Source organism: Pseudomonas sp. UM16, assembly GCF_050312595.1.
Classification (GTDB): Bacteria; Pseudomonadota; Gammaproteobacteria; order Pseudomonadales; family Pseudomonadaceae; genus Aquipseudomonas.
In genome coordinates this window covers 1-54,891 of the sequence record NZ_JBNPJT010000026.1, presented here as the reverse complement: position 1 = coordinate 54,891, position 54,891 = coordinate 1, and the positions used below count along the sequence as shown (strand labels likewise).

Sequence of the window (54,891 nt, the reverse complement as noted above, 5' to 3'; positions counted from 1 at the left end):
CGTGGAACTGCTCGCCAGAGATGCCACAGTAACCGGCTACCCAAGGGCTGGATAGGTGGGGTTCATGGATCGCACTCGATTGATCCGCCATAGCAGCCCGGTAATCGCCACGGCGGCCTTCAGCGGCAAGCTGCGCGGGCTTCCGGCACGCCCGGCCCAGTGCCAGTGGTTGGAGAAAAACTGCTGGCAGCTGACGGCCTCACTGGCACTGATGTGAAATATCTGCCCCAAAGCCTGAGGCAGGCCAGCAGCCAGCATCAAACCATCGAGCAGGTCATCGATGTACACAGGCGTGAACATGCCGCGGCCACCGTCGGGAAGGATCAGCATGCCCGACTTGGCCATTTTCAGCGGTTCGCTGAGCCAGGCCCGGGAGCCGGGGCCATAGACATCGCCAGGACGAACGATAGTGCAGCCGATCTCGCCAGCACTATGGGCGGCCAACACCACATGCTCGCTGGCGCCCTTGGCCACGCCGTAACGGTATTCATTTCCGATCACCACGTCGCATTGCTCATCGGCCTGGTCAGGATACTGCCAACCCAGCGCGGCGATGGATGACAGCTGGACAAAACGCGTGGCCCCGCCGGCAATGGCCACGTCCAGGCAATTACGCACACCCCGTACCGACACCTGGCGATAACGTTGCCAGGATGCGGCAAGCGAGACGATCGCTGCGGTGTTGATGAACAGTTCGCAACCTTTGGCATGGTCACGCCAACCTTGCGGGTTGCACAGATCGCCGGCCACCACGTTGTGCGTCGGGTCGGCGTTAAGATCCATGCCGCGTACGTCACAGCCAAGGGCCTGGTAACGTTTACGCAGGGCCTGGCCGATAAAGCCACTGGCACCGGTGATGAACACGGAGCGGGGGATAGGGGGCACTTGCCCCTCAGCACCGTTGGGGAGATTGGCTGGGTTCATCGATAAATTCCAGAAAACGCGCGAGTGAGGCCCGCCCGCAACGCAACCGCGGCGGGGCGTTCATGAGCTAAAGGTCAGGCGGTGGTATAGCGCGCCTGCGCCGGGCGGATATAGCGCGCCGGTTGCATGCCGCGTTCGCGCACCAGCCGGTCAATTAGTTGCATGATGTCGCTGGCGTCCATCAAGCCGACGTAGTTGCCGTCCTGGTCGAAATTGATATTGGCGCCGTGCACCACCATGAAGGTGTCGGTCAGTTCGGTATTGTCTGCCGGGGTCGAAAAGGTATGCACCGAGCCCCCGGGCTCGAACAGGTAGCAGCCAGCGGTTTGTGGCTGGTCTGGGTATTCAAGGTAGTTCCAGCGCCCGGACATCGTGTACAGGTGCACGGCACCGGTGTGGTAGTGGCAGGGCAGGGTAACGCCTGGGTGGAAGATTACCCGCAGCACCCAGGTGCCGACGCTGGGGTCGAGGAACAACGGTTGCACATCGACGCCGGGGAAGTACGGGGCCAGGGCATCTTTGAAGATTGGCAGGCGGTTGGTGTCCAGCGACAGCAAATGGTCGTGTTCGTAGACGGGAGTTGGCATTGTCATTGTTGTTATCCTCAGCGGCTGTTGTAGATCAATCAAAAAGCGCCACTGATGGTAGGCGCGCCAGGCGCGGCGCGGCTTTGTAAATCATGCTAATGATCATCCATTTCGCGCCACGCCCAAGGTGGCTGGCATTTGACTTGAGCCGCGCTTGTCTCGACTATGTGAGCCTTGCATTTCAGTACTTCCAATAACTTTAAAGCGCCTGAACATGCCTCATCTGACCCGTGCTTCAGCACTCGCCGGCTTCACCGAATTCGCCTGCAGCCAGCAGCTTGACCCCGAGGCCTTGCTCAACCATGTTGGCCTGTTGAGCGATGCCCAGGACAACCCCAACAACCTGATCAGCTACGACAAGTTCGTGCACCTGCTCGAGCATGCCGCCAAGGTTGCCAACAATCCCCTGTTCGGTTTGCAGTACGGCTTGTTTCAAGGTGTCGACATCTTTGGCACGTTGCGTTACCTGATCCGAAATGCGCGGAGCGTGGAGCAGGCGCTGCACGACCTCAGCCACTACTTTCATATGCACAACAACAGCACTGAAGTGCTGTTGCAGCGTAGAGACGGCCAGACGGTGCTCAGTTATGTGTCGAGTATCGCCAGCCACCGCGGGCAATTGCAGATCGACGAGTTGGCCATGGGCGTCGGCCAGCAACTGATGCAGGGCCTGCTGGGCAGCCAATGGCAACCGCAGGCGTTACTGATCAAACATGCCCCGTTGGCACCGAGTAGCCACTACCGTCAACTGCTGGGTATTTGCCCGCAATTCAACGCGCCAGACAATGCCTGGGTGTTCAGTGACAGCTTGCTGGCCATGCCAGTGCCCAACGCCGATCACGCACTGCATGAGTTCATGCGCAAGCGCCTGGCACAGTTGAGTAACCGCAGTGAGGGGGGATTCGCCGGTCAGGTGCAACGTCTGCTACGCAGCTTCCTCCCGGATGGACGCGTCACGCTCGACTACATTGCCGAAGTCATGCACTTGAGCCCGAGAACTTTGCAGCGGCATTTGGCCAACGAAGGCACTTCGTTCCAGAAACTGCTCGACCAGACCCGCCAGCACATGGTCCGCCACTACCTGTCGGAGCCCGACATGAGTGTCTGCCAGCTATCAGAATTGCTCGGGTATGCGGACCAGAGCGCCTTTGCCCGGGCATTCCAGCGTTGGTACGGCATGAGCCTGACGCAATGGGCCAGGCAGCAAGAAGGCAGTGCCAACTGATACCGGTCGGCGGATATGTTCTGTGCTGTCCTGAAAAGATAAGGCAGTGGCACGAAATGACAAGACATCTGTCCGGCAAACAGTGAAAGTAGGTGACCAACAACAAAAAACTTCACCATCCCGGCCATCGCCAGGATGCAGGAGCTTCGTTATGCATCACTATCTGCTTTCCCTGCTGGTCATCGGCTTTGTCGGCATCGCGACCGCGTTGCCGCCATCACCTCCTGCCCATTCACACGCTTACAGCGTCAGTCACTACCTGCCCAAAGTCACCGAAAGCGCGACGTTCAATCGTTTTTAAAAGCAAGCAGGCTGTGCCGAACGGCGCCGTGGTGGTAGGCTTTTCGCCCTTGATGCCACCCCTACGATACCGTGCACGCAGGTCAGCCGTTTTCGATGATCCTCAACCTCGCTGTATTTCTCTGCACCCTGACTGCCATGGAGGGCATCGGTTACCTGGCGCATCGGTACATCATGCATGGCTGGGGCTGGTTCCTGCACCGTTCGCACCATGAACCGCACTTGGGCGCGTTGGAAACCAACGATATTTACCTGCTGGCGTTGGCATTGATTGCCTTTGCTTTGGTGGCGCTTGGCCGTGCCGGACATGCGCCGTTGCAGTGGGTTGGTGCCGGAGTGGCGGCCTTTGGGGTGATCTATGTGGTTGTCCACGACGGCATCGTGCACCGGCATTGGCCGTTCAAGCCGCAGCCGCGTAACCGTTACCTCAAGCGCTTGTACAAAGCGCATTTGCTCCATCATGCGTTGAAGGGCCGGGAAAACAGCGTGTCGTTCGGTTTTTTGTACGCGCCGCCGCTGCATCGGCTCAAGCGTCAGCTGAGCGCACGCCGTCAGCGCTGACACCGCTGCGCAATTTCGTACAAGATTGATCGACGCCTTAGGCGTAGGCTGGAGCTCTTCCCTACATGGAGTAAACCTTTGAGCCTGCATATCGAAACCCCGCTGCTGGCCTCCCACCCGCTCAGCCTGGCCAGTGGCCTGGACATCTGGCTGAAACTCGACGCCTTGCAGCCTTCCGGCTCGTTCAAGTTGCGCGGTATTGGTGCGGCCTGCGAGGCCTATGCCAAGCAAGGCAAGCGCCGTTTTGTGTCTTCGTCCGGGGGTAACGCCGGGATTGCCGTGGCGTATGCCGGTCGCTGCCTGGGCCTGGCGGTTACCGTCGTGGTGCCGGAAACCACCACCGAGCGCGCCAAGCAACTGATCCGCCAGGAGCAGGCTGAAGTCATTGTTCACGGCAAAGCCTGGCACGAGGCCAACGCCCTGGCGCTGTCGCTGCTGGGCGACGACGATGCCTATATCCATCCCTTTGATGACCCGCTGCTCTGGCAAGGCCACGCGACCATGATCGATGAAGTGGCGGCCAGCAACTTCGCGCCTGATGCGGTGGTGGTCGCGGTGGGCGGCGGTGGTCTGCTTTCTGGCGTATGTGCAGGACTGGCACGCAACGGTTGGGGGCAGGTGCCGGTATTTGCCGTGGAAACCCAAGGCGCCGCGTCCCTGGCGGCGGCCATGACGCAAAAACAATGGATTGCCCTGGATACTGTCAGTACCGTAGCCACTTCGCTGGCGGCCAAACAGGTCTGCCAGCGTGCCTTTGAGTGGAGCCAGGAACGGCCGGTGTACAGTCATGTTGTCAGCGATCAGGAGGCACTGGATGCCTGCGAGCGCTTCCTTTCTGATCATCGCGTGCTGGTTGAACCGGCCTGTGGCGCAGCACTGGCCTTGGCGTATGCTCCCAGCGATGCGCTCAAACGCTACGAAAAAGTCTTGGTGATCGTCTGCGGTGGCGTAACCGCAACCATTGACCAGATCCGCCAGTGGCGGGCGGCCTGCTAGTTGGATAGCGTTGTTCACCAAGCCCCCGGGCATCCAGGCGTACGCTTGATCGATGCCCGTTACCAGCAATTTGCCTTTCCTCGGCATTTTCACCTGGAATATCACATTGGCTTGATCGTCACGGGTCAGCAGCGTTATGCCGCGGGTGGCGAACGTCAGTTGGCGGGGGCAGGGGACATTCTGCTGATGGCACCGGAGCATGTTCATGACGGTGCCAGCGCTGATGACCAAGGGTATGCCATCCGCATCCTGACGCTTGATCCCAGCTGGCTGACTGAAGTCAGTCGCGACCTCAGCGACGGTCGCCAGGGCTTGCCGACCCTCAGCGCCAAGCAACTGCGCAATCCGCAGCTGCAACAGCTGCTCAATGGCTTGCATCATCAGCAGGATGCGCTGGCCTTTGAGGGGCAGCTATGGGAAACCCTGGCGCTGTTGCTCGGCATGGGCTCCAGCCTCAGCGTCCGCGACCCTGGCAACGGTTTCGATCCACAGCGTTGGCGATTGTTACGCGATTGGCTGGAATCGCGCCTCGACCAGCCGCCGAGCCTGGAAGAAATGGCGGCGTTCGTCGACTTGAGCCCTTGGCAACTGCTACGGCGTTTTCGCAACCATTGCGGCCTGCCACCGCAGCAATGGCTGACTCAGCTGCGCTTGGAGCGCGCCTTGCCACGGGTGTTGGCGGGGCAGCCGTTGAGTGCGATTGCCCTGGACCTGGGCTTTTATGATCAGGCGCATTTCAGCCGTTTGTTTCGCCGCACTTACGGCGCGCCGCCGCGTGGGCTCAAGGTGGTGAAACGGTAATCACAGTGGAGCCTGAGAGCGGCCCCGGGGCAACTGTTCCGTGGGTGCTCAAGGTCGAGGTGATATCGAGCCTGGTGCTTTACACCGTCCAGCGCATTGTCAGGCAGGTTTTAATGGTTGATTGTGGGATCGCCCTTGATCTCGCACTGCAGCACCGATTCCAGGGTGCTGTGCAGCGCAGTTGCGTAAGGTTTTTTCAATGTCATTACTCTTAACTCAAGGCAAAAGTCAGGAATAGCGCCGAAGCGGTAAAGTCGGTGCTGGGCAACGCCGCGCCGGTAAACTTGACCGGTGCAGCTTCCAGCACGGGCGGTGTCGATGCGTAAACATCGACTTCCCGGGGTTCATTAGGAATCAGTGCGGTACCACCCAGCAGTACTCTGATACCCAGGTCGTTCACCGAGGTCTTGAGCGCGGCAGGGTCGCTCAACGTATCGCGGTTCACTTGTACCAGCAGGGTATATTGGCCGGGCATAATGAAGTTGGCCGAAGCAAACACCGCAAGATCAAGGTTCTCGCGATCCTTGACGTCGAGTACATCGGAGTTGAATTGGAATTCTTCGGCCGCATTTGCCCACGCCGCCACGCAGTACAATGCAGTGGTAGCCAGTACCTTACGATGATCCACGTGACTAAATCCTTGAGCGCTACTGCACAATCAGTATCGGCAGTTCAGAAGTGCTGAATACTCAGCTTGATCGTGGCGTGATAACCGCCCGCTTCCAGTGCATGCCCGCTACCGACGAGGGTCAGCGAGTAATTAAGCATCAGCATGTCCGCAGACGGTGTGCTGTGTTCAAGTAGCATGCCAGGTGAAATCAACTTCCCTTGTTCATCTTTTATCTGTAATGCAATGCCTCGGGCGGCGCCCTGAACACTGAAGTGTTTGCCTTCACGTTCGCTTTCGAACGTCAGCCGGAAGCGTTGTGAATGATCACCATCGGCGCTTGAATTCGAAGCAATGCAATCGCTGATGTAAATGTTCAAGGTTTGTTGATCAGAGGTGGCGCCGCGCACCAGTCCGCCAAGTGCAGTAGGTTTGAAAGCGACGGCCTGATTGGCATTGCCTACACGGCGTGCTGCACGCGCTGTCGACAATGCTCCCGACCAGTTGCACGCGCCCCTTTTGCGCACCGCCAGGTAATGGTTCAGTGGCACGAGCGGGCTCGCCAAGCCCGAACAGCGCCAGCGGTATCAGCAGCACTGCGGTTGAGCGAATCATCTAAACCTCCACAAGCACCCCGGAGCACGCACTGGGTACGTGCTTCGGGTCACCTCAGTAACGATGCGTGTTACTGATAGTCGAGGGTGAACTTGGCGGTGGCGGATTTCATCGTGCCAAGCTCACAGCCGATCAGGTCGATTTTGAATGGAGTCAGACTCGAAGCCCCGGTATCTGTGTACCGTTGAGCTGGAGTAAGTCTAGGAGTGAAGATGGGAAAAGTGAGCAGGACGTTGCCGACGCGACCATAGGAAATTTCCTACAGGCCTTCAGCGCTGCCGATTAAGGCGTCAGTGCATTGCGCTTGGCGAACTCGGCAAGTTCTACGACCGAAGCAGCGCCCAGTTTTTGCAATAGACGGGTTTTGTAGGTACTGACCGTCTTGTTACTGAGAAAGAGTTTTTCACCGATCTCTTTGTTGGAGTATCCCTGGGCCAGGTACTGCAGTACGGTAACTTCCCGATCAGTCAAGGATTGTATCTGTTCAAGCTCAGTGAGCTTATCTGCCGGATTGACACTGTCGTAGGTCAATGAAGGGAAAAAGTTATAACCCGACTCCACTGCCTTGATCGCGGTAATCAGGCTGCCGAGGTCTTCTTCTTTATTAATGAAGCCGCGGGCGCCGAGCTGGATGCAGCGCCGGCAAACGGCGTCGGCGGTTTGCGATGTCAGCACCAGAATTTCACTGCGCACATTAAGCGCCTTGATACGGCTGATCACCGTGAGGCCATCGAGATTGGGAATACCAATATCCAGAATAACCACTTGCGGGGTCAACTCCCGGACCAGTTGAACGGCATCCAGGCCATTGTCGGCTTCGCCCACTACACGCATACCGTGCTTTTCCAGCAGGACCCTGACGGCAAGTCGAATTACCGGATGATCGTCGACGATCAATACGCTATGCATAGTTTCAATTAACCTTGTTTCTGGCTTGTCTTGGGGCTGGGTCACGCCAACCGTGAAAGATTAACACCATTGACGAGGTTGGGCAGAGTCCTCGCTTCAGGTAGCAAGCCTTCGGAAATTTCTGAGGGCGCATAGGAAAAGTCGCATGGTGCCAGCCACCAGCCGTACACACACTGACCCCCCCTTTGTGCGTAGAACAAAAATGCAAAACTTGACTGTGCTGGTGTTGGAGGATGAGCCCTTTCAGCGACTGGTTACCGTGACAGCGTTGGAAAAACTACTGTCGGGCCCGATTTTGCAAGCAGCCAATGGCGACGAAGCCATTGCGATCCTGGACCGCTGCGCCGAGGTCGGCATTGCCCTGTGTGATCTGAAAATGCCCGGCATGGACGGCCTGGCATTCCTGCGCCACGCCAGCAGTCTGGGCAAAGTGCGTGCAGTGGTATTGTGCAGCGAGCTGGACCCGATCCTGCGTCAGGCAACCATTACGATGATCCATTGCCTTGGGCTGATATTCCTCGGCGACTTGGGCAAGCCCTTCATGAAGGGGTGGAAAATGCTGAACAACAAGCCCGCCTGATCGAACTCGGCGGCACCTATGCCCAGGGTTATCTGTTTGCGCGCGCAATGCCGCAGAAGCTTTTGTCGATTACTGCACAGAGCAGGCGGGGCGCAGTTGATCGAATTAAATGGGCCGCTTTGAGCTATCATTCACACAGCCATGACCGCTGTCCAACAGCGCATTCTATTCGCTAATGAATACCTCTCACATGGCTAACTCAGTCTTCAGGCACCTTCGGTTTCCCTCACACATGTATCTACGTCCTATTTGGCTTTCCATTTGCCTGTTCGCGATCAGTGCCTCATTGCAAGCCGCGTCGTTACCGCTGCCACCGCAAGTGCTGTCCAGTCAGTTGCAGATCGACCGTCATGACATCGCGATTTCCACTGACGACTGGCACTGGTTGCGGCACAAGGGTGAAATCAGGCTCGGCGTATCGCCCAGTGAGTCCGCGCCGTTCGCGGTCAATGCCGAAGACAACCAGTACGAAGGCATCAGTGCCGATGCAACCGCGCTGGTGTCGCAGTTGCTAGACGTAAAGGTCAAGATCGTCCCTTTCGCCAGCGACACGCAGGCGCTGCAGGCCTTGCAGGCGGGCAGCATCGATATGTTCAGTAGCCATGGCAGTCACCAGCCACGGGAAAACCTGATCCTCAGTACACCCTATGCCCGGGACCGGCTCGCGCTGTTCAAGCGTAGCGCCGAACCCCGGCATTCGCCCATCGACCTGGCGGGACTGCGCGTGGCAATCACGGCCGAGCACAGCGAGGATTTACGCAAGCGTTTTCCACGCGCCGACTTTCGAGTGTATGCCGACCACGACAAAGCCATCGCTGCGGCATCGTTCGGCCAGGCCGATGTCTATCTGGACGACCTGTATAGCGCCTACTACCGGATCAACCGCTCGTTCTACGGCTTTGTACGCTTCGAGCGTTTTACCGATTTGCCAGTGGGCGGCTACAGCTACGCCTTGCGCGCAGACAACACCCGACTGCAGCAATTGCTCAATGTGGCAATCGGCGCTATCGGTGAAGAGAGGCTGCGTAACCTGGCCAAACGCTGGGTCGGCAACAGTTTCATCCCCAGCGAAGAGCCCCTTAACCTGACCAATGAGCAATTGCGCTGGATTGAACGGCACCCGGTTGCACGGCTGGTGATCAATGACGACCTGGCACCCGGTGCCTATTTTGACTCCAGCGGGGTATTTTCCGGCGGCATCGCTGATCTTCTGGAAGTGGTGACCCTGAGTACCGGGCTGCATTTTCAGGTGACATCGCGCGGCGGCGGTTTTCCGCAAATGATTGATGCCGTTAAAAAAGGTGAAGCGGACCTGGCGATCATGACGGTCAGCCCTGAACGTGAAACCCAGCTGCGCTTTTCACGGCCTATAATTGCTGGGCCTTTTGTGTTGCTCAGCACTGTCGAGCAGCAAGGCAAACTCGACAGTTTGGCCAACAAACGCGTAGCTATTCCGACCGGGCACGTGGCCATCCGACAGCTACGAAAACGCTACCCTGATGCGCAACTGGTCGAGGCGGGCGGATCGCTCGATAGCATGAACCTGCTGTATGAAGGCAAGGCCGATGCCGCCGTCGTCGCGCTACCCGCAGCGCGTTACTACATAGAGCGCCTGTTTCGCGACAAATTGGCGATCAACTTCATGTTGGATGTTGGGCCGGGCGAGGTCAACTTTGCCATGCGCCGCAGCGATGCCGAACTGCAGTCGATTATCGACAAAGTCCTGCAGAGCATTGCCCCGGATGAACTCAACGCGATTTCCAACCGCTGGCGTTCGCCGCCCGGGATGAGCGGCCAGACCTGGCGTGATTACGAGCGCGTCATCAGTGAAGTCATTGCCGCCGCTGGCGTATTGCTGTTGCTCTCTCTGGTGTGGGTAGTCTATTTGCGCCGCCAGATAAAAGCCCGCCTCAAGGCCGAGCAGATGCTCAGTGATCAGTTGCAGTTCGTTCAAACCCTCACCGATTGCATGCCGCCGCCCCTGTATGTGCGGGATATCAACGGGCGGATGCTGTCGTGCAACCGCAGCTACCTCAGAGCGGTTGGCCTAAGCGCCGAGGAGGTATTGAACAAGACGGTGCGTGAGCTGCCGATGGAGCATTTCGAAAGCATCCCGGACTTTCACCAGCATTACCTGCAAGCCATACGCGACGGCCAGACAATCGAGTCGGTACATCAAATTCAGGCCAACGGCAGGGACATGTGGATCGAGCACTGGGTACAACCCTTTCAAGACTCGCGTGGGGTGACCAAGGGTGTAATCTGCGGCTGGCTGGATATCACCGAGCATCGCCATTTGGTGCAGCAGTTGAAGGAAGCCAAGAATCAGGCGGTGGACGCCAGTCGGGCCAAAACCAGTTTTCTGGCGACCATGAGCCATGAGATTCGTACACCAATGAATGCGGTTATCGGCATTCTGGAGCTGGCCCTCAAACGTGCTGACAGCGTTCCCATCGACCGGGCCAGCATCGAGATCGCCTACACCTCGGCAAAAAGCCTGCTGGAGCTGATCGGCGACATCCTCGACATCGCGCGCATTGAGTCCGGCCGCCTGAGCCTGTCGCCCCACCGCGCCAACCTGCGTGAACTGGTCGAATCGGTGGCGCGTGTATTCGAAGGGCTGGCGCGACAGAAGCGACTGAAGCTGATCTTGGAAATCGATTCAAGCATCAATTGTGATGTATTGGTCGATGCCCTGCGCTTCAAGCAGATCCTCTCCAACCTGGTGAGCAACGCGATCAAATTTACCGAGGAGGGTGCAGTCAAGATCAGCATTGCGGGTGTGTTGATCGACGCCAATCTGATCAACATCCGGCTTAGCGTTGAGGACAGTGGCGTTGGCATCAGCCCGGCTGACCAGCAGCGCCTGTTCCGTCCCTTTGTTCAGGTTCGGCGTAATGTGCAGCCCAACGAAGGCACCGGTCTGGGCTTGGTGATCTGTCGCTCGCTGTGCGAAATGATGGGGGGCAGGTGAGCATGACCAGTGCGCTGGGCCGGGGTACGCGGGTGGATGTCGAGCTGCGTCTTCAGGTGCTCGAATGTATCAGCGTCGCTTTCACACCGGCACTGGTAAAAACGGGTCAGCGTTATCGCTTACAGGTGCTGGTGGTCGATGATCACCGGGTCAATCGCCAGGTGCTTCATCAACAGCTGAGCTTCCTCGGTCATGATGTCAGGGAGGCAGAGGATGGCAAGGAGGCCTTTGCACGCTGGCAAGAGCAGGCATTTGATGTCGTCATCACTGACTGCCATATGCCAATCATGAACGGTGTCGACCTGACCCGTGCCATTCGCCAGGCTGAACATCAAGGTGCTATGCCGGCTACGGTAATCATCGGCCTGACTGCCGATGCGCAGCCCGAAGAGATTGAGCTGTGTATTGAAGCGGGCATGAATGAATGCCTGATCAAACCCATAGGGCTTGATGAGCTGGACGCTCGCCTGATGGCTTACCAGCACGCTGAAGCGGAGCAAAGCCTGACCGGGGAATTGTTGGTCGCCGGCCCCGCCACCTTGCAATTGGTCGACCTTGGCCCGCTGGAGTTGCTGATCAGCAGTGAGCCGGTGAAGTTTCGGCAAATACTCAATGAGCTGATCAACAACAATCGCAACGACTGCCAACGCTTGTCGACCTTGTTGCAGGAGGGTGATACCGACAAGATTGCCGAACTGGCGCATCGCATCAAAGGTGCTGCGCGGGTTGTCAAAGGTGAACAGCTGGTCGAGCGTTGCCGCCAATTGGAAGCGGCATGTCTGGACCCGCAGGCCACGTTTGGGCAAATCCAACAAGCGGTGGAGCAGGTTGAAGTGGCTATTAATGCGCTTGAGCAGGCGCTGTTGAGCCTTCACGACTAGCCAGTTCCGCGTCCTAGGACATATCCTACGTAATCTGTCGGCTTCAGTAGCTTGCCCGGGGCAAGTCTTCACACTAGGCTCGCTCGGTCACTGATGTTCAGTGATCGGGTTTGGCGACCCGGGAAAAGATACTGACAGAAAGCTTCCATTCTTAATGGTGGCTATGTGTGGGAGGGCTTCGGCCCTGCCGGGTTTTGCCAGTGTCTTCCGGTTCGCCAACCTGCACATAGCTGCCACCCAATCGTTTGGCGACGGTGTAGTGGCGGCTCCTTTAAAGACCTGGAGTTGACCATGAAAAAGCCCGTCCCCGATCCTCCCAGCCTGCACCTTATCGAAACGGTCGAAACCACCGTCCCCGGTTGCCCGGAACATCCGCCGTTGTTCAGCGTACGCGCCGGTATCAGCGCGGAAGATACCCTGGTGCATGCCTTGCTCTATCTCCGATGTGCCCGCACCACCGTGCTCGAAGCCGTTCAATACGCTAGCAAAGAAGGGCGCGGCTTTGTCTGGTCTACCCAGCATTCGGTGGAGATGGCCATGGCCTTGCTCGATGCCTTGCTTGACGGCATCGAAGCCCGACAGATACCGGCTGATTAGATCGCAGGAGCGGATTAACCCGCCCCTATGGGTTACTCGCGAGGCACTGCAGCGGCGCCCAGAGCGGCGTCGTTTCCGCGGCTCACCCACCAGCCAAACCCTGCCGCGGTAAAGAACATGATCAAGCTGTAAATCGCCGCCGGTATCGCCATGGTCGCGTTATTCAGCAGGCCAGGTGCCAGGGCCAAGGCGATGGCTAACGTACCGTTGTGAATACCGATTTCCATACCAATGGCAATCGCCTGACGCTTGGGGATCTTCAGCAGGCGCGGCAACCAGTAGCCAATGCCCAGGCTCAGCAGGTTGAACAGCAGCGCCGCGCCGCCGACCACGGGTGCATAGTCGACCACCGTCTGCCAGTCCTTGACCATCGCCAAGACGATAGTGAACACCAGAAACAGCGCGGCAATGATTTTCATCGGCCGTTCCATGCGCGCTGAAAATCCTGGCGCCAGGCGCCGGATCAGCATGCCCACGGCCACCGGCACCAGGACAATCGCGAACACTTGCAGCACCTTGGTGAACTGCAGGGGGATCGCTTGATCGGCAGTCATAAAGTACGCCAACGACAGGTTCACCAACAGCGGCATGGTCAAGATTGCAATCAGCGAGTTGACCGCAGTCAGGGTCACGTTCAAGGCCACGTCGCCGTGAGCGAGGTGACTGAACAGGTTGGCCGTGGTGCCGCCAGGGGAGGCCGCCAGCAACATCAAGCCCACCGCCAGTGCGGGGGCGAGGCCGAAACCTTTTGCAATAAGAAAGCAGATAAAAGGCAGCAGGAGGATTTGGCAGGCCAGGCCGATGAGTACCGGTTTGGGAAACTTCACCACACGGGCGAAGTCGGCCAGGGTCAGGGTCAGGCCCAACCCGAGCATGATGAACCCCAAGGCGAGGGGCAGAAACGCACTTAGCAGCGGTGATGCAGTCATGTCGCAGGCTCGCAAATAAGGGATGAACGGCAGTGTAGGCGAGGATTTCAGTCCTCGTAGTACGAGTGCTTCTCATCACGCTCCTGCGTCAAGCCGTCGCGCTTGTCGACCCCGTCCTCAGGCAGTAGCATTCGCGCTTTACTCAAGGATCCGACTCCCGATGCAGTTCCAGCCAGGCATTCTCGCCGCCCCCGTTCCCGCACAAGCCCGTCATCTGTTCTTCACCCTGCAATCGCCGGCCGCACTGCCGGGCGTGCTCGATACACTGCTGCAACAGGTCGATGGCAGCCGTGTGGTAGCAGGTTTCGGTGCGCCGCTGGTGCAAGCGTTGGGTCGTAGCATTGACGGTCTGCGCTCATTCCCGCAGCTCACCGCCGCAGTTGATAACCCATGCACCCAGCACGCGTTGTGGTTGTGGCTGCGCGGCGATGACCGAGGCGAGCTGTGGCTGCTCAGTCAGGCGCTGGAGAAGCTGTTGGCACCGGCCTTCAGCCTGGCCGAGGCGACAGATGCTTTCCGCCACAAAAGCGGTTTTGATCTGACCGGTTATGAAGACGGCACCGAAAACCCGATTGAAGATGACGCTGTGGACGCCGCTATCGTTGCCAGCGAAGTGCCGGGCCTGAGCGGTTCGAGCTTCGCAGCCTTCCAGCTATGGCGCCATGACCTGGACAGCTTCAAGGCGCTGCCGCAAGCCGAGCAGGACGACATTATCGGTCGGCGCAAGGCGGACAACGAAGAGCTCGACGACGCACCGGCGTCGGCCCACGTCAAACGCACGGCCCAGGAAAGTTTTGACCCTGAAGCGTTTATCGTGCGCCGCTCGATGCCGTGGGCCGACCAGCGCGGTGCCGGTCTGGCCTTCCTGGCCTTCGGTCATAGCTTCGATGCCTTCGAGGTGCAACTGCGGCGCATGAGCGGCCTGGAAGACGGCGTGGTCGATGCCTTGTACCGCTTCAGTCGTCCGCTCACCGGCGGTTACTACTGGTGCCCGCCGATCAGCGCTCAGAGGCTGGACCTGAGCGCGCTGCTGGGCTGAGGCGTCAACCCTCGCCAGCCTGCGCAACAATGGCGCGGGCGCGGGCGATAACCGGCGCGTCGACCATCTGACCGTCCAGCGCAAATGCGCCTTCGCCACTCGCTGCAGCCTGCAGTATCCGGGCGGCCCAGCGCAGATCTTCGGCGTTGGGCCGTAGGGCGGCATGGATCACCGCGATCTGGTCCGGATGAATGCACAACGCCCCGCCAAAACCCATGTCACGGGCGTTCGTCACTGCTTGGCAGAGGCCGTCGCGGTCCTTGATCGCGGGGAACACGCCGTCCAGTGCCGGTGCCAGGTTGGCGATGCGGGTGTTGAGCAGCACGGCATAGCGTGCATGGTCAAGGATTTGCGCGGCTGCGGGGCTACCACTGCGCAGGTTCAGGTCCAACGCCAAGTCGAGGCTGCCGAAGCACAGGCGCTCAACGGTACCGGTGCTTGCGATGTCAGCCAGCGCCGCCAGGCCACGGGCAGTTTCGATAATGGGTAAGACCGCTTTGCCGGTGGCACTGGCCTGTTGAATCTGAGCCGATGTCTCCGCTTTGGGCAGCAGTAGGCCGATGATCTGGGGAAAGCGCTGACATACTGCCAGGTCGGTCGGGTGTGCAGGATGCTCAGGGCCGTTGACCCGCACCAACAGCTGAACGTTGGGGTGTTGCTGCAGAAACTGCTCAAGGTTGTCGCGTGCCTGATCCTTGAGGCGTTCTTCCACCGCGTCTTCGAGGTCAACGATGACCCGGTCGGCGCCACTGGCCAAGGCCTTGGCAATCCGCTCCGGACGGGTCGCTGGAACGAACAGGGCAGTGCGAATAACGAGGTCGTTCATTGCCGGGCTCCTTCGATGAAGGTCACTTCGGCGATTTGCGCAGTGCCGTCCTGGTTGCCCGCCTGAAGCAAGGCCTTACCTGGTGCGGTCAGTTGACCGGATACTTCGAACGGCTGTGGTGAAATCAACGGACGCAGGCCGCGAAAGCTGAAGGTCTTGACGCGCGCCTGGGGATGGGCACGCAGGAATGCGCGCAGGTTCAGCGTCGCGATCAACGGCCCGTGCACCACCAACCCGGGATAACCTTCAGTCTCGGTGACATAGGGCCAGTCGTAATGAATACGATGGCCGTTGAAGGTCACTGCCGAGTAGCGAAACAGTAGAGTGGCATTGGGCTCAACGACTTCTCGCCACTGCCCGAGCATGAGTGGTTCGGTGCCACCGAGTTTGGGCGGGGAAGGTTCGCGGTAGACGATGTCCTGTTCGTCGATCAAGGCGCATTCGCCGTTCTGAAAGACCTCGTGGCGTACGGTGACAAACAACAGCGAGCCGGTACGACCGTGTTTTTCTTCGACATTGAGCAGGGTGGAAATCCGCTCTACCTGGGCGTCGACCTTTAGCGGGTGGTTAAACGTCAGGCGGCTACCCGCCCACATACGGTTGCGGTTGGCGGCCGGTGGCAGGAAGCCGCCACGTGCCGGGTGGCCGTCGGCACCTAGGCCGAGTTGCACCACAGGCTCCTGAAAGAACGCCCAATGCCAGAGCGCTGGTAGTGCTTCACCGGGTTGCGGTGCAGGTTCGCCGAGGGTGGCGGCAATGCGTTTTACCAGGTTGTGGCTGAGCTGGTCGCGGCTTTCTTCGATGCGGCCGATCCAGCTGGAGTAATCGATGCTGCTCATGTCGTATTCCTTTAAATGCTGCCAGTCGTACGCAGCTCGCCAATGCGCTCGGCGGACAAACCAAGGCCTCGCAATATCTGCTCGGTATGCTCACCAAGACCCGGCACCGGATCCATGCGCGGGCTATAGGCATTGCTGGTGGCCGGTGGCAGAAGACTGGGAACAACGCCAGCGCTGGTTTCGACCTGCTTCCAGCGCTCACGCACCTGCAGCTGCGGGTGCTCCCACACCCCTTGCATGTCGTTGACCCGGGCATTGGCGATCTGCGCCTGGTCCAGACGTTCAGTCACCGCTGCCAGGCTCAAGCTGGCAAACGCTTGAACAATCAGTGCATGCAGGCCCTCACGGTTTGCCACGCGGTTGACGTTGGCATTGAAGCGCGCGTCGTCCGCCAATTGCGGCTGCAGCAACACCTTGGCGCAAAACAGCTGCCATTCCCGCTCGTTCTGCAAGCCGAGCATCACGGTATTGCCATCACCGGTCGGGAACGGGCCGTACGGGTAGATGGTGGCGTGGGCAGCCCCGGATCGAGCCGGCGCCGGGGCGCCGTCGTACGCGTAGTACAGCGGGAAGTTCATCCATTCGACCAGGCTTTCGAGCATGGACACCTCGACATGGCTGCCTTCGCCAGTTTTGCCGCGCAGCAGCAAGGCGCTGAGGATCCCGGTGTAGGCGTACATGCCAGCCGCAATATCGGCAATCGAGCAACCCGCTTTGGCCATCTGTGTTTGTTCCGGGCCACCGGTGACCGAGAGAAAGCCGCCCTCGCTCTGGATCAGCAGGTCGTAGGCCTTTTTCTGCTCGTAAGGTCCGCCTTTGCCATAGCCGGAGATATCACACAGGATCAGCTTGGGAAAACGCTGATGCAACGCCTCGAATGATAGGCCCATACGTGCAGCGGCACCGGGGGCGAGGTTTTGTACCAACACATCGGCGTCGGCCAGCAGGGTATCGAGCACCTCCATGGCCTGAGGCTGCTTCAGGTCCAGCGTCAGGCTTTCCTTGGAGCGGTTGGTCCAGACAAAGTGCGAGGCCAAGCCGTTGACGCGCTGGTCGTAACCACGGGCGAAGTCGCCGACACCTGGGCGTTCGACCTTGATCACCCGCGCACCAAGGTCGGCCAACTGGCGGGTACAGAAGGGCGCGGCAATCGCGTGTTCGAGGCTGACGACGGTAATACCGTCGAGGGGGCGACATCCTGTGGGCTGGCTCATGCTGTTATCTCTCTTGTAAACAGGCCGATGCAGGGGTTAAGGGAACCCTAGAATGAACGCGGCAGTTCCAGCAGGTGCTCGGCCACGTACGACAGGATCAGGTTGGTGGATATCGGCGCGACCTGGTACAGGCGGGTCTCACGGAACTTGCGCTCGACGTCATATTCATTGGCGAAGCCGAAGCCACCATGGGTCTGCAGGCAGGCGTTGGCCGCTTCCCAGCTGGCCTTGGCCGCCAGGTATTTGGCCATGTTGGCAGCCGCTCCGGCGTGCTTGCCGCTGTCGTACTCGTCACAGGCCCGCCAGCGCATCAGGTCGGCGGCTTCGATTTCGATATGCGCTTGGGCAATCGGGAACTGCACGCCCTGGTTCTGGCCGATTGGCCGCCCGAACACCACACGGTCCCTGGCGTACTGGCTGGACTTCTCGATGAACCAGCGGCCGTCACCGATGCATTCGGCGGCGATCAGGGTGCGCTCGGCGTTGAGGCCGTCGAGGATGTACTTGAAGCCTTTGCCTTGTTCGCCGATCAGGCTGCTGGCCGGGATGCGCAGGTTGTCAAAGAACAGCTCGTTGGTTTCGTGGTTGACCATGTTGGCGATCGGTTGCACGGTCAGGCCGTTGCCAATGGCTTCGCGCAGGTCAACGAGGAAGATCGACATGCCTTCGGATTTTTTCTGTACCTCGGCCAAGGGGGTGGTGCGGGCCAGAAGAATCATCAAGTCGGAGTGCTGGACCCGCGAGATCCAGACTTTCTGGCCGTTGATCACATAGTGGTCGCCCTCGCGCACGGCGGTGGTCTTGATCTTGGTGGTGTCGGTGCCGGTGGTCGGCTCGGTGACCGCCATCGACTGCAGGCGCAGTTCGCCACTGGCGAGTTTGGGCAGGTAGTAACGCTTCTGTTCGTCGCTGCCGTGGCGCAGCAGGGTGAACATGTTGTACATCTGGCCGTGGATGGTCCCGGAGTTACCCCCGCAACGGTTGACCTCTTCGAGGATCACCGAGGCTTCAGCCAAGCCCAAACCGGAACCACCGTACGCTTCGGGGATCATTGCCGACAGCCAGCCGGCAGCGGTCATGGCGCTGACGAAGGCTTCGGGGAAAGCTTTTTGTTCATCGATCTTGCGCCAGTATTCGGCTGGGAAGTCGGCACACAGGGCGCGTACACCTTCTCGGATGGCGATCAGTGCTTGGTCGTTGCGATCAATCATTGTGGGAGTCCCGGCCGTTGTGTTTTCGTTCATTCTGGCGTGATGGAGGCGCGAGGAGGACTACCGTTTTTTTCTTTGAGATATGCCGGATGGGCATAGCTTTAGGCGCGGGTTACACTCGTCCGCTAACGTACCTACTCATCAGGCGGCCCAGCCCATGGATGTCGTTCAACTCAAAACCTTGATTCACGTGGCTGAACTGGGCAGCTTGAGCAAAGCCGCTGACCGCCTGCACATTGCCCAACCTGCCCTCAGTCGGCAGATCCGGCAATTGGAGAAGGAATTGGGTGTATACCTGTTTGAGCGCCATGGCCGCGGTATGCAAATCACTGAGATGGGCCGCGAGGTGCTGGCCCATGCCACACGGATCATGGATGAGATGGAGTCGATCCGAAGCGCTGCAGTGGGTGGCCGCTCACTGTTTCGCGGCACCGTGGTGATCGGAACCACGCCAACCGTTGCCGAAATCGTCACCGTACCGCTGGTGCGCAAGCTGCGCGAAGCGCAACCGAACCTGGGTATTCGCTTCTCTTCGGCCTACAGCGGTTATCTACTTGACTGGGTTCAGCGCGGTGAGCTTGAGCTGGCGATCTCCTATGACCCACAGCCACTGCATACCCTGCGTATCGTGCCGGTGATGATGGAAAACCTGGTGCTGGTTGGCCCGCCGCAAGCCGGGCTGTGCCTGGATACACCTGTGGCATTCAGCAGCCTGGCGGAACAGCAACTGGTGCTGCCCAGCGCTCGTCATGGTTTACGCACCATCCTTGATGGCTGTGCGCGAGAGGTGGGTATCAGTTTGTGCACCAGCATTGAAGCGGACTCATTTGGGGCAATGGTCGAGCTGGTGCGTCATGGCTTTGGCCTCACGGCACTGCCGTTGGCCTCGATCTACACCCAGCTGGAACGTGGCACGCTGTGCGCCGCACCGTTGGTTGACCCAACACCGATGCGCAAGCTGGTGCAGGTGTTCCCGGCCGACCGCAGGATTAGCCCTGCGGCCAAGTTCGTCGGCGAAACCTTTACCCAGATCGCTGCCGACCTGGTCGAGCGGCGTATCTGGGCGGGCTACATGCTCTAGGTCATCGCGATTTTTTACGCACTTTTTACGCCGCCGCCAAGTACCAGCACGGATACTGACGGCGTAATTTCCTGACTGCCGCTGCAGCCTATGTGCGCTGTTCGGCAGCTGGTTTCAGGCCCTGCGTAGTCGAGAAGTCATACTGTGAGCTCATCCGCCTCCCACGCTGCTAGTCATACCCCCGCAAAAACCTCGTCAATCAGCTTGCTTATCGCCGCCGTCGGTGTGGTCTATGGCGATATTGGCACCAGCCCGCTGTACACCCTCAAGGAAGTCTTCGCCGGCCACTATGGCGTGCAAGCCAACCATGACGGTGTGCTTGGCATCTTGTCGCTGGTGTTCTGGTCGCTGATCTGGGTAGTGACGATCAAGTACGTGCTGTTTGTGCTACGCGCTGATAACCAGGGCGAGGGCGGCATTATGGCCCTGACCGCACTGGCGCGGCGCGCGGCGGCGCCTTACCCGCGCTTGAGCCGGGTATTGGTGTTGTTGGGCTTGTTCGGTGCGGCGCTGTTTTACGGCGACAGCATGATTACTCCGGCGATCTCGGTACTTTCGGCGGTGGAGGGCCTGCAACTGGCCTTTGATGGCATCGATCATTGGGTGGTACCGATTGCGCTGGTGGTGCTGGTGGCGCTGTTCTTGATTCAGAAACACGGCACCGCACGCATCGGCACCCTGTTCGGGCCGGTGATGGTGCTGTGGTTCAGTGTGCTCGGCGCCCTGGGTGTCTATGGCATCGTTCAGCGTCCGGAAGTGCTGTTGGCGCTCAATCCCGCCTGGGCGGTGCAGTTCTTTGTGGTGCATCCGGGCATCGGTGTGGCCATTCTGGGGGCGGTGGTGTTGGCCCTGACCGGTGCCGAAGCGTTGTATGCCGACATGGGCCACTTTGGCCGCAAGCCGATTGCTCGTGCCTGGATTCTGCTGGTGTTGCCGGGCCTGGTGTTGAACTACTTTGGCCAGGGTGCACTGATTCTCGGCAACCCCGAGGCGGTGCGCAACCCGTTCTATCTGCTGGCACCGAGCTGGGCCTTGCTACCCATGGTCGGGCTCGCCACCCTGGCCACCATCATTGCCTCGCAGGCGGTGATCTCCGGGGCGTTCTCGCTGACCCGCCAGGCCATCCAGCTTGGCTATGTGCCACGGATGTTCATTCAGCACACCTCCAGCCAGGAACAAGGGCAGATCTATATCGGTACGGTGAACTGGGCGCTGATGGTCGGTGTGGTACTGCTGGTGCTCGGTTTCGAGTCGTCTGGTGCGCTGGCCGCCGCCTATGGTGTGGCGGTGACCGGGACGATGCTGATTACCACCTTGCTCTCGGCGGCGGTGGTCCTGTTGCTATGGAAAACGCCGCGTTGGCTGGCAGTGCCGCTGTTGCTGGGCTTCCTGCTGGTCGACAGCCTGTACTTTGCAGCCAATGCGCCGAAAATTTTCCAGGGCGGGGCATTCCCGGTGATCGCCGGTATCGCCTTGTTCATTCTCATGACCACCTGGAAGCGTGGTCGCAAGATCATCGTTGAGCGCCTTGACGAGTCGGCCTTGCCGCTGCCGCTGTTTATCGCCAGCATCGCTGCGCAGCCACCGCACCGGGTTCAGGGCACGGCGGTATTCCTGACCGCACGCTCCGACGCCGTGCCGCATGCGTTGTTGCATAACCTGCTACATAACCAGGTACTGCATGAGCGGGTAGTGCTGCTGACGGTGGTGTCCCAGGACCGGCCGCGGGTGCCGCTGTCTGAACGTTTTGAGGTTGAGGCGTTTGGCGATGGGTTTTACCGGGTCCACCTTAACTTCGGCTTTATCGAAGAGCCTGACGTACCGGCCGCGTTGCAGTTGTGTCATGTGCCGGCACTGGATTTCAGCCCGATGGGCACTACCTATTTCCTTAGCCGCGAGACGGTCATCCCGACCAAGCGCATCGGCATGGCGCGCTGGCGAGAAGGGCTGTTCGCGTTCCTGCTCAAGAACGCCAACAGCAACCTCAAGTATTTCAACTTGCCGCTCAATCGGGTAATTGAGTTGGGTACGCAGGTGGAAATGTAGGTAGAGCCCGTAGCCGAGCGCGTTAGTTCGCCGCCGGCTGTACCGCCGCTGCCGCAAGTTGCGCATTGTTACGCACCAGCCTGTGCATCAGGCTGGCCACCCCAAAACCTACCACTGCCAGCACCATCATGGCGATGAACACATAGTTGTAGCCCTGCTGACCGGGGAAGTGGTCAAGCAGCGCACCATAGCCGACATAGGCAAACATCCCTGGCGCATAGCCAATCAAACAACCAATGCCGAAGGCGGAACCGGTGATGTGCGGGGCAATGCCCACTTCCCCCATAGGCGCCCAGAACACGCCGCGCATGGAGAACACGATAAAGGCAAACGACAGCGTAGCGGCCATGCCGGCGTAAATGTAACCCGGGCTCTTGGGCACCATGAGGATGACCATCATCAGCGGCAGCAGTGCCAGAAACGCCCATTTCATGTAGCGGCTGGGGCTCTTGAACTGTTTATCGGCAAGGAAACCACCGGCCGGGCCGCCAAGGATCTTCAGCATGTACTGGTTGATGATGCCGTACGCACCGACCAGCGCTACCGGCAGGCCATAGACTTCCTTGAGGTAGGGGATGAAGTAGGTCAACCCGCAGTAGACGATGTAGACCATGAACACGTTGCAACTGACCACCCAGATCGCCGGAACCTTGATGGCTTCCATCAGGTTGGACAGCGGGCTTTTCCTCGGGATGGGTGGCTGGTTGGCTTGTCTGCCCTTGAGCAGGAACCAGGTCAGTACGCCGGCCGCAATATCGATAGCCGAGTAGAAAACAATCGCCGCCTTCAGGCCCGCTTCGGCGGCGCCCATGACAATGAACACGCCCAGGGCCGAGAACGCCACCAGCGTGTCAATCACCCCTCGGCCACCTTCGAGCAGGCCGAACAGCCGACCTTGTTCTTTGTCATCGCCCAGACCGCGAATGGCCTTGAGCAACGCCGGCCAGTAGATACAGTCGGCGCAGACTGCCAGCAGGCAGAACACGATCATCAGGCTGTTGAACGGCGGAAAGGTCGCCAGGTACAGGCCTAGCGCGCCAGTGCCAAGCAGGCCCAGGGGAATCAGTTTGCGGGTGTCAAAGCGGTCGGCAAGTACGCCGCCGACCACAAACAGCCCGGTAGCGATGATGGCGTTGACACTGAGCAACAGACCGATCTGGGTATGCGACAACCCCATGAATTCCTGCATCGGAACATAAAAGGCGTCTTTGAGGTTGGCGAGCTTGTAGATGGTGCCGCCACCGAGGATCAGAATCAGGAATTTGAACCATTTGGCCTTGTCTTGCAGGGTCATTGTTATTCTCCAGGCGTGATGGGTAGCAGCGTTCAAGCGGCCAGGGTGAGCTCGGCAAGGGTGCGTAGTTCAGCCAGCAGGGTCTTCACGTAGGCAACCTGGTTATTGGCCCAGCGCTGCTCGCCTGCCAACATCTGCTCCAGGGTGAAGCCAGCGGGCAGCGGCGTTTCGCTCATTTCCCGGTAGGCAATGAACGGGTCGGCGTCTTCATTGCTCTGGCGGAAGGCCGGCGCAATGTAGTGGTTTTCCTGTTCGAGAATGAAGGCAATCACTTGCGCTTGCTGCTCGCCGAGCATCAGCAGTTCAAACAGCATGCGCGCACTGGGCAGATCGTCTTCGGCGCTGCCCTGGAGCACGCCGTAGTGACCAAAGCCTTGTGCTTCGGCAACCACGCGTACACCTTTGAGGTGGGTCTGACGGATATGCGGGGCAAGATTGGCCAGGGCCTGCAGCGGCTGCTCACAGGCATTGATCATGTTGCCGAAGTCGAACAGGGCATGCAGGCGCGGGTGGTCGGCCTGGCGGAGCAATTGCGCAATCTCGTCGCTTTTGAGCTCTTCATGCTGTTCAAAATCGAAGTACAGGTCATGGGCATCGGCTTGTTGGCCCAGGTACAGCAAGTCGCCGCTGATGCGCTCCATTACCTGCGACAGTTGGCCTTCGTAGCGCGAGTAGACGCGCAGGTTACGGGTGCCAATGGCTTTGGCCACGACGATCGCCGCATCGACATCCGCTTTGAGCGTGCTGCTGATCTCCAGGTGCACATCCAGTTGCAAGGCCTGAGCCTTGGCAGCAAAGGCACGCAACTGTGTGGCATCCATTTGCGACAGGCTGTTGTGCTCGCCGTCAAGCATGTGCAGGCTCAACCCCGCCAGTTCGTGGCGATAGGCAAAGTCGAGCAGGTCGAAAGGCGTCAGGCCACCGTAGGTGAGGTTGGTCAGCAGCGGATAGGCGTGGGCGAACAGGCGCGCCTGGTCGAGGCGCTGGAGCAGGCGGGTAGCCAGCTCGCGGGTCAGCAGCGGCGCGGGGGTGCCGTGCGCGTTGTGGTTCAGTAACGTAGCGAAGCGTTCTTGTAGTGCTTTCATTCGAGTCGTTCCTGGTGCGGGCACCGGTTCTACCGGCGCGTTCTTTATCGCGCCGGCGCGGAACTCTCGATAGATCCATTACGGATCAAATGATAAGGCCACTGGCCTCACTCAGATAAAAGCCCCATCGTGCGCAACGCCTGCGCCAGGGCTTCGACTTTCTGCTCGGCCTGTTCCTGCGCGGTACCGGCAAAGCCGATCAGCAAGGCAGGCGGTAAGTAACGTAGCAGGCAGTAGTCGCTCAATGCGTAAGTGTGCACACCGTGCAACGCCAGTTGCCGAGCCACTTCCTGATCATCGAGCTGTGGCGGCAGCCAGGCAATCAGGTGCATGCCGGCGTCCACTGGGGATATCTGTAAAAAGTCGCCGAGGCGTCGTTGCAGCACTTCGACCAGGCATTGCTGGCGCGCCTGATAGAGCGCGCGCATACGGCGGATGTGACCGATGAAGTGGCCTTCACTCATGAAGTCAGCAGTAACCGCCTGCAGCAGGGTCGGCGGGCTGCGGTCCATCACTGCGCGCATGGTGCAGAATGGCTCGACCAGGGCCTGGGGCAGAATCACGTAGCCCAGGCGCAGGGACGGAAACAACACCTTGCTGAAGGTACCGACGTAGATCACCCGGTCGCGCTGGTCCATGGCGTACAACGCCGGCAATTGCCGGCCGTTGTAGCGCAGTTCACTGTCGCAATCGTCTTCGATGATCCAGCGCTGGTTGGCCGCTGCCCAGTCGATCAGCTCCAGGCGCCGGCCATGGCTGAGGGTCACGCCCAAGGGGTGCTGACGCGAGGGCGTGGTGAACACCAGGCGGGCATCCGGGCAGTCAGCAATGCCTTGCTCAACATTGATGCCCTGGTCGTCGATCCGTACCGGTATCACCTGGCAACCATGAGCCTGGAAGGCGATTCGCGCAGCAATGTGGCCGGGGTCTTCCATCCACACCGCGTCATCCGGATTGAGCAACAGCATCGCCAGCAGGTTGAAGGCTTGTTGTGCTCCGGAGACGATCACTACCTGTTGCGCGCTGCAGTCGATGCCACGGGCGTCGAACACGTATTCGGCAATGGCCTGGCGCAGGTCGATCAGCCCTTGCAATTCACCATAACCAAGCTGGGCTTTGCTCGGCTTTTGCGCGTGACGGTTGAGCAGGCGCCGCCACACCACTTGCGGAAAGGCTTCGAAGGCACCATGGCTGGGCAAGAACGACGTCGGCGTGTCTGCGCCACAATGGGCATAGGACACCCCGCGAAAGTGATCGCTGCGCAGCGACAACATGGTTTGACTGAGGTCCGACAGTGTTGGCGGCGCCGGGGGCGGCGGCTCGATACTGGCTGCGCGCTCCCATTCATCGCCAACATAGGTACCGGCGCCGGTACGCGAGACCAGAAAACCCTCGGCAATCAGCTGGTCGAAGGCATTGAGCAGGGTAATGCGTGAAAGGTTCAGTTCCTGGCTCAGGGTGCGCGTCGACGGCAGACGTATTCCGCCTTTGAGTCGCCCGGTGAGGATCTGCTTGCGAATCTGCAAATACAGTTGGCGATAAAGCGGGGTAGAACTGTCGCGATCCAGCTCAATACCTGAAAACAGCAAACCGGCTGGGGACTTCATCTGAGGCTCGTTGGCAAGGTGAACTGGGCCCAACCATCGTACGAGAAACCCTTGCAGGCGGCCAGTGGCACAGGGGTTGTCATCAAATGAAAACCCCTTGTCGTCCGATGCGAAGCACCCCACAAGCGTTGGGCATAGAGTCCAATCAACCTGAACTGACGCCATGCGTCCAGATCGATGATTGGAGAGACAAGAATGTCCAAAGTCGTACGTTTCTATGAAAGCGGTGGCCCTGAAGTCTTGCGCTATGAGGACGCCGAGGTCGGCGAGCCTGGCCCAGGCCAGGTCCGCCTGCGCCAGGTTGCGGTTGGCCTGAATTACGCCGACACCTATTTCCGTAATGGCACTTATCCGATTCCGCTGCCCAACGGTATCGGCGTTGAGGCCGCCGGGGTGGTCCAGGCTGTGGGGGAGGGGGTGACCAACGTCGTGGTTGGCGACCGTGTGACCTACACCGGTTTTATCAACACACTGGGGGCTTATTGCGACGAACGCCTGATCGGCGCCGCCGCGTTGATCAAGCTGCCAGAAACCATTGCCTTTGAAACGGCAGCGGCGATGACCATGCGCGGTCTGACCTCGGCCTACCTGATGCGCCGCCTGTATGACTTCAAGCCCGGTGACACGGTATTGCTGCATGCCGCCGCGGGTGGCGTTGGCCTGATCGTTTCGCAGTGGGCCAAACTGCTCGGCGTCAATGTCATCGGCACCGTCTCCACCGACGCCAAGGCTGAAGTGGCCCGCGCCCATGGTTGCACCCACACCATCAATTACAGCCATGAAGACGTGGCTACCCGCGTGCGTGAGTTGACCGACGGCGTCGGCGTCAACGTGGTGTTCGACAGCGTTGGCAAGACTACCTTCATGGCGTCGCTCGACTCGCTCAAGCGTCGGGGCCTGATGGTCTGCGTTGGTACCGCCTCCGGCACCATCGCGCCATTCGATCCGCAGCTGCTGGCCATGAAAGGTTCGCTGTTCATGACCCGCCCGGCGCTGGCCGACTATATCGCCGACCCGGCGGAGAAGGCCGATCTTGCCGGTGAGCTGTTCGATCACGTCGGCAGTGGCCGAATCAAGATCGAGATTAACCAGCACTACGCCCTGCAGGATGCTGTTCAGGCCCACCGTGACCTGGAAGCGCGCAAAACCACCGGTTCGTCAATCTTCGTCATCTGAAGAGGGCTGTAGCATGCACATCGAACAACTGACCTGTGCCATCGGCGCCGAAGTGTCTGGGGTCAACCTGGCCGATGCGGTACACGATGATGATCTGTTCGAGCAGCTCCGTGCGCAATTGCTCAAGCACCGAGTGCTGTTCTTGCGTGACCAGAACATTAGCCGCGCCGACCATGTGGCATTTGCCCGGCGCTTTGGTGAGCTGGAAGACCATCCAGTAGCCGGCAGCGACCCGGAGCATCCGGGCCTGGTGCAGATCTACAAGCGCCCGGACCAGCCAGCTGATCGCTATGAAAACGCCTGGCACACCGACGCCACCTGGCGTGACGCACCGCCCATGGGCTGTGTGTTGCGCTGTGTGGAGTGCCCGCCCGTGGGTGGCGACACCATGTGGGCGAACATGGTCCTGGCATACCAGAACCTGCCGGATGAGGTGAAACAGAAGATTGAAGGCCTGCGCGCCCGGCACAGCATCGAAGCCAGCTTCGGTGCCAACATGCCGATCGAAAAGCGCCTGGCGCTCAAGGCCCAGTACCCCGATGCCGAGCACCCAGTGGTGCGTACTCATCCGGAGACCGGTGAGCAGGTGCTGTTCGTCAACGCCTTCACCACCCATTTCAGCAACTACCACACCCCGCAGCGGGTGCGTTTCGGTCAGGACGCCAACCCCGGTGCTTCCGATCTGTTGCGCTACCTGATCAGCCAGGCGTACCTGCCCGAGTACCAGGTGCGTTGGCGCTGGAAGCCCAACAGCATTGCGATCTGGGACAACCGCAGCACTCAACACTACGCGGTCATGGATTACCCCGCATGCCACCGCAAGATGGAGCGCGCCGGGATCAAGGGCGACCGCACGTTTTAAGACCACGACCTGCATTACCCCTCCGCTGCCTGGCGGACAAAAGACAATAACAAGACTGAGGACCAAAACATGCAATTCTTCGACGATTCGTTGCACCCGGAAAACATGGAAAAGGTGGTTATCACCGTCGCCCCTTATGGCCCGGAATGGATGCCTGAGGACTTTCCCGAAGACATTCCACTGACCATGGACGAACAGGTCCAGAAAGCCGTTGAATGCTATGAAGCGGGCGCCACTGTGCTCCACTTGCATGTGCGTGAACTCGATGGCAAAGGCTCCAAGCGCCTGTCCAAATTCAACGAACTGATTGCCGGTGTACGCGAAGCGGTGCCGGACATGATCATCCAAGTGGGCGGCTCGATTTCCTTCGCCCCGGAAAGCGATGGCGAAGCGGCCAAATGGCTCAGTGACGACACCCGCCACATGCTCGCCGAGCTGACGCCCAAGCCTGACCAGGTCACTGTGGCGATCAACACCACGCAAATGAACATCATGGAGCTGCTGTATCCGGAATATCTAGAAGGCACCTCCCTGGCTCACCCGGCGATTCACGCCGCCTACAGTGAAATGACCGTACCGGCCGGCCCGGCCTGGGTCCGCGAGCACCTGCGCCGCCTGCAGGCGAGCAACATTCAGCCGCACTTCCAGCTGACCGGCATGCATGCCCTGGAAACCCTCGATCGCATCGTACGTCGCGGCGACTACATGGGCCCGCTGAACCTGACCTGGATCGGTATCGGCGGTGGCTTTGATGGCCCGAACCCGTTCAACTTCTTCAACTTCATTCACCGCGCGCCAGACGGTTGCACCTTGACCGCCGAATCGCTGCTCAAGAACGTGCTGCCGTTCAACACCATGGCCCTGGCCATGGGCCTGCACCCACGTTGCGGCAACGAAGACACTATCATTGACCAGCACGGCAAGCGCTTTGGCTCGGTGCAGCAGATCCAGCAGACCGTGCGCGTCGCCCACGAGTTGGGCCGTGAGATTGCCACCGGTAAAGAAGCCCGCGCGATTTATCGCATCGGCGAGCAGTACAGCAGCATCGAACAGACCCTCAAAGCCAACGGCATGGCGCCAAACCGCCAGCCTGGCCAGAAAGGTGTGCCTCAGCGCGGCTGACCGGGTAGGGTCGGCCCACCCCGCTGGTGCCGACCCGCCACAGTCCAGTGCGCTGTCAGTCAGGCTTCTCATAACAACAAGACTTACGCCAGACAATCAGAGGAGGCAGCATGGCCGCCTATATCGCCAGCGCCACAGATGATGGTGCCGACACTTCACGTGGCATTCCACGGCGTTATGCCTGGATTGTCTTTGCCTTGACCTTCGGCTTGCTGATCTCCGACTACATGTCGCGGCAAGTACTCAACGCCGTGTTCCCGCTGCTCAAGAGCGAATGGGCCCTGAGCGACAGTCAGTTGGGCCTGCTCAGTGGCATCGTCGCACTGATGGTCGGGCTGCTGACCTTTCCGCTGTCACTGATGGCCGACCGCTTTGGCCGGATCAAGAGCCTGGTGCTGATGGCCGTGCTCTGGAGCCTGGCAACCCTGGGTTGCGCACTGGCAGAAAACTACCAACAGATGTTTGTCGCCCGGTTTCTGGTGGGTGTCGGCGAAGCAGCCTATGGCAGCGTCGGCATCGCCGTGGTGGTCGCGGTGTTCCCACGCGACATGCGTGCAACTTTAGCCGGTGCCTTTATGGCCGGTGGCATGTTCGGCTCGGTGTTGGGCATGGCCCTGGGCGGGGTGATGGCTCAGCATTTCGGCTGGCGCTGGGCGTTTGCCGGCATGGCCATGTTCGGCCTGTTGCTGGCGTTGCTCTATCCGTTGATCGTCAAGGAGGCGAAGATTGCCCCCAAGCGCGCCGCGCAAGCAGCCTGCACCATTGCTCGCCCACTGCACACCTTGTACGGCAGCCGTTCGGTGATCGCCGCTTATGTTGCCAGCGGCCTGCAGTTGTTTGTCGGTGGCACGGTGATCGTCTGGATGCCCAGCTACCTGAACCGTTACTACGACATGGGCACCGATAAGGCAGGTGTTGTCGCTGCGATTATCGTCTTGTGCAGCGGTATTGGCATGATTCTCTGCGCCATGCTCTGTGACCGTTTGGGTCGCCAGCGCCCGGACCGCAAAATTAGCCTGGCCATCGTTTACTGCCTGGGCAGTTGCCTGTTGTTGTCGCTGGCCTTTGCATTGCCATCGGGCACCGCGCAACTGGTGCTGATCTGCCTGGGAATGATGATCGCTGCAGGCACCAACGGCCCTTCCAGCGCCATGGTGGCCAACCTTACCCACTATTCAGTGCATGGCACAGCCTTCGCCACCCTGACCTTGGCCAACAATCTGTTGGGCCTGGCGACCGGACCGCTGATCACCGGTCGGGTTTCCGACCTGATCGGCCTACATGCTGCATTCCAGCTGGTGCCACTGATCAGCATTGGCGCCGCTGCGGTGTTCTTTATTGCCAAGCGCCATTACCACAGCGACATGGCCCGTTTAGAGGGCTTGCAGCAAACAGCGTCAGGCGCGGCGCAGATTCAGGAGGTAAAACCGTGAAACACGTGTTGTCCATCGATGTATTTTTTGACTTTATCTGCCCCTGGTGCTTGATCGGCCAGCGTCAGTTGCAGCAAGCACTCGCGCAGCTGCGCGTTGAGCAACCGGACGTCGAGGTCAGCCTGCGCTGGCGCGGCGTGCAACTGCTGCCGGACATGGCCAGGACCGGCCAGCCGTTCGAAGCCTTCTATCGCAAGCGTCTGGGCAGTGACGAGGCGGTACGCCAGCGTCAAGCCCAGGTTCGCGCCGCCGCCGAGGCAGTGGGGGTGACCATCGATTTCCCTCGCATCAGCCGCATGCCCAATACCGCCGATGCCCATCGTTTGCTGCAGCGCGCTGTGGCATTGGGCAATCCGGAGCAGGCCGAAGCCTTGCTGGGGCAGTTATTCGCTGCCTACTTCGAGCAGGGCAAGAACCTCGGTGACCCGATTACCTTGATGCAAATTGCTCAGGCCTGTGGCCTCAGCCCGGCGCAGGTAGCCGACTGTCTGCGCGGCGACGCCAGCCCGTTCATCGCCGCCGAAGATAGCGCCACAAACGGCGTGCCGTGTTTTCGCATCAATCAACTGCAGGTGGTCGGTGCGCAACCGGCCGAGGTGTTGCTCGCGGCGATGCATGAGGCGCTGGCACAGGCGGAGCTGGCATGAGTTACCGCTACCCAGTGCCGATGGCCAAGGTGCCGGAGTGCGGTGGCCGCGTGCTGCTGGAGTTCGCCGACAAGAGCCTGGCGCTGTTCAACGTGGCTGACCAGTTTTATGCCATTGATGACAGTTGCCCGCACCAAGGTTCTTCGCTGTGTGGCGGGCGTCTGGACGGGAGGGTCATCCAGTGTTGCGCGCATGGCCTGCGTTTCGACCTGGCCAGCGGGTATCTGCTCAATTCCACCCAACTCAAGGTCACCAATTACCCGGTCGAGCGCCAGGGTGAGCAGCTGTTTATCGTTATCGATGCCGAGGAGTCCGGCCAATGAGCACTGTTGCCATCGCCGCCGTCAACCACCGCGTGCGCGAGCTTGCACCGGGATTTATCGTCAGCCTGATTGCCGCTGGCGCGGCCAGCTTTCTGAGTGAGCACTATGATGCACCGGTGATGCTCTTCGCCCTGTTGCTGGGTATGGCCTTGAATTTTCTCTCCGTTGACGGCCGCTGCAAGGCCGGCATTGAGTTTACCGCGCGCACTGTGTTGCGGGTGGGCGTGGCGCTGCTGGGCATGCGTATTACCCTGGAACAGATCGCCAGCCTGGGTTGGAAGCCGGTCGCGCTGGTGGTCATCATTGTCGTGGTGACTATCGGTGTGTCGATGGTGGTGGCCAAGGCGATGGGCTTCAACCGCTTGTTCGGCATGCTCACCGGCGGTGCGACGGCCATCTGTGGTGCTTCGGCGGCGTTGGCGCTGGCTGCCGCCTTGCCGCAGCACAAGCAAAAAGAACATGCCACGCTGTTCACCGTGATTGGCGTGTCGGCGCTGTCGACCCTGGCGATGATCCTTTATCCGATGATTGCCGGTTGGCTACAGCTGTCGCCACCGCAGGCCGGGGTGTTCCTCGGCGCCACGATTCATGATGTGGCGCAGGTGGTTGGGGCGGGCTACAGCATGTCGACCGAGACCGGCGATATTGCTACGGTGGTCAAACTGATGCGGGTGGCGATGCTGCTGCCCGTGATTGTGGTCGCGGCAATGATTACCCGCCGCGCGGGGGATGATGCCGGCGGGCAACGGCCACCGCTGTTGCCATGGTTCGCGGTCGGTTTTGTCTTGCTGGCTTGCTTGAACAGCACTGGCTGGGTGCCGACTGTGGTACAGGGCGGAGTCAATGACCTGTCACGCTGGTGCCTGGTGGTAGCGATCAGTGCCCTGGGGATGAAGACCCAGCTCAAGGAACTGGCCAAGGTGGGTTTCAAGCCGATTGCGTTGATGGTTGGCGAAACCGTGTTTCTTGTCCTGTTGGTGTTGGCCTTGATGCATTGGGGGCTTTGATACTTCGGCCCCGTAGCTGCGGCTACGGGGCTTCAGCGCGGCCATGTTGGGCTCGCCAGGTCGCCGGCGGCATGCCGAACTGAGCGATGAACCAGCGGGTAAAAGAGCTGGGCATCGAGTAACCCAGCATGTCGGCAATCCGCCCCAGCGTATAGTTGGGGTTTTCCAGATAACGGATCACCAGGTCGCGGCGTACGCCGTTGATCAAGTCACTGAAGGTCACGCCGCTTTCCTCGAGGCGCCGCTGCAGGGTGCGCACGTTCATGCCTTGGGTTTGCGCCACCTGTTCGATGGTCGCCCGGCCCATGGGCAGCAACAGGTAGATGGTTTTGCGCATCTCCAGCTCCAACGACAGTTTGCCGCTGGCCTGCAGGGTGTCCAGGTAACGCTGGGCCAGACGCGCCATGGCTTCGTTGGCCAGCGGGTTGGCGGCATCGAGGTCGGCCGCGGCGCAGACAATGCCATTGAACTCGCTGCCAAACATTAGTTTGCAGCCGAAAATCCGCCGGTGAGTGGCCAGGTCCGCCGGGGCGCTGTGGGTGAAGTTGGCGCTGATCGGATGCCAGTGCGCGCCCAGCACTGCGGCGCACAGGCGACGCATGACACCAATGGCAAGCTCGGTGGCCTGGCGGCTGCTGTGCGGCAGGTCACTGACCACTTCCTCACGAATGATCACGCTTTTGCCCGCATCTTCGATGTGGATGGCCAAGGCATCGTTGAGCAGGTGTCGGTATTGCACGATCACCAGCAAAGCATCGCGCAGGGTGCGCTGATGGCTGAGCAGCAAGCTGATCTCGCCAAAGTCCGAGAGCTGGCGTACTTCTGCCATGCGCAGGCCAAAGGTCTCACAGCCACTGACGCGTGCTGACTCCTCCAAAAGGGTAATGACGCTGGCAACGGCAAGGCGTTGATTGGGGTCGTCGAGCAAGGCGGCGCTAAGGCCGACCTGGGCGAGCAGGGCATGTGGGTTCAACCCCAAGTGACGGGACACTTCAAGGTAGTTGGTCAAGCTAGCAGCACGGACGAGGGCGGTCATTTTATTGTTTTCCACGCATTCTCATTAGGCGTCCCACTTCTGCGGTGGGTCGCTTTTTATAGCCTGGGTGTCGTCAAATGAAAAGCCGATTTTGCTACCTTTCTGGGTGTTAGATTTCCGATGCCCCAGCCCGTCTGACGGCCGCCCGCAGCACTGTCATCAAATGTGAAGTCACTGACGCTCAATGTAAAGCACCCAGGGGGAGGGGTGATTACTGTGACTCTCGAAACGCTCGACTGACACAGCGAGCAGATGTCTTGAGCATAGGTGCTGACGTGGAAAGATTGCATACCGCCGCTACTATTCTGATCGTCCCTGGCCTGCGCGACCACGTCGCCGAGCATTGGCAGACCCTGCTTCAAGCGCGCCTGAACAAGGTGCGTGCAGTCCCGCCGCTGCAGGTCAATGGGCTTGATTGCAACGCCCGGGTCGAGGCGATCCAGGGTGAACTTGAGCAGATCGAAGGCGATGTGGTGCTGGTGGCACACAGCGCCGGGGTATTGATGGTTGCCCATTGGGCGGCACGTTATAACCGACCGATCAAAGGCGCGTTGCTGGCAGCCCCTCCGGACCTGCAAGCCCAGTGGCCCGCCGCTTACCCAAGCCCGGACACCCTGCGTGCCAATGGCTGGGCGCCATTGCCGATCAAAGCGCTGCCATTCCCCAGCATCGTTGCGGCCAGCAGCGATGATCACCTGGCCAGCCTGCAGGCAGTTGCTGCGATGGCCGAGGGGTGGGGCAGCGAGCTGTTGTCGCTGGGCAATGTCGGCCACCTCAACCCGGCTTCTGGATTCGGCCCTTGGCCGTTGGCCGAAACCTTGATTCACCAGCTCGACCAATAACCCTGCAGCACTGCACGGACGCTTGACCAACGCCCGCACAAGTCGGGCGGCGATAACAAAAATAACAATTCGTGGAGTCATCGCAATGCCAAAACACCGCACTCTCTGCGCTGTGACATCGCAGCGTCATCTGCTCGCCTGCGCCATCGGTTTGCTCGCACTGCCTGGCGCCCAGGCGTTCGAACTCGATACCGGTAACGAAGACTGGGCTGTGCGTCTGGATAACACCGTCAAGTACAACTACGGGGTGCGTACCGAAAGCGCCGACAAACGCATGCTGGCCACGCCGAACAATAACGACGGCGACTACAACTTCCGCAAGGCCGGCACCAATATCACCAACCGTGTCGACCTGTTGACCGAACTGGATGTGATCTACCAGGGCAACATGGGCTTTCGCGTCAGTACCGCCAGCTGGTACGACAAGGCTTATGACAACACCGGTTCCAACTCCAACCCGTTCGTCAACGGCAATGGCGACAGCTCTGGTATCAACCCGAGCCTCAATGGCTTGCCCGGTACCGGCACGCCGCTGGGCAGCCCGCACCTGAGCAACTATGCCCAGCGTTATTACAGCGGCCCGTCGGGTGAAGTGCTCGATGCCTTCGTGTTCATGCGCACCGAAGTCGGCGAAAGCTCGGAACTGAGCGGCAAGCTCGGTCAGCACAACCTGTTCTGGGGTGAAACCCTGCTCAACCCGGTGCACTCGCTCAGCTATGGTCAGTCGGGCCTGGACCTGGCCAAGCTGGCTGCCTCGCCTGGCACTGAAGCCAAAGAACTGTTCGTGCCGCGCAATCAGCTTTCCACCTCGTTCCTGGTCAATCCTGAACTGACCATTGGCGCCCAGTACTTCCTCGATTGGGATGCTGCCAGACTGCCAGAAGCAGGAACCTATTACGGTGGTTCGGACCTGGTGGGCGAGGGCGCGCAGAGCTTCTTGCTCGGCCATACCGGCACCCCGGGCCTGATTCCAGTGCAAGGCGCGCTGACCAGCATTCGCCGGGGCGACGACCTGACCCCGGACAAGCGTGGCGACTGGGGGGTGATGGCTAAGTGGTCGCCAGAATGGCTGGGCGGCACCCTCGGTTTCTACTACCGCAAAACCTCGGAGATTCTCCCTCAGGCGTGGCTCGATGCCCGTGGCATGACGGTATCGCGTGGTCCGTTCGGCACACCGCCGGGCAGCGCCCAGGCCGCGGTCGGCAACCTCTACAACTCGCTGCAAAGCACCTCTTACCAGTTTGCCTACGCCGATAACATCGACGTCTACGGCCTGAGCCTGTCCAAGGACGTTGCCGGCATCAGCGTCGGCAGTGACCTGAACATCCGCCACAACATGCCGCTGGCCAGTATTCCGGCCATTGTCAGTGCCCCAGGGCAAGGCGGACTGGGCGGTGGTTTTGGCCTGTTGCCTCCACGTCTGCCTAGCAGTGGCGTGGTCTACGAAGTACCCAGTGATGGCGATGGCTTGAGTGCCACCGGCCAGACCTTGCACTGGACCCTCAACGGTTTGATGAGCATTGGCGACACGCCACTGTTCGACAGCGCGACGCTGCTGGGCGAACTGTTCTACAGCAACTTACTCAAGCTCGATGGCCACAACGAGGCTTTGTACAAGGGCAAGAGCAGCTACCGCGGCATCGATAAACCGACCCGCGACAACTGGGGCATCGCCGTCAACTTTACCCCGACCTGGTACCAGGTCATGCCCGGCGTCGACATGAGCATGCCGCTGTCGATCAACGTCGGTCTCGATGGCGTATCACCGGTACAGGGTGGCGGCGCCGAGAACACCGGCACCTACGCCGTGGGCGTCGGCGCCGCGGTCTACAACCAGTACTTCGTCGACCTCAAGTACGTCGACAGCTTTGGCGAATCACAGTCGTGCAAAAACGGCCAGACCGATGGCACGACACCCAATGCCCTGGACGGCGAGCAGGATTACACCTGCTACGGCGGAGGTTATGCCTCCTTCTCCGGCGGCGGTGCCACCACTGAGGACCGTGGCGCGCTTTACCTCACTGTTAAAACCACTTTTTAAGTCACGTCTTCCTTCAAACATCACGCAGGAAAACAATAATCATGAATTACGTCCGTACACTTTTAGCCACCTGCCTGTCACTGGCAGCTTTTACCACTGCCCACGCCGCTGTCTCCACTGACCAAGCCGCCCGCCTGGGCACTAGCCTGACCCGTATCGGGGCTGAATCAGGCGCCAACGCTGACGGCTCGATTCCCGCTTACCAAGGCGGTCTGGTTACGCCACCAGCCAACTACAAGAGCGGCGACAGCATGCGTCCAGACCCGTTCGCCGGGGAAAAGCCACTGATGGTGATCGATGGCAAGAATGTCGATCAGTACAAAGGTCAACTCACCGCGACCACCCTGGAACTGCTCAAGCGCTTCCCAACCTTTCGTGTCGATGTCTTCCCAACCCACCGCACCGTGGCATTGCCGCAGCCGGTGTTGGACAACACCTTGAAAAATGCCGTCGGTGCCAAGAGCCAGGAGGGTGGCACGGCCGTTGATAACGTGCTGCCAGGCATTCCATTCCCGATCCCGCAGACCGGTGCCGAGGCTATGTGGAACTTCTTGCTGCGCTACCAGGGCGTGAGCATGGCGGCCAAGTATGATTCCTGGAACGTCGACGCCGCCGGCGTACCGACCCTGTCCACCACGGGCCAGGCTAACATCAGCTACCCAATCTACGAGGACATGAACAAAACCATCGGTGCCAAAGACACCTACTACCAGATGAAGCTGGTGTACACCGCGCCGGCCCGCCGTGCCGGCGAAGCGATGATGCTGCGCGATGCCGCCAACCCCCTGGTGCAGCCACGTAGCGCCTGGCAATACCTGCCAGGTCAACGTCGGGTCAAGCTGGCACCGAACCTGGCCTACGACACGCCAAACCCAGGCACCTCGGGCTCGGGTACCTATGATGACGTGTTTGTCTTCAACGGCGCCCTGGACCGCTTCGATTGGACCCTGGTGGGCAAGCAAGAAATGTACGTGCCTTACAACACCTACAAGCTCACCTACAGCACCGACATCAAGAAGCTCACCACCCCCAACCACCTCGCGCCCGAGTTCGTGCGCTGGGAAAAACACCGCGTGTGGGTGGTCGAAGGCAAGCTCAAATCCGGCGCCCGCCACATCTATCACAAGCGTCGCTTCTACCTCGACGAGGACAGCTGGATCGCTCTGGCCTCCGACCAGTATGACGCCCGTGGTCAGCTGTACCGTGGTTCGTTCGCCTTCCTGAGCCAGAGCTACGACAAACAGACCCCAGATGCCACGCCGTTCATGATCTACGACCTGATCGGTGGCACCTACAACCTCAATGGCGTGGTCGGTGCTTACGGCGGTATCCGCTACATCGAGCCACTGTCCAAAACCCAGTGGTCGCCGGAATCCCTGGCCGGGGCCGGCATTCGCTGAGTCGATCCGCAGGGTAGGTACGGTCCGGCATCCACGTGATGCCGGACTGTTGGTTGAGCAGCCTGCTGCGTGCAGCGGCGATCCGGAGGATCGGGTATGTATTTTCTCAAGCGCTGTACCGCGTTGATGCTGACGTGGGCCGCTCTTCAAGGCGTGGCACAGGCCACGCCTTACATGGATGTGCTGGATATGCCAGCGACGCCCAGTGCCTTGGCAACGGTGAGCGCGTTGCGTGATGTGACCAGCGCCGGTACGCGCCTGGTGGCGGTGGGTCCGCGCGGGCACATTGTGTATTCCGATGACAACGGCAAGCAGTGGCAGCAGGCGCGTGTACCGGCCAGTGCCGACCTTAATGCTGTGAGCTTCGCCAGCGCCGAGCAGGGCTGGGCGGTGGGCAACGACGGGGTGATTCTGCACAGCAGCGATGGCGGCGTCAGTTGGCAAAAGCAACTGGATGGTCGCGTGCTGGGCGAGCAGGTGCTGGCCTACTATCGCGCTCAGGCCCAGACCGCGCCGAACGACGATCGCTGGGCAGCCTTGATCGGCGAAGGCGAGCGCCTGGTGCAGGAGGGCGCCGACAAGCCCTTGCTCGATGTGTGGTTTGCCGATGAGCAAAACGGCTTTGCCGTTGGCGTATTCAATCTGTTGTTGCACACCCAGGATGGCGGCCAGCACTGGACACCGTGGCTGGAGCGCAGCGACAACCCGCAAGCGCTGCACCTGACCAGCCTGGCCAGTGTTGATGGCGCACTGTACATCACCGGTGAACAAGGGCTGTTGCTGAAACTGGCCGCCGATGGCCAGCACTTTACCCGCCTGAGTATTCCTTACACCGGGACCTTGTTTGGCGCCGTCGGGAAGCCGGGTGCGCTGTTGGCGTTTGGCCTGCGTGGCAATGTGCTGCGCAGCACCGATGGCGGCCAACACTGGCAGCCGGTGAGCACTGGCCTGAGTAACAGCATCACTGCTGCGAGCCTGGACAGTACCGGTCAGCTGTGGCTGCTGAGCCAGGCAGGCGATGTACTGATCAGTCATGACGACGGTGTCAGTTTTGCCCAACTCAGCCAAACCGTACGTACCCCGGTAACTGGCGCGGCATTCGCGGCGGCAACCGACCTGGTGCTGGTGGGTGAGCGTGGTGTACGCACGCTCGATGTCGAATAACCACCGCTCCCATAACAAGAGAAGACCCTGATGGCCACCATCAAACAAGACACCTTGCCGGTAATACGTACCCTCGACGAATTCGACACGCGCTCGGGCAACTGGCTGGAGCGCCTGGTGTTCAACCATCGACTGCCGTTCATGGTGTTGATGCTGCTGGCTACTGTGGTGCTGGGCTATATGGCCCTGACGCGCCTGGAACTGCGCCCCAGCTTCGAGAAGATGATCCCGCAGAGCCACCCGTACATTCAGAATTACCTGGAAAACCGCCAATCATTGCGTGGCCTGGGCAACTCGTTGCGCGTGGTGGTGGAGAACACCCAAGGCGATATCTTCGACCCGGCGTATTTGCAGACCCTGCGTCAGATCAACGATGAGCTGTTTCTAAGCCAAGGCGTCGACCGCGCCTGGATGAAGTCGCTGTGGAGCCCAGGGGTGCGCTGGACCGAGGTCACCGAAGAGGGTTTCCAGGGCGGCCCGGTGATGCCGGACAGTTATCAAGGCTCGGCTGCTGACATCGCACAACTGCGCCAGAATATCGAACGTGCCAACATCGTCGGCAGCCTGGTTGCCCGCGACTTCAAGTCGAGCATGCTGATTGTGCCGCTGTTGGATCACGACTCGGCCACCGGTCGCGGTATCGATTATTACGCGTTCTCGCAAAAACTTGAGCAACTGCGCAATCAATACGAAGCCATCGGCACGGAAAACGGCGGGCAGGGCACCTACAAGATTCATGTGATCGGCTTTGCCAAATTGATGGGCGACCTGATCGACGGCCTGATGCAGGTGATGCTGTTCTTCGCCCTGGCGGTCGCCACCACCTTGGTGATCATCTACCTCTACACCCGTTGTGTTCGCAGTACCTTGCTGGTGGTGCTGTGTTCGTTGGCGGCAGTGGTCTGGCAACTGGGTATCGTCGCCTGGCTGGGCTATGCCATCGACCCGTACTCGATCCTGGTACCGTTCCTGATCTTCGCCATTGGCGTATCCCATGCCGCGCAGAAAATGAACGGCATCATGCAGGACATTGGCCGCGGCACCCATCGCCAGGTTGCCGCGCGCTACACCTTCCGGCGCTTGTTCATTGCCGGGGTCACGGCGCTGCTGGCCGATGCGGTAGGTTTTGCCGTGTTGATGCTGATCGACATTCCGGTGATTCAGGACCTGGCGATCACCGCGAGCATCGGCGTGGCGGTGTTGATCTTCACTTCGCTGCTGTTGATGCCGGTGGCGCTGTCCTATGTCGGCGTCGGCCGCAAAGCCGCCGAGCGTGCCTTGCGCATCGACTCGCGGGCCGCCGAGCACCGTGGTTTCGGTAAACTCTGGGATCTGCTCGATCGCTTCACCACGCGTAAATGGGCCACCGCAACCTTGCTGGTGGCGGCGGTGCTGGGGGCAGGGGGCTTTGCCATGAGCCTGCAACTGAAGATCGGCGACCTCGACAGCGGCGCCCCGGAGCTGCACGCCGATTCCCGTTACAACCGCGACAATGCCTACATCACCGGGCACTACGCGCTGTCCAGCGATACCTTTGCAGTGATGATCAAGACTGCGCCTGAAGGTTGCCTGCGCTATCAGACCCTGGTGCTCGCCGACCGTCTGGCCTGGGAGCTGCAACAGCATGCCGGGGTGCAGACCACGCTGTCGTTGACCAATGCCGTACGCCAGATCACCGCTGGCACCTACGAAGGCAACCCTAAACTCAACAGCATCCAGCGTAACCAGGACGTGCTCAATTACGCGGCGCAGCAGGCCTCGGTCAATGCTCCGGAGCTTTTCAACAGTGATTGCTCGGTGATGCCGGTGATCGCCTACCTCAAGGACCACAAGGCCGACACCCTCGACGAAGTGGTCGCGGTTGCCGAGCGATTTGCCCAGGCCAACAGCAGTGAAGATCGACAGTTCCTGCTCGCCGCTGGCAGCGCCGGCATCGAAGCGGCGACCAACATCGTCGTGCGTGATGCCAACCGCACCATGCTGCTGCTGGTTTACCTGGCGGTGACGGTGTTCTGCCTGATCACCTTCCGCAGCTGGCGCGCAACCTTGGTTGCGGTGTTACCACTGATGCTCACCTCGGTATTGTGCGAGGCGCTGATGGTGATGATGGGCATCGGCGTCAAAGTCGCCACCTTGCCAGTGATCGCTCTGGGCGTGGGAATTGGCGTCGACTACGCGCTGTACCTTCTCAGTGTGCAGTTGCACTACCAACGCAAGGGTATGTCGCTGTCCGAGGCTTATGAAAACGCCGTGGCCTTCACCGGCCGGGTGGTTGGCCTGGTCGGCATCACCCTGGCTGCCGGCGTGGTGGGCTGGGCCTGGTCACCGATCAAGTTCCAGGCCGACATGGGCATCCTGCTGACCTTCATGTTCCTGTGGAACATGCTCGGCGCGCTGATCCTGATCCCCGCACTGTCGTATTTCCTTCTGCCGGGCAACAAGGCAGAAGCGCCTGCATCCAGCCCCGTCAGCGCTGACGGGCTGCAACACTCCACCAAAGAAGTCGAGTATTCGCATCATGTCTGATTACCAACCACCTTTGCGCGACATGGATTTTCTGTTCAACGAGGTTTTCGCCATCCCCGCCATCTGGTCACGGATTCCGGCGCTGGCTGAGCATGTCGATGCCGATACCGCCAAGGCCATTCTGGAACAGGCCGGCAAGGTCATCGCCGAGGTGGTGGCGCCGCTCAATCGCAGCGGTGATGAACAGGGCTGTCGCTGGGAAGCCGGTCGGGTAATCACCCCGGATGGCTTTGCTCAGGCCTATCAGCGCTACGCCGAAGATGGGTGGGTCGGTGTAGCCGGTTCGCTGGAATACGGCGGCATGGGTATGCCCAAGGTGATCGGTGCGCAGGTCGAGGAAATGCTCAACGCTGCCAACCTGTCCTTTGGACTGTACCCGATGCTCACCGCCGGGGCGTGTTTGTCACTGCTCAATCACGCCTGTGAAGCGCTCAAGCAACAGTACCTGCCACCTATGTATGAAGGGCGCTGGACCGGCTCGATGTGCCTGACCGAGCCACATGCGGGAACCGATCTGGGCTTGATTCGCACCCGCGCCGAAGCGCAAGCCGATGGCAGCTACCGCATCAGCGGCACCAAAATCTTCATTACCGGCGGTGAGCAAGACCTGACGGAAAACATCATCCACCTGGTCCTGGCCAAGTTGCCCGATGCCCCGGCCGGCGCCAAGGGTATCTCGCTGTTTCTGGTGCCTAAGGTGATGGTTGAGGCAGACGGCTCGCTGGGCGCCGCCAATGCGCTGAGCTGCGGTTCGATCGAGCACAAGATGGGGATCAAGGCCTCGGCCACCTGCGTGATGAACTTCGATGGTGCCACCGGCTACCTGGTTGGTGACTTGAACAAGGGCTTGAACGCCATGTTCACGATGATGAACTACGAACGCTTGGGCGTGGGCATTCAAGGCCTGGCGCTGGGTGAGCGTTCTTATCAGAACGCGATCGAGTATGCCCGCGAGCGTCTGCAAAGCCGCGCGTCAACAGGCCCGGTGGCGGCCGAGCAAGTGGCCGACCCGATTGTCGTTCACCCGGATGTGCGGCGCATGCTCTTGACCATGAAAGCCCTGAACGAAGGCGGGCGGGCCTTTTCCACCTATGTTGCCTTGCAACTGGACCTGGCCAAGTACAGTGAAGACGCCGACGAGCGCAGCTGCGCCCAAGCCCAGGTTGCACTGTTGACGCCAGTGGCCAAGGCCTTCCTCACCGACATGGGACTGGAAACGACGGTGCATGGTCAGCAGGTCTTTGGCGGTCACGGTTATATCCGCGAGTGGGGCCAAGAGCAGCTGATTCGTGATTGCCGCATCACCCAGATTTACGAGGGCACCAACGGTATTCAGGCCATGGACCTGCTGGGCCGCAAACTGGTTGCCGACGGTGGCCGCGCCTATAGCGTGCTGTCTACGCAAATCAAGGCGTTCGCCAGCACGCTGGAGGGATCACGGGTTGAATTCAGCGAGCCGTTGCTGGCTGCCGTGACCCACCTCGATGAGTTGACCGCCTGGGTGCTGGACCGTGCGCAGGGTAACCCGCAGGAAATTGGCGCGGCGGCGGTGGAATACCTGCATGTGTTTGGCTACACGCTCTATGCCTACATGTGGGCACAGATGGCCGATGTCGCCCTCAAACAACCGGCGCAAACCGACTTCTACGCCAGTAAGCTGGGCACTGCACGCTTCTACTTCGCCCGCCTGTTACCGCGTATCCACTCGTTGTCCACCACCATCAAGGCCGGCAGCGCCAGCCTGTACCTGCTCGAGGCCGAACAACTGTGAACGATCCTGTGATACTCAACACGCGTGTCATAGCCCCAGCACCCGGGGCCTACAGCTACCCGCTGCTGATCAAGCGTCTGCTGCTGTCCGGCGTGCGTTATCAGCCCGGCCAGGAAATTGTCTACGCCGACAAGCTGCGCTACAGCTACATGACCCTGCGCGAACGCATTCAGCGCCTGGCCAATGTTCTGGTTCAGGCGGGGGTCAAGCCCGGTGACACGGTGGCCTTGCTCGACTGGGACAGCCACCGCGCGCTGGAATGCTTCTTTGCCGTGCCGATGATTGGCGCGGTATTGCACACGGTCAATGTGCGCCTGTCCGCCGAGCAGATCCGCTACACCATGAACCATGCCGAAGACCGCCTGGTGCTGGTGCATGACGATTTCCTGCCGATGCTTGAACAGCTGCAGGGCGACTTGCCGACGGTCAATGGCTTTATCCGCTTCAGCGATGCCGAGCCCTGTGCAACCACGTTGCCGATGCGGGGTGAGTACGAGGCACTGTTGGCGGCCGCTGATGCCGAGTTCGAGTTTCCCGACTTCGACGAGAACTCGCTGGCGACGTTGTTTTACACCACCGGCACCACCGGCAACCCAAAAGGGGTGTATTTCACTCATCGCCAGCTGGTGCTGCATACGCTCAATGAACTGGGCACCTTTGCTGCCTGTGGTGGCGAGCCGTTGCTGCGTTCGGGCGATGTGTACATGCCGATCACGCCGATGTTCCATGTACATGCCTGGGGTGTGCCGTATGTCGCCACCGCGCTTGGCATCAAGCAGGTGTACCCAGGGCGCTACGAGCCTAACCAGTTGGTGCGGTTGATGCGCGAAGAACAGGTAACGTTCTCGCACTGCGTACCGACCCTGCTGCAGATGATGCTCGATTGCGAAGAAGGCAAGCAGACCGACCTCAGTGGCTGGAAAATGCTCCTCGGCGGCAGCGCCCTGACCCAAGGCCTGGCCGCGCGGGCGAGCAGCCGCGGGATCCGGGTGTACTGTGGTTACGGCATGTCTGAAAGCTGTCCGCTGCTGAGCCTGACCTGCCTGACCGCCGAAGATCTGGCGCTGCCGATGGAGCAGCAGGTACCGCTGCGGATCAATGCTGGCGTACCGATCCCGCTGGTGGACCTGCGCATTGTCGATGAGCAGGGCGTTGAAGTGGCGCACGACGGCGAAAGTGTCGGGGAAGTCGTGGCACGAGCCCCTTGGCTGACGCAGGGCTACCTGAATGAGCCCGAACAAGGCGCAGCATTGTGGGCCGGTGGTTGGATGCATACCGGCGACATGGCCTGCATCGATGCGCGCGGGGTGGTGAAGATCCGCGACCGGATCAAGGATGTGATCAAGACTGGCGGCGAGTGGATCAGCTCGGTGGCATTGGAAAGTTTGATCAGCCAGCACCCCGGTGTCGACTCGGTGGCGGTGGTCGGCATTGCCGATGCGCAATGGGGTGAGCAACCGCTGGCCCTGGTGGTGCGCGTCGGTGGTATTGAGCTGGACCAGCCAGCCCTGGCCCGGCATCTGCAACAGTTCGTCGACAGCGGCAGCCTTAACAAATGGGCGGTGCCACGCCAGGTACTGTTTGTCGACGAGATACCGAAAACCAGCGTCGGCAAGATCAACAAAAAGCTAATTCGCGAGATGCATGCACAGGGAGAGCGTGTCGGCACGCAGTGAATACAAGCCGCGACGCTCTGGAAATTACCGGGCGTCGCTGGTATTTGCCCGCGCATGAGTTGGTCGGTGTGACGACATTTAGTACACTTGCGCGCTGGTCCGTAGCCTGGTGATTGCAATCAGCGTTGCGCAGAAGTATTCAGGGATGAGAGAAGGACGTTTTGTTGATGGCAGTCACCCCGTGCAAGTCGTGTAATGCACCCGTAGAGTCCAATGCCAAGGCCTGTTCGAACTGCGGCGAAGAATACCCGGGCGTCAACAAGGGCCAACAACTCAAATTAATCATCACGATTGGACTCGGGCTGTTGCTGTTCACCCTGTATATGGGCTGGCAGCGCGACGCTGCGCCACCCGCAACAACCGTCTCGGCGCCCGCGCCGGTTGCCGAACAACCGGCGCCGCAGAAGCTCGTCAGGGATGTACTTAAGTCCCAATCCCTGGGGATGACCCATGAACAGTATCGCGATCGGCTTAACGCGCTATTGATTGAAAGCGCCAGCCCTTATCGGGTAGAGAATGAATCGGTGCATGATGTCTATGACGGTCTTCTGTGGAAAGCCAAGCTCGGCGACTTCGTGACTGTGACTGCCCGTGCGTCGCATAACACCCAGCTGATTCTGGACGTCGCGGTATACGCGTCTGGCAATGACACCCGAGAATCCGGGCAACAAATCCAGGACCTTGCCAGTATCGCCTTGGCTGCTGCTTCTACCGAGGCGGATTATCGGGAATTTCCCAAGCAGTTTGAGCAAATGGTCAAGGGCACCCCTTACAGCGTAGATGCCGTGAAGTTCGAAGCCGGAATGGCCGGGTTGCTAGGCGTCTGGTTTCGAGCGACGCCGCAGTAGGCAAAGATGCCCATAGCGCCTTACTGGCTGGCCTTGACGCAGTCGTCGGCACCAGGTGGGTTTCATGCCGTTCTTCCTTAATGCACCAGGTCCTACCCTTGGGATGCTTGCGATTTGGAAATACCACGGCAAAGGTTAGATCACGGCGTATAAATTCACCTATTTCATCGATCCGCTGCACGCCCGGTCCGATTCGCAGGCGGCGCGACAAGTTGTCTGCTTGACTTTGCCAGAAGGGGCTTGAATGCGGTAAAGTTGACGTCGCGGTCAGCTTTCTAGGTTTTTACGCCGACCTTACTTACGGAACGTTCAAGATTCCGCCCCCCCAGTTTCTCCAGTACCTGAATACGACATGGGCAGCCTGTTGCTGCCCAGAGGATGAACCATGTCCAACCGTGATATATCCCGGCGTGCCTTGCTTCAAGGTGGGCTGATTGCCGGTGTCGGTGTAACCCTGGCGCCGCTCGGCAGCCAGGCATTTGCCGCCCTGATGGAAAATAGCGTGACCACCTCGCCGCAAAAGTGGATGAGCCATGACGGTAAAGCGCGCTTTCGCAATGATGCGCTGTCCAAGGTGTGTGGCAACAAAGTATTCGCCCGCGACATTCGCGCCAAGGACATGCCCGGTTGGCCGCAGCAACAGGGCCACGCCTTGCTACTCAAAACCATCAAGGCCGACCGCATTTACGAAGGCCATGATCTCTCCTGGCTGGGCACCGAGCTGCAGCCGGATCGCATCGTCACGGCTGCCGATCTGGAAAAGGACGGCATCGCCTTCCCTGAGGCGCACTCACCGGACCCGTTGCTGCCGCCTGGCAAGGTACCGATGTTCATCGGCCATCCCGTAGCAATTCTGATTTGGAACGATTTCGAGCGCTATCGTCGAGCCAAGCTGAAACTGCAGTTCAACGACAAGGCCATTCGCTACGGCGCCCAGGCGCCTCTGTACCAGACCGATCCCTACGGCAGTTTCCGCTTCGTGCGGGTGGGCGGCAAAACGCCTTATGAAGACGATGAATTCTCCAGTTTGAAGAATTCGATGCTGTTCCCGACCATTCTCAACCGCAAACCGGTTTGGTCCAAGGAGCCCAAGCAACACGGTGACCTCACGGAGCAGGGGCTGTTCTATGCCTCGCGCATGGCCGAGCAGTTGCAAAACCCGCCACAGGACTGGCTGATATTCGACGAGCGTTACAAGACGCCTTCGATTGAACCGGCAGCTCTGGAGCCCGACAACGGCAACGGCTGGTACGACCCGCAGAGCGGCACCTTGCATTTTGTCGTCGCCACTCAGTGCCCGTTCGAGGTTGCCCACGAATGCGTGCACATGATCAAACCGTCGCGCTTCGCCCTGAACACGCTGAACATGCACCCTGGTTACACGGTCGGCTACGGCTCCAAGGACAACAACATCTTTGTTTTCTACGCAGCGCTTGCCGCGCTGTATGGCGCAGGGGTGCCGGTGCGTCTGGCCAATGATCGCTACGAGCAGTTCCAGAGCGGCATCAAACGCCATCCGTTCGACATTCATTACCAGTTGGCAGTGGACAAGAAGGACATGTCCTTCAAGATCTTGCGCGCCGACATGAGCGTCGATGGCGGCGGCCGCGCCAACTACAGCTCGTCGGTGGCAGCGGTGGGGGCGACTGCCGCACAGTCGATCTACTACATGCCGCAGAACGATCTGGCCGTGACCGCCTATCACTCCCGCGGGGTTGAGGCGGGGTCGATGCGCGGTTACGGCACCCTGCAGACAATGGCAGCGACCGAGATGATGGTCGATGAGATCGCCGAACGCCTGGGCGTGGACGCTATCGAATTGCGCCGGGTCAACGCCCTCAAATCAGGCATGAAGAACACCCAGGGCGCCGTGCCCGCCGGTGCTCTGCGCCTGCACGAAATCCTCGACAAGGCCAGTGCCCACGATTGGTGGAAACACCGCGATGCACGCAAGAAAACCATGGACGCCAAGGACCCGGATAACTGGTACGGCGTTGGCTTCGCCATTTGCCAGAAAGACTTTGGCACTGGGGCTGAAGCACCGATGGCCAGCATCGAGTTCAGCGCTGAAGGGCATATCAGCCTGCGCCACATCGGCACGGAGCTGGGCACCGGCATGTCGACCTCGCAGGCGTTTGTGGTCGGTGACTTCCTCGGCCGTTCGGCTGACCAAGTGACGACGGCGGAAACCCAATGGCCGGAGCTGCAGCTGGCCACCAGCGGCAACCCCTATCTGATCAGCCAGGATGAGCAGGACGCCGCATTACGCAATCCGCGCTGGGTCGGCAAGTTGGCCTCGCCGTCGTCAGCGACCAACTCGGCGTTCTACTTCAGCCATGCCACCCGCGAAGCGGCGCGTGTACTGTTCAATCACGGCCTGTGGCCGGCGGCGATGGCGCTGTGGCGGCAAGGCCCCTTTGGCGGTCAGGCCAACCCACTGGTGGTGCGCCGCGAAAACGCGGTGTGGGTCAACGGCGCGTTGACGGGCAACGGCCTGTCGCCGATCCCGTTTACCGAGCTGGCGAAAAAAGCCCACGAAATGGGCCTGGTGACTGGCGTCAGCGTGCATGGTTTTAACCGTTGGAGCTGGGCAGAGGCCGATTTCGTCATCGATGGTGTACGCGATCGGTTGCCGCTCGATGCGCTGGCGGTCAAGTACGGTGACGGTGCGCCAACGGCGAAGAAGGCACAGATGAGCAGTGCCGGTTACCACCTGCTGGATCGGCACAACGCCGCCTATCCAGCCACCCAACTGAATAACGCCATGGTCACCTACTACAGCCCGGTGGCGACCATCGTCGAAGTGAAAGTCAACAAGGGCAGCGGCGAAGTGCAGGTTCTCAACCACCACAGCTGGGTGGAGTGTGGCCGCGTGCTGGTGCCGGAGCTGGTCAAAGGGCAGCTTGAAGGCGGTATCGCCATGGGTATCGGCCATGCCTTGATGGAAGAGATGCCGTTGTACGAAGGGGGACCGGGGGAGGGTGACTGGAACTTCAACCGTTATCGCCTGCCGCATGGCAAAGACGTAGCGGTGTGGCAGCAGACCTCGGAGATCCTGCCACCGCTGTCGCCGACTGACCCGTCCAAGGGCATCGCCGAAGTGGTGATGATTCCGGTGGTTGGCGCCATCGGCAATGCCGTCGCCCATGCCATTGGCAAGCGCGTGCGCGATCTGCCAATCACCCCCGCTCGCATCAAGGAGGCCCTCAATGGCTAACCGTTCGCTCCAACTGACCTTGAACGGTCAATCCGTCGGCCCGGTCGAGGTTCCTGAGGACCTGCCGATGATCGACTACCTGCATGAATACCAGAACCTTACCGGCTCGCGACTTGGCTGCGGTCAGGGTATCTGCCATGCCTGTGTGGTGATCGTCGACAACCCCGACGGCACCAGCGAGGAAGTACGCACCTGCATCACCGGCGCCAACTATTTTGATGGCAAGCAGGTCCGTACCATCGAGGGCCATGCCAAGTACGACGAAGCAGGCGAACTCAGCGAACTGAACCCGATTCAGCAAAAATTCGTCGATCGCTTTGCGTTCCAGTGCAGCTACTGCGCCCCCGGCTTCGTCAATGCCGCCACCGTGCTGGTGGAGAAGGCCCAGCGCCAAGCGCTGAAGAAAAGCGAACTGGAGAGTGTCATCGAAGCCAGCCTTGGTCACCACATCTGCCGTTGCACAGGGTATGTGCGTTATTACGAAGCCACTCGCGAGGTGCTCAGCGACCTCGGTTTGGTCAAGGAGGGTTGAGCATGTTGCGTGTCTTTTCCACTCTTGCCCTGGCCGCTGGCGTTGCATTGTCAATCACCGCGCAAGCAGCAGACCCTGCTCAGGTAAAACGCGGTGAGTACCTGGCGCGCGCCGCCGACTGCATGGCCTGCCATACCGCCGAAGGCGGGGCGCCGTTTGCTGGTGGTCTGCCAATTCACTCACCTTTCGGCACGATCTGGGGCAGTAACATCACCCCGGACAAAGAATTTGGCATCGGCGGCTACAGCGCTGACGAGTTCTTCGCCGCCCTGACCCAAGGCAAACGCAAGGACGGGGCCAATCTCTACCCGGCAATGCCCTATACCTCCTACCACCTGATCACACGCGAGGATTCCGATGCCATCCATGCGTACATGATGAGTGTGGCCCCGATTCATCGTCCGGCGCCCGAGACCCGCCTGAGCTTTCCGTTCAACGTGCGCATGGGCCTGTCGGGCTGGAACATGCTCTACGGCAAAAGCGTCGAGCTGCAGAGTACCGAGGGCAAAAGCCCAACGTGGCAGCGCGGGCAGTACATGGTCGAAGTGCTCGGCCATTGCGGTGAATGCCATACCCCGCGTAACAGTATCGGCGCCCTGCAGCAGGACAAACGCCTGACCGGTGGCTTGCTCAACGGCTACTTGGCCCCCAGCCTGTTGGCCCAGGATCTGGCTGAGCGTGGCTGGACCACGCCAGACCTGACCACCTTCCTCAAACACGGTATGAGTGCCCAGGGCAGTATGTTCAACGAGATGTTCCCGGTGGTGCACCACAGCACCCAGCACCTCGAGGACGCCGACCTGGCCGCCATGGCCACCTACTTGCTGGGTGATCAGCCGCCGCCGGCCAAGGTGGTCAAAGCCGTGGCATTTGATCAGCTCAGTGATAGCGCCAAGCGTGGTCGTCAACAGTACTTCAACGTCTGCGCTGGCTGTCACGGGGTCGAGGGCGAGGGCAAACCACACATCGCCGTGGCGATGCAGGGCAACACGGTGCTGCGCCAGGCCGACTCACGTAACCTGGCCAAAGTGATACTCGACGGTATCCGCGAACAGCAGTTCACCGGTTTTGAACGCATGCAGCCCATGCCGGGCTTTGCCGACAAGCTCAGTGATGAACAGGTGGTCGATCTGATCAACTACCTGCGTGAGGCTTGGGGCGGCTTGCCCGGTGATCTTGGCGTACAGCAGCTCGCGCAGCTGAAGGTGGAGTGAGTTGTGCAACATTTAGACCTGCAAGTGGTTCGCCAGGCCTTGAAGTGGTCGGCTGCCGGTCAGCGTGTGTGGTTGTGCACGGTGTTGTGCACCTACGGTTCGGCGCCTCGTGCGCCGGGCTCGCTGCTGGCGGTGAATGACCGCGGGCAGTGGCTGGGGTCGTTGTCGGGTGGTTGTGTTGAGGATGACTTCCTTGAGCGTGTGGCCAGCGGTGAGTTTGCCGAGCCGGTGACTGTCGTGCGCTATGGCGATGCGAGCGATGCACACTCGAACATCCGCTTACCCTGTGGCGGTGTCCTTGACGTGCTGGTGGAAAACCTGCCTGCCGATTGCGAGGTGCAAGCTCACTTGAGTGAACTACAGTCGGCACTGCTTGGCCAGCGCCGGCTGCTGCGCGAAGTGGGCTTAGCGGATGGTCAGCGTCACTTGCACGATGACCATAGCCAGGGCCCTCGAGTGGAACGCGACGCTACCCGCGTACGCCTACGGGTGGGGGCTGCGCAGCGGCTGTTGTTGGCGGGTTACTCCAGCGTTGCACACTTCTGCGCTCAGTTCGGCAAAGGCCTGGGTTTTGACGTCATCCTTTGCGAGCCCCGCGAAGAGGTGCTCAATGGCGTGGTGCTCGACGGCATCGAGATTCGTCGTGAACTGCCTTCAGTGTTCATCGCCAACGGTGGTTGCCATGCCGACACGGCAGTTGTTGCACTGACTCACGACCCGAAGATCGACGACCTGGCCATGCTCGAAGCCGTGCGCACCGAGGCGTTTTACATCGGCGTGATGGGCTCGCGTCTCACCTCGGACAAACGCCGTGAACGCCTGCAGCGCATCGGCAGCTTGAGCGAGACTGAACTGGCGCGCATACACGCCCCCATTGGCCTTAACCTGGGCAGTAAAACCCCGGCGGAGATAGCCCTGGCCGTGCTCGCCGACATCGTGCGCATTCGCAGCGGCATTGCCCGCGAGGCGCTGTGAGCGTTGTCGCCCTGGTCCTGGCGGCCGGCCAAAGTTCGCGATTTGGCGCCGACAAGCGCCGTGCGCGCCTGGCGGACGGTCGCAGCCTGTTGGCGCACAGCGTCGAACATGCCCAGGCGGTGTTCGATGATGTGCGCGTGGTGCTGCGTGAAGGCGAGCAGGCGCAAGACTTTGGCCTGCCTGACGACTGCCGAATTGTTTACAGCCTTGAGGCGGGGCAGGGTATAGGGCACAGCCTGGCAGCCGGCGTCGCCGTGCTTGCCGACAGTGGCGCCCAAAGTGTGGCGATCTTGCTGGCAGACATGCCCTGGATCGCCCCAACCACGCTTGAAAAATTGGCTGATGCTGCAACGCCTTCGACCATTGTCTTTCCAGTCTATGAAGGGCAGCGTGGCCATCCGGTGTTGTTTGGCCGCGATTTCTGGCCCGCGCTGACACAACTCAACGGTGACGAAGGTGCGCGCTCGGTGCTGCAAGCGCACCTTCAGCGTTGCGTCAGGGTGGCGGTGGACGATGCCGGTGTGCTGCGTGATGTGGATACGCCGGATTCGTTGCGTGATCACGGCTAGCGCCACGCAAGGGCTGTCAGTAATCTCGTGCCTCATCGAACCATTGTTGCGCCTGTTCTTCGGTCACGCCCAAGCGGGCGACGTGGGCAAGCCGACTGAACTGCCACACCGCCTCACCAAGGTCTTCACGTTCAGCCGTTTCAATGCCCTTCATCGCATTGAAATGGCAGGCAAAGCCTGTGATCGCGGCTTTCGCAGCTTGCGCACTCTCGGCTATTTCGAGTGCGCCCAGAGTGACGTCATAGGCGGCATTCGCGGCATCCGCCATGCGACTGCTCCAGCCTGCGAACGGCCGTCCGTACGACTTGTGCCACCATTCAACGTTGCGCAGCTTGCTGACCGATGCATAGTCATTCCAAGCGCGAACCTTTTCTCGCGCTTTCATCTGCGCTTTCAATCGTTTTCCGGCGGCCTCATCGACGTTATAGGCAATAAACATATCGAGTTCCGGCCAAACGTCGAGTGACGGCATGCCTGCCAGATCGGGGGCAAACCTGATTTCCAGACGTTTGAGCCTGGGCAATTTCGCGAGTGCTACCCAGTCGGTAAAGCTGCCATGCAGCGCGAGGCTGTCCAGTTGCGAAAAGTGCTCAATCTCTCTGAGTGAAATGGATTGCCCCAGCGGCTTACTGTTGAGCGACAGTGAAGCCACGCCATGGAGCAGACCAAGCTCGGGCAGGGTATAGGGCGCGTCACTTTGACGACGGGAAAGCGTTGGTGCCAGCGAGAGCGAGTGCGGCAAATTACCCGCCGCTGTAAAGCGTGAGAGGTCGCCAACTAGCTCAAGCTGGCCATCCTTGGGCAACATGAGATTAAGGTGGCCGGACACACCCCCAAGGCGGATTTGCAGCGTGGAGATCTGTGAGGCACTGGCATTGATACTGCGCCTTTCGGCAAATGCCGGAGCCCATACGAATGATTCAATCCGGCGCTGCACGGCCCAACCGAAAAAGTCGCTGTCATTGCCGCAATAGCTTATATAGCGAGGCCACGGCGACCCGGCAGGAGTGGAGAAGGGGGCGAATGCCGACCAGTTGATGGCTGCATCGGGAACAACGTGCAGACCTCATCAAGTCAATGAAAGGCGATGGATGACCTGGCAGTTGTCGTCCGGGTCACGAGAGGTCGAAAAGCCAAGCTCGCGGGCCAGCTCATGCATCGCCGTATTGGCAGCGGAGTCGATTGAATACATCGTTGTGTAGCCATTGGCCCGCGCCTTGTCGATCAAGTGGCCAAGGAGTAGGGGGCCAAGGCCGCGATTTTTCCACTGATCATCAACCGTTACTGCACATTCACATTCGCCGGGCTCGGCGCATGCGGCATAGCGGCTGATTCCCACCTCCTGCAGTTCGCCATTGACGTGGGCCAATGCGACATAGGCCATATGTTCATGCTGATCGACAGTCATCAGTTGATCAAGCATGGCCTCACCAGGCTCATTGATCTGGCACAGGAAGCGGAAGTGTCGCGACTCGGATGAAAGACGCATGATGAAGGCCTTTTCACGTTCGCGATCCTCAGCACGCAGTGGCCTGATGAGAACATGTCCGCCTTCTTTCAGCGGCTCGATCCAGTGTTCGCCTGCTTCAGGCGCAAAGGCGGAGGTGGAAGGGGATTGTGCAGTGGATTGAACAAGCGCCATGAGAGTTACTCCGAAGGGGGAGAGAGGTTCATAAAGCACCCTTACTTATCTACACCTGTCCAGGCGCCCCTGTTTGATGCAGGTCAAACGCGAGGCATCTACGGGCAGGGGAGGTCAAACGTTACAGGCATTTAAAGCGCTGCTTATATTACCCAATGCTTATATAACTCAACTAAATAGTTATTTAGTTGAGTTATACCTAGAGGCTATAAACAAAGTTGTTACGACATGCAGTGGAAAAGGCCGCGAACACGTACTGTAGAGGTCAATTCAAAAGGGGTAACAGGCACAAAATACTCGGCTTGCCACCTTTGAGTTTGCAATGCCTGCCGGGCTGAAGGCTTACTCCAGGGTGGGTAAACACGCAGTGCACGCTTGCCGCCGACACCATTTCTGGACATGACACCTAGGGAGAGCAAGGTTTCACGATCAAAAAGGGTTGCGGGAGGATCAACACTTGTACGCCATCAGATACTCACCATGGCCCGTTTGGTCATCAACTTGCTCCTTGACCACCTCAAAGCCTTGCGACTGGTAAAAGGCAAAACTGGGTGTGTTTTCCTTGTAAACCGCCAGGGTCAACTCGTCACGAAGCTTTTTCGCGTGCTCGAGCAACTGCTTGCCCAGGCCGTTGCCCTGATGGCTGGGATCAACAAACAACGCAGCCAGTTGATTGCCCAGCAAAGAACAAAACCCCAGAACCCCGGATTGATCCTCAACGACATAGGTCTCTGATGCCGGGACGTAAACGTCACGCATCGTCTGTGTATGGGATTGCCAGTAAGAAGCATCGATAAAGTCATGGGCCTGGATCGATGCGCTCAGCCAGATCTCCAGAGTACGTTCCATGTCGCGATGTTCAAATGCTCTTATCATTTGTCATTCCATTGTGGCGGGTGCAGTGCAAAGGCTGTGATTATGCCGCAAAGCAAACATTCAGTGATCCGCACAGAATGAATGAAATGTTCGAGGCTGATGGCTTCAGAACAAGGATTGGCCAAGAGAGGGATTTCCAGCCTTGAAATCTGACCGTCACTGACCCTGGCACTCCAGCATGACGGTTCGCATAATGTGACGCACGTTATGTTAGCGAAGCCGGCCGATTAGGCCGAATCAGGCGCCGGGAAAATCGCGCAGCCC

At 59.9% G+C, this 54,891-nt stretch carries 48 protein-coding genes and 2 pseudogenes; 32 read left to right on the top strand and 18 right to left on the bottom strand.

The window, feature by feature from the left end:
* Positions 1–36: 36 nt before the first annotated feature.
* The gene (locus ACQRAX_RS23705; RefSeq protein ID WP_412041476.1) at positions 37–924 is read right to left on the bottom strand and encodes an NAD-dependent epimerase/dehydratase family protein; all 888 of its coding nucleotides are present in this window, start codon (positions 922–924) and stop codon (positions 37–39) included.
* 74 nt (positions 925–998) lie between these two features.
* Positions 999–1,517, bottom strand: coding sequence for a 2,4'-dihydroxyacetophenone dioxygenase family protein (locus tag ACQRAX_RS23700; protein ID WP_101293560.1), 519 nt, complete (start codon positions 1,515–1,517; stop codon positions 999–1,001).
* Between the two features lie 208 nt (positions 1,518–1,725).
* Here ACQRAX_RS23700 and ACQRAX_RS23695 point away from each other — a divergent pair, with 208 nt between their 5' ends.
* The 5 genes from ACQRAX_RS23695 (at position 1,726) to ACQRAX_RS23675 (ending at position 5,394) form a co-directional block, all read left to right on the top strand.
* Positions 1,726–2,736 carry an AraC family transcriptional regulator gene (locus tag ACQRAX_RS23695; RefSeq protein WP_412041475.1) on the top strand — a complete coding sequence of 337 codons (1,011 nt, stop codon included), beginning with the start codon at positions 1,726–1,728 and terminating at the stop codon, positions 2,734–2,736.
* Positions 2,737–2,887: 151 nt separating this feature from the next.
* Entirely contained in the window at positions 2,888–3,037 is a 150-nt protein-coding gene (locus tag ACQRAX_RS23690) for a hypothetical protein (protein ID WP_412041474.1), read from the top strand.
* Positions 3,038–3,132: 95 nt separating this feature from the next.
* Positions 3,133–3,597, top strand: coding sequence for a sterol desaturase family protein (locus ACQRAX_RS23685; protein ID WP_412041473.1), 465 nt, complete (start codon positions 3,133–3,135; stop codon positions 3,595–3,597).
* A 78-nt stretch (positions 3,598–3,675) separates the two neighbouring features.
* Positions 3,676–4,593, top strand: coding sequence for a pyridoxal-phosphate dependent enzyme (locus ACQRAX_RS23680; protein ID WP_412041472.1), 918 nt, complete (start codon positions 3,676–3,678; stop codon positions 4,591–4,593).
* On the top strand, positions 4,594–5,394 hold the full coding sequence (locus tag ACQRAX_RS23675; protein ID WP_412041471.1) for an AraC family transcriptional regulator: 801 nt from the start codon (positions 4,594–4,596) through the stop codon (positions 5,392–5,394).
* A gap of 211 nt (positions 5,395–5,605) precedes the next feature.
* On the opposite strand, the gene ACQRAX_RS23670 is transcribed toward ACQRAX_RS23675, so the two are convergent.
* The 3 genes from ACQRAX_RS23670 to ACQRAX_RS23660 form a co-directional block, all read right to left on the bottom strand.
* The gene (locus tag ACQRAX_RS23670; RefSeq protein WP_412041470.1) at positions 5,606–6,022 is read right to left on the bottom strand and encodes a FimD/PapC N-terminal domain-containing protein; all 417 of its coding nucleotides are present in this window, start codon (positions 6,020–6,022) and stop codon (positions 5,606–5,608) included.
* 44 nt (positions 6,023–6,066) lie between these two features.
* A complete protein-coding gene (locus ACQRAX_RS23665) occupies positions 6,067–6,552 on the bottom strand; it encodes a fimbrial protein (RefSeq protein WP_412041469.1) in 486 nt (161 codons plus the stop codon).
* Positions 6,553–6,898: 346 nt separating this feature from the next.
* Complete coding sequence (locus tag ACQRAX_RS23660) at positions 6,899–7,525, bottom strand: response regulator (RefSeq protein ID WP_412041468.1); 627 nt, start codon at positions 7,523–7,525, stop codon at positions 6,899–6,901.
* Between the two features lie 202 nt (positions 7,526–7,727).
* Here ACQRAX_RS23660 and ACQRAX_RS23655 point away from each other — a divergent pair.
* From ACQRAX_RS23655 to ACQRAX_RS23640, 4 genes and pseudogenes are all read left to right on the top strand, one after another.
* Positions 7,728–8,066, top strand: a pseudogene (locus ACQRAX_RS23655) (response regulator); the annotation flags it as partial.
* A gap of 271 nt (positions 8,067–8,337) precedes the next feature.
* The gene (locus ACQRAX_RS23650) at positions 8,338–11,079 is read left to right on the top strand and encodes a transporter substrate-binding domain-containing protein (RefSeq protein ID WP_412041467.1); all 2,742 of its coding nucleotides are present in this window, start codon (positions 8,338–8,340) and stop codon (positions 11,077–11,079) included.
* A gap of 2 nt (positions 11,080–11,081) precedes the next feature.
* Positions 11,082–11,960 (top strand): response regulator, encoded by an 879-nt coding sequence (locus ACQRAX_RS23645; protein WP_412041478.1) that lies wholly within the window; start codon positions 11,082–11,084, stop codon positions 11,958–11,960.
* Positions 11,961–12,251: 291 nt separating this feature from the next.
* Complete coding sequence (locus ACQRAX_RS23640) at positions 12,252–12,557, top strand: DUF6124 family protein (RefSeq protein ID WP_412041466.1); 306 nt, start codon at positions 12,252–12,254, stop codon at positions 12,555–12,557.
* A gap of 32 nt (positions 12,558–12,589) precedes the next feature.
* Here ACQRAX_RS23640 and ACQRAX_RS23635 read toward each other — a convergent pair whose 3' ends face one another.
* Entirely contained in the window at positions 12,590–13,486 is an 897-nt protein-coding gene (locus ACQRAX_RS23635; protein ID WP_412041465.1) for a bile acid:sodium symporter family protein, read from the bottom strand.
* Between the two features lie 160 nt (positions 13,487–13,646).
* Here ACQRAX_RS23635 and ACQRAX_RS23630 point away from each other — a divergent pair, with 160 nt between their 5' ends.
* A complete protein-coding gene (locus ACQRAX_RS23630) occupies positions 13,647–14,525 on the top strand; it encodes a Dyp-type peroxidase (RefSeq protein WP_412041464.1) in 879 nt (292 codons plus the stop codon).
* Between the two features lie 4 nt (positions 14,526–14,529).
* Here ACQRAX_RS23630 and ACQRAX_RS23625 read toward each other — a convergent pair whose 3' ends face one another.
* The 4 genes from ACQRAX_RS23625 to ACQRAX_RS23610 are packed head-to-tail and all read right to left on the bottom strand — an operon-like array spanning position 14,530 to position 18,615.
* Positions 14,530–15,351, bottom strand: coding sequence for an HpcH/HpaI aldolase/citrate lyase family protein (locus tag ACQRAX_RS23625; protein ID WP_412041463.1), 822 nt, complete (start codon positions 15,349–15,351; stop codon positions 14,530–14,532).
* A complete protein-coding gene (locus ACQRAX_RS23620; RefSeq protein WP_412041462.1) occupies positions 15,348–16,190 on the bottom strand; it encodes an FAS1-like dehydratase domain-containing protein in 843 nt (280 codons plus the stop codon). Before ACQRAX_RS23620 ends, ACQRAX_RS23625 begins: the two co-directional genes overlap by 4 nt.
* Before the next feature lie 11 nt (positions 16,191–16,201).
* The gene (locus ACQRAX_RS23615; RefSeq protein WP_412041461.1) at positions 16,202–17,404 is read right to left on the bottom strand and encodes a CaiB/BaiF CoA transferase family protein; all 1,203 of its coding nucleotides are present in this window, start codon (positions 17,402–17,404) and stop codon (positions 16,202–16,204) included.
* A gap of 47 nt (positions 17,405–17,451) precedes the next feature.
* Entirely contained in the window at positions 17,452–18,615 is a 1,164-nt protein-coding gene (locus ACQRAX_RS23610) for an acyl-CoA dehydrogenase family protein (protein ID WP_412041460.1), read from the bottom strand.
* A gap of 157 nt (positions 18,616–18,772) precedes the next feature.
* On the opposite strand from ACQRAX_RS23610, the gene ACQRAX_RS23605 reads away from it, so the two are divergent.
* Complete coding sequence (locus ACQRAX_RS23605; protein WP_412041459.1) at positions 18,773–19,696, top strand: LysR family transcriptional regulator; 924 nt, start codon at positions 18,773–18,775, stop codon at positions 19,694–19,696.
* A 144-nt stretch (positions 19,697–19,840) separates the two neighbouring features.
* Positions 19,841–21,742 (top strand): potassium transporter Kup, encoded by a 1,902-nt coding sequence (locus ACQRAX_RS23600; protein ID WP_412041458.1) that lies wholly within the window; start codon positions 19,841–19,843, stop codon positions 21,740–21,742.
* A 22-nt stretch (positions 21,743–21,764) separates the two neighbouring features.
* On the opposite strand, the gene ACQRAX_RS23595 is transcribed toward ACQRAX_RS23600, so the two are convergent.
* From ACQRAX_RS23595 to ACQRAX_RS23585, 3 genes are all read right to left on the bottom strand, one after another.
* Positions 21,765–23,036, bottom strand: a complete 1,272-nt coding sequence (locus ACQRAX_RS23595; protein ID WP_412041457.1) for an MFS transporter — start codon at positions 23,034–23,036, stop codon at positions 21,765–21,767.
* A gap of 32 nt (positions 23,037–23,068) precedes the next feature.
* Complete coding sequence (locus ACQRAX_RS23590; RefSeq protein ID WP_412041456.1) at positions 23,069–24,121, bottom strand: sugar phosphate isomerase/epimerase family protein; 1,053 nt, start codon at positions 24,119–24,121, stop codon at positions 23,069–23,071.
* Between the two features lie 107 nt (positions 24,122–24,228).
* On the bottom strand, positions 24,229–25,728 hold the full coding sequence (locus tag ACQRAX_RS23585) for a PLP-dependent aminotransferase family protein (protein WP_412041455.1): 1,500 nt from the start codon (positions 25,726–25,728) through the stop codon (positions 24,229–24,231).
* A gap of 195 nt (positions 25,729–25,923) precedes the next feature.
* On the opposite strand from ACQRAX_RS23585, the gene ACQRAX_RS23580 reads away from it, so the two are divergent.
* From ACQRAX_RS23580 to ACQRAX_RS23550, 7 genes are all read left to right on the top strand, one after another.
* Complete coding sequence (locus tag ACQRAX_RS23580) at positions 25,924–26,904, top strand: quinone oxidoreductase family protein (protein ID WP_412041454.1); 981 nt, start codon at positions 25,924–25,926, stop codon at positions 26,902–26,904.
* A 13-nt stretch (positions 26,905–26,917) separates the two neighbouring features.
* A complete protein-coding gene (locus ACQRAX_RS23575) occupies positions 26,918–27,766 on the top strand; it encodes a TauD/TfdA dioxygenase family protein (protein ID WP_045185320.1) in 849 nt (282 codons plus the stop codon).
* Between the two features lie 69 nt (positions 27,767–27,835).
* Positions 27,836–28,888 (top strand): 3-keto-5-aminohexanoate cleavage protein, encoded by a 1,053-nt coding sequence (locus tag ACQRAX_RS23570; protein WP_412041453.1) that lies wholly within the window; start codon positions 27,836–27,838, stop codon positions 28,886–28,888.
* Between the two features lie 110 nt (positions 28,889–28,998).
* Positions 28,999–30,321 carry an MFS transporter gene (locus ACQRAX_RS23565; protein ID WP_412041452.1) on the top strand — a complete coding sequence of 441 codons (1,323 nt, stop codon included), beginning with the start codon at positions 28,999–29,001 and terminating at the stop codon, positions 30,319–30,321.
* Positions 30,318–30,968, top strand: a complete 651-nt coding sequence (locus tag ACQRAX_RS23560) for a DsbA family oxidoreductase (RefSeq protein ID WP_412041451.1) — start codon at positions 30,318–30,320, stop codon at positions 30,966–30,968. Before ACQRAX_RS23565 ends, ACQRAX_RS23560 begins: the two co-directional genes overlap by 4 nt.
* Positions 30,965–31,291 carry a Rieske (2Fe-2S) protein gene (locus ACQRAX_RS23555; RefSeq protein WP_412041450.1) on the top strand — a complete coding sequence of 109 codons (327 nt, stop codon included), beginning with the start codon at positions 30,965–30,967 and terminating at the stop codon, positions 31,289–31,291. The genes ACQRAX_RS23560 and ACQRAX_RS23555 overlap by 4 nt, the downstream gene beginning before the upstream one ends.
* The gene (locus ACQRAX_RS23550) at positions 31,288–32,298 is read left to right on the top strand and encodes a YeiH family protein (protein ID WP_412041449.1); all 1,011 of its coding nucleotides are present in this window, start codon (positions 31,288–31,290) and stop codon (positions 32,296–32,298) included. The genes ACQRAX_RS23555 and ACQRAX_RS23550 overlap by 4 nt, the downstream gene beginning before the upstream one ends.
* Positions 32,299–32,320: 22 nt before the next feature.
* Here the strand turns inward: ACQRAX_RS23550 and ACQRAX_RS23545 are convergent, their stop codons facing one another.
* Entirely contained in the window at positions 32,321–33,334 is a 1,014-nt protein-coding gene (locus tag ACQRAX_RS23545) for an AraC family transcriptional regulator (protein ID WP_412041448.1), read from the bottom strand.
* Positions 33,335–33,609: 275 nt separating this feature from the next.
* On the opposite strand from ACQRAX_RS23545, the gene ACQRAX_RS23540 reads away from it, so the two are divergent.
* From ACQRAX_RS23540 to ACQRAX_RS23480, 13 genes are all read left to right on the top strand, one after another.
* Positions 33,610–34,176, top strand: coding sequence for an RBBP9/YdeN family alpha/beta hydrolase (locus ACQRAX_RS23540; protein WP_412041447.1), 567 nt, complete (start codon positions 33,610–33,612; stop codon positions 34,174–34,176).
* An 85-nt stretch (positions 34,177–34,261) separates the two neighbouring features.
* The gene (locus tag ACQRAX_RS23535) at positions 34,262–36,217 is read left to right on the top strand and encodes a DUF1302 domain-containing protein (RefSeq protein ID WP_412041446.1); all 1,956 of its coding nucleotides are present in this window, start codon (positions 34,262–34,264) and stop codon (positions 36,215–36,217) included.
* A 41-nt stretch (positions 36,218–36,258) separates the two neighbouring features.
* Entirely contained in the window at positions 36,259–37,617 is a 1,359-nt protein-coding gene (locus ACQRAX_RS23530; protein WP_412041445.1) for a DUF1329 domain-containing protein, read from the top strand.
* Between the two features lie 96 nt (positions 37,618–37,713).
* Positions 37,714–38,781, top strand: a complete 1,068-nt coding sequence (locus ACQRAX_RS23525) for a WD40/YVTN/BNR-like repeat-containing protein (RefSeq protein WP_412041444.1) — start codon at positions 37,714–37,716, stop codon at positions 38,779–38,781.
* A gap of 30 nt (positions 38,782–38,811) precedes the next feature.
* Positions 38,812–41,307: an efflux RND transporter permease subunit gene (locus tag ACQRAX_RS23520; RefSeq protein ID WP_412041443.1), complete on the top strand. Its 2,496-nt coding sequence runs from the start codon at positions 38,812–38,814 to the stop codon at positions 41,305–41,307.
* On the top strand, positions 41,300–43,078 hold the full coding sequence (locus tag ACQRAX_RS23515) for an acyl-CoA dehydrogenase C-terminal domain-containing protein (protein ID WP_412041442.1): 1,779 nt from the start codon (positions 41,300–41,302) through the stop codon (positions 43,076–43,078). The genes ACQRAX_RS23520 and ACQRAX_RS23515 overlap by 8 nt, the downstream gene beginning before the upstream one ends.
* 11 nt (positions 43,079–43,089) lie before the next feature.
* Complete coding sequence (locus tag ACQRAX_RS23510; RefSeq protein ID WP_412041477.1) at positions 43,090–44,754, top strand: fatty acid--CoA ligase; 1,665 nt, start codon at positions 43,090–43,092, stop codon at positions 44,752–44,754.
* Between the two features lie 167 nt (positions 44,755–44,921).
* On the top strand, positions 44,922–45,602 hold the full coding sequence (locus ACQRAX_RS23505) for a hypothetical protein (protein WP_412041441.1): 681 nt from the start codon (positions 44,922–44,924) through the stop codon (positions 45,600–45,602).
* A gap of 385 nt (positions 45,603–45,987) precedes the next feature.
* Complete coding sequence (locus tag ACQRAX_RS23500) at positions 45,988–48,819, top strand: xanthine dehydrogenase family protein molybdopterin-binding subunit (RefSeq protein WP_412041440.1); 2,832 nt, start codon at positions 45,988–45,990, stop codon at positions 48,817–48,819.
* On the top strand, positions 48,812–49,351 hold the full coding sequence (locus ACQRAX_RS23495) for a (2Fe-2S)-binding protein (RefSeq protein ID WP_412041439.1): 540 nt from the start codon (positions 48,812–48,814) through the stop codon (positions 49,349–49,351). The genes ACQRAX_RS23500 and ACQRAX_RS23495 overlap by 8 nt, the downstream gene beginning before the upstream one ends.
* A 2-nt stretch (positions 49,352–49,353) precedes the next feature.
* Positions 49,354–50,565 carry a c-type cytochrome gene (locus ACQRAX_RS23490; RefSeq protein ID WP_412041438.1) on the top strand — a complete coding sequence of 404 codons (1,212 nt, stop codon included), beginning with the start codon at positions 49,354–49,356 and terminating at the stop codon, positions 50,563–50,565.
* A 3-nt stretch (positions 50,566–50,568) separates the two neighbouring features.
* Positions 50,569–51,540, top strand: a complete 972-nt coding sequence (locus tag ACQRAX_RS23485; protein WP_412041437.1) for an XdhC family protein — start codon at positions 50,569–50,571, stop codon at positions 51,538–51,540.
* Positions 51,537–52,109 carry a nucleotidyltransferase family protein gene (locus ACQRAX_RS23480; protein ID WP_412041436.1) on the top strand — a complete coding sequence of 191 codons (573 nt, stop codon included), beginning with the start codon at positions 51,537–51,539 and terminating at the stop codon, positions 52,107–52,109. The genes ACQRAX_RS23485 and ACQRAX_RS23480 overlap by 4 nt, the downstream gene beginning before the upstream one ends.
* 16 nt (positions 52,110–52,125) lie before the next feature.
* Here the strand turns inward: ACQRAX_RS23480 and ACQRAX_RS23475 are convergent, their stop codons facing one another.
* The 4 genes and pseudogenes from ACQRAX_RS23475 to ACQRAX_RS23460 form a co-directional block, all read right to left on the bottom strand.
* Positions 52,126–53,046 carry a hypothetical protein gene (locus tag ACQRAX_RS23475; protein WP_412041435.1) on the bottom strand — a complete coding sequence of 307 codons (921 nt, stop codon included), beginning with the start codon at positions 53,044–53,046 and terminating at the stop codon, positions 52,126–52,128.
* A 132-nt stretch (positions 53,047–53,178) separates the two neighbouring features.
* Positions 53,179–53,751, bottom strand: a complete 573-nt coding sequence (locus ACQRAX_RS23470; RefSeq protein WP_412041434.1) for a GNAT family N-acetyltransferase — start codon at positions 53,749–53,751, stop codon at positions 53,179–53,181.
* Positions 53,752–53,972: 221 nt separating this feature from the next.
* Positions 53,973–54,176, bottom strand: a pseudogene (locus ACQRAX_RS23465) (MepB family protein); the annotation flags it as partial.
* A 25-nt stretch (positions 54,177–54,201) separates the two neighbouring features.
* The gene (locus ACQRAX_RS23460) at positions 54,202–54,627 is read right to left on the bottom strand and encodes an N-acetyltransferase (RefSeq protein ID WP_412041433.1); all 426 of its coding nucleotides are present in this window, start codon (positions 54,625–54,627) and stop codon (positions 54,202–54,204) included.
* Positions 54,628–54,891 lie beyond the last annotated feature (264 nt).

Coding starts and splice junctions, on each gene's coding strand:
- ACQRAX_RS23705 (WP_412041476.1), bottom strand. CDS start 924: ATGAACCCAGCCAATCTCCCCAACGGTGCTGAGGGGCAAGTGCCCCCT.
- ACQRAX_RS23700 (WP_101293560.1), bottom strand. CDS start 1,517: ATGACAATGCCAACTCCCGTCTACGAACACGACCATTTGCTGTCGCTG.
- ACQRAX_RS23695 (WP_412041475.1), top strand. CDS start 1,726: ATGCCTCATCTGACCCGTGCTTCAGCACTCGCCGGCTTCACCGAATTC.
- ACQRAX_RS23690 (WP_412041474.1), top strand. CDS start 2,888: ATGCATCACTATCTGCTTTCCCTGCTGGTCATCGGCTTTGTCGGCATC.
- ACQRAX_RS23685 (WP_412041473.1), top strand. CDS start 3,133: ATGATCCTCAACCTCGCTGTATTTCTCTGCACCCTGACTGCCATGGAG.
- ACQRAX_RS23660 (WP_412041468.1), bottom strand. CDS start 7,525: ATGCATAGCGTATTGATCGTCGACGATCATCCGGTAATTCGACTTGCC.
- ACQRAX_RS23650 (WP_412041467.1), top strand. CDS start 8,338: ATGTATCTACGTCCTATTTGGCTTTCCATTTGCCTGTTCGCGATCAGT.
- ACQRAX_RS23645 (WP_412041478.1), top strand. CDS start 11,082: ATGACCAGTGCGCTGGGCCGGGGTACGCGGGTGGATGTCGAGCTGCGT.
- ACQRAX_RS23640 (WP_412041466.1), top strand. CDS start 12,252: ATGAAAAAGCCCGTCCCCGATCCTCCCAGCCTGCACCTTATCGAAACG.
- ACQRAX_RS23635 (WP_412041465.1), bottom strand. CDS start 13,486: ATGACTGCATCACCGCTGCTAAGTGCGTTTCTGCCCCTCGCCTTGGGG.
- ACQRAX_RS23630 (WP_412041464.1), top strand. CDS start 13,647: ATGCAGTTCCAGCCAGGCATTCTCGCCGCCCCCGTTCCCGCACAAGCC.
- ACQRAX_RS23625 (WP_412041463.1), bottom strand. CDS start 15,351: ATGAACGACCTCGTTATTCGCACTGCCCTGTTCGTTCCAGCGACCCGT.
- ACQRAX_RS23620 (WP_412041462.1), bottom strand. CDS start 16,190: ATGAGCAGCATCGATTACTCCAGCTGGATCGGCCGCATCGAAGAAAGC.
- ACQRAX_RS23615 (WP_412041461.1), bottom strand. CDS start 17,404: ATGAGCCAGCCCACAGGATGTCGCCCCCTCGACGGTATTACCGTCGTC.
- ACQRAX_RS23610 (WP_412041460.1), bottom strand. CDS start 18,615: ATGATTGATCGCAACGACCAAGCACTGATCGCCATCCGAGAAGGTGTA.
- ACQRAX_RS23605 (WP_412041459.1), top strand. CDS start 18,773: ATGGATGTCGTTCAACTCAAAACCTTGATTCACGTGGCTGAACTGGGC.
- ACQRAX_RS23595 (WP_412041457.1), bottom strand. CDS start 23,036: ATGACCCTGCAAGACAAGGCCAAATGGTTCAAATTCCTGATTCTGATC.
- ACQRAX_RS23590 (WP_412041456.1), bottom strand. CDS start 24,121: ATGAAAGCACTACAAGAACGCTTCGCTACGTTACTGAACCACAACGCG.
- ACQRAX_RS23585 (WP_412041455.1), bottom strand. CDS start 25,728: ATGAAGTCCCCAGCCGGTTTGCTGTTTTCAGGTATTGAGCTGGATCGC.
- ACQRAX_RS23580 (WP_412041454.1), top strand. CDS start 25,924: ATGTCCAAAGTCGTACGTTTCTATGAAAGCGGTGGCCCTGAAGTCTTG.
- ACQRAX_RS23575 (WP_045185320.1), top strand. CDS start 26,918: ATGCACATCGAACAACTGACCTGTGCCATCGGCGCCGAAGTGTCTGGG.
- ACQRAX_RS23570 (WP_412041453.1), top strand. CDS start 27,836: ATGCAATTCTTCGACGATTCGTTGCACCCGGAAAACATGGAAAAGGTG.
- ACQRAX_RS23565 (WP_412041452.1), top strand. CDS start 28,999: ATGGCCGCCTATATCGCCAGCGCCACAGATGATGGTGCCGACACTTCA.
- ACQRAX_RS23555 (WP_412041450.1), top strand. CDS start 30,965: ATGAGTTACCGCTACCCAGTGCCGATGGCCAAGGTGCCGGAGTGCGGT.
- ACQRAX_RS23550 (WP_412041449.1), top strand. CDS start 31,288: ATGAGCACTGTTGCCATCGCCGCCGTCAACCACCGCGTGCGCGAGCTT.
- ACQRAX_RS23545 (WP_412041448.1), bottom strand. CDS start 33,334: ATGACCGCCCTCGTCCGTGCTGCTAGCTTGACCAACTACCTTGAAGTG.
- ACQRAX_RS23535 (WP_412041446.1), top strand. CDS start 34,262: ATGCCAAAACACCGCACTCTCTGCGCTGTGACATCGCAGCGTCATCTG.
- ACQRAX_RS23530 (WP_412041445.1), top strand. CDS start 36,259: ATGAATTACGTCCGTACACTTTTAGCCACCTGCCTGTCACTGGCAGCT.
- ACQRAX_RS23525 (WP_412041444.1), top strand. CDS start 37,714: ATGTATTTTCTCAAGCGCTGTACCGCGTTGATGCTGACGTGGGCCGCT.
- ACQRAX_RS23520 (WP_412041443.1), top strand. CDS start 38,812: ATGGCCACCATCAAACAAGACACCTTGCCGGTAATACGTACCCTCGAC.
- ACQRAX_RS23515 (WP_412041442.1), top strand. CDS start 41,300: ATGTCTGATTACCAACCACCTTTGCGCGACATGGATTTTCTGTTCAAC.
- ACQRAX_RS23505 (WP_412041441.1), top strand. CDS start 44,922: ATGGCAGTCACCCCGTGCAAGTCGTGTAATGCACCCGTAGAGTCCAAT.
- ACQRAX_RS23500 (WP_412041440.1), top strand. CDS start 45,988: ATGTCCAACCGTGATATATCCCGGCGTGCCTTGCTTCAAGGTGGGCTG.
- ACQRAX_RS23495 (WP_412041439.1), top strand. CDS start 48,812: ATGGCTAACCGTTCGCTCCAACTGACCTTGAACGGTCAATCCGTCGGC.
- ACQRAX_RS23490 (WP_412041438.1), top strand. CDS start 49,354: ATGTTGCGTGTCTTTTCCACTCTTGCCCTGGCCGCTGGCGTTGCATTG.
- ACQRAX_RS23470 (WP_412041434.1), bottom strand. CDS start 53,751: ATGGCGCTTGTTCAATCCACTGCACAATCCCCTTCCACCTCCGCCTTT.
- ACQRAX_RS23460 (WP_412041433.1), bottom strand. CDS start 54,627: ATGATAAGAGCATTTGAACATCGCGACATGGAACGTACTCTGGAGATC.